This is a genomic window from Mesorhizobium erdmanii USDA 3471, from assembly GCF_000472705.1.
Lineage (GTDB): Bacteria > Pseudomonadota > Alphaproteobacteria > Rhizobiales > Rhizobiaceae > Mesorhizobium > Mesorhizobium erdmanii.
The window spans coordinates 170669-226065 of sequence record NZ_KI421453.1 but is presented as its reverse complement, the minus strand read 5'-3'; the positions used below and the strand labels follow the sequence as shown (position 1 = coordinate 226065).

At 64.4% G+C, this 55397-nt stretch carries 55 protein-coding genes (2 of these 55 running past the window's edge); 27 read left to right on the top strand and 28 right to left on the bottom strand.

Annotated features, from left to right (window positions below):
- Both A3AU_RS0128520 and A3AU_RS0128515 read right to left on the bottom strand, forming a co-directional pair.
- Positions 1 to 1943 carry the 5' portion of a winged helix-turn-helix domain-containing protein gene (locus A3AU_RS0128520; RefSeq protein ID WP_245235591.1) on the bottom strand. Its footprint begins 718 nt before the window's first position, so the window shows 1943 of its 2661 coding nt (coding positions 1-1943); the start codon lies at positions 1941 to 1943; its stop codon lies beyond the left edge, outside the window.
- 50 nt (positions 1944 to 1993) lie between these two features.
- Positions 1994 to 2641, bottom strand: a complete 648-nt coding sequence (locus tag A3AU_RS0128515) for a GNAT family N-acetyltransferase (RefSeq protein ID WP_027055919.1) — start codon at positions 2639 to 2641, stop codon at positions 1994 to 1996.
- A gap of 177 nt (positions 2642 to 2818) precedes the next feature.
- Here A3AU_RS0128515 and A3AU_RS0128510 point away from each other — a divergent pair, with 177 nt between their 5' ends.
- Genes A3AU_RS0128510 through A3AU_RS0128495 form a run of 4 tightly spaced genes read left to right on the top strand, consistent with a single transcriptional unit; the run spans position 2819 to position 7150 of the window.
- Positions 2819 to 4120 (top strand): ArgE/DapE family deacylase, encoded by a 1302-nt coding sequence (locus tag A3AU_RS0128510; protein ID WP_027055918.1) that lies wholly within the window; start codon positions 2819 to 2821, stop codon positions 4118 to 4120.
- Positions 4117 to 5175, top strand: a complete 1059-nt coding sequence (locus tag A3AU_RS0128505; RefSeq protein WP_027055917.1) for a phosphotransferase — start codon at positions 4117 to 4119, stop codon at positions 5173 to 5175. The genes A3AU_RS0128510 and A3AU_RS0128505 overlap by 4 nt, the downstream gene beginning before the upstream one ends.
- Positions 5176 to 6477: an aspartate aminotransferase family protein gene (locus tag A3AU_RS0128500; protein WP_027055916.1), complete on the top strand. Its 1302-nt coding sequence runs from the start codon at positions 5176 to 5178 to the stop codon at positions 6475 to 6477. It abuts the gene before it with no gap.
- Positions 6478 to 6493: 16 nt separating this feature from the next.
- Positions 6494 to 7150 carry a GntR family transcriptional regulator gene (locus A3AU_RS0128495; RefSeq protein WP_027055915.1) on the top strand — a complete coding sequence of 219 codons (657 nt, stop codon included), beginning with the start codon at positions 6494 to 6496 and terminating at the stop codon, positions 7148 to 7150.
- On the opposite strand, the gene A3AU_RS0128490 is transcribed toward A3AU_RS0128495, so the two are convergent.
- The 5 genes from A3AU_RS0128490 to A3AU_RS0128470 are packed head-to-tail and all read right to left on the bottom strand — an operon-like array spanning position 7151 to position 11913.
- Positions 7151 to 8473 (bottom strand): NAD(P)/FAD-dependent oxidoreductase, encoded by a 1323-nt coding sequence (locus tag A3AU_RS0128490; RefSeq protein WP_027055914.1) that lies wholly within the window; start codon positions 8471 to 8473, stop codon positions 7151 to 7153. It lies immediately after the preceding gene.
- Positions 8470 to 9447, bottom strand: a complete 978-nt coding sequence (locus A3AU_RS0128485; RefSeq protein ID WP_027055913.1) for a branched-chain amino acid ABC transporter permease — start codon at positions 9445 to 9447, stop codon at positions 8470 to 8472. Before A3AU_RS0128485 ends, A3AU_RS0128490 begins: the two co-directional genes overlap by 4 nt.
- Entirely contained in the window at positions 9444 to 10352 is a 909-nt protein-coding gene (locus A3AU_RS0128480; RefSeq protein WP_027055912.1) for a branched-chain amino acid ABC transporter permease, read from the bottom strand. The genes A3AU_RS0128485 and A3AU_RS0128480 overlap by 4 nt, the downstream gene beginning before the upstream one ends.
- Positions 10349 to 11116, bottom strand: coding sequence for a branched-chain amino acid ABC transporter ATP-binding protein (locus A3AU_RS0128475; protein ID WP_027055911.1), 768 nt, complete (start codon positions 11114 to 11116; stop codon positions 10349 to 10351). Before A3AU_RS0128475 ends, A3AU_RS0128480 begins: the two co-directional genes overlap by 4 nt.
- The gene (locus A3AU_RS0128470) at positions 11113 to 11913 is read right to left on the bottom strand and encodes an ABC transporter ATP-binding protein (protein WP_027055910.1); all 801 of its coding nucleotides are present in this window, start codon (positions 11911 to 11913) and stop codon (positions 11113 to 11115) included. Before A3AU_RS0128470 ends, A3AU_RS0128475 begins: the two co-directional genes overlap by 4 nt.
- A 127-nt stretch (positions 11914 to 12040) precedes the next feature.
- On the opposite strand from A3AU_RS0128470, the gene A3AU_RS0128465 reads away from it, so the two are divergent.
- The 7 genes from A3AU_RS0128465 (at position 12041) to A3AU_RS0128435 (ending at position 18013) form a co-directional block, all read left to right on the top strand.
- Positions 12041 to 12769: a GntR family transcriptional regulator gene (locus tag A3AU_RS0128465; RefSeq protein WP_027055909.1), complete on the top strand. Its 729-nt coding sequence runs from the start codon at positions 12041 to 12043 to the stop codon at positions 12767 to 12769.
- Positions 12766 to 13254 (top strand): DUF3830 family protein, encoded by a 489-nt coding sequence (locus A3AU_RS0128460; protein ID WP_027055908.1) that lies wholly within the window; start codon positions 12766 to 12768, stop codon positions 13252 to 13254. The genes A3AU_RS0128465 and A3AU_RS0128460 overlap by 4 nt, the downstream gene beginning before the upstream one ends.
- A 1-nt stretch (position 13255) precedes the next feature.
- The gene (locus A3AU_RS0128455; RefSeq protein WP_027055907.1) at positions 13256 to 13609 is read left to right on the top strand and encodes a TIGR04076 family protein; all 354 of its coding nucleotides are present in this window, start codon (positions 13256 to 13258) and stop codon (positions 13607 to 13609) included.
- Complete coding sequence (locus A3AU_RS0128450) at positions 13606 to 14661, top strand: aldo/keto reductase (RefSeq protein WP_027055906.1); 1056 nt, start codon at positions 13606 to 13608, stop codon at positions 14659 to 14661. The genes A3AU_RS0128455 and A3AU_RS0128450 overlap by 4 nt, the downstream gene beginning before the upstream one ends.
- A complete protein-coding gene (locus A3AU_RS0128445; RefSeq protein WP_027055905.1) occupies positions 14658 to 15089 on the top strand; it encodes a hypothetical protein in 432 nt (143 codons plus the stop codon). The genes A3AU_RS0128450 and A3AU_RS0128445 overlap by 4 nt, the downstream gene beginning before the upstream one ends.
- A gap of 49 nt (positions 15090 to 15138) precedes the next feature.
- Positions 15139 to 16398 carry an ABC transporter substrate-binding protein gene (locus tag A3AU_RS0128440; protein ID WP_027055904.1) on the top strand — a complete coding sequence of 420 codons (1260 nt, stop codon included), beginning with the start codon at positions 15139 to 15141 and terminating at the stop codon, positions 16396 to 16398.
- A 223-nt stretch (positions 16399 to 16621) separates the two neighbouring features.
- Entirely contained in the window at positions 16622 to 18013 is a 1392-nt protein-coding gene (locus A3AU_RS0128435) for an FAD-binding oxidoreductase (protein WP_027055903.1), read from the top strand.
- A gap of 27 nt (positions 18014 to 18040) precedes the next feature.
- Here the strand turns inward: A3AU_RS0128435 and A3AU_RS0128430 are convergent, their stop codons facing one another.
- From A3AU_RS0128430 to A3AU_RS0128395, 8 genes are all read right to left on the bottom strand, one after another.
- Positions 18041 to 18841: an ABC transporter permease gene (locus A3AU_RS0128430; RefSeq protein ID WP_027055902.1), complete on the bottom strand. Its 801-nt coding sequence runs from the start codon at positions 18839 to 18841 to the stop codon at positions 18041 to 18043.
- Positions 18838 to 19710: an ABC transporter permease gene (locus tag A3AU_RS0128425; RefSeq protein ID WP_027055901.1), complete on the bottom strand. Its 873-nt coding sequence runs from the start codon at positions 19708 to 19710 to the stop codon at positions 18838 to 18840. Before A3AU_RS0128425 ends, A3AU_RS0128430 begins: the two co-directional genes overlap by 4 nt.
- Positions 19707 to 20810 (bottom strand): ABC transporter ATP-binding protein, encoded by a 1104-nt coding sequence (locus tag A3AU_RS0128420; RefSeq protein ID WP_027055900.1) that lies wholly within the window; start codon positions 20808 to 20810, stop codon positions 19707 to 19709. Before A3AU_RS0128420 ends, A3AU_RS0128425 begins: the two co-directional genes overlap by 4 nt.
- A 78-nt stretch (positions 20811 to 20888) precedes the next feature.
- Positions 20889 to 21914, bottom strand: coding sequence for an ABC transporter substrate-binding protein (locus tag A3AU_RS0128415; protein ID WP_027055899.1), 1026 nt, complete (start codon positions 21912 to 21914; stop codon positions 20889 to 20891).
- 52 nt (positions 21915 to 21966) lie between these two features.
- On the bottom strand, positions 21967 to 22965 hold the full coding sequence (gene araD1 / locus A3AU_RS0128410; RefSeq protein ID WP_027055898.1) for an AraD1 family protein: 999 nt from the start codon (positions 22963 to 22965) through the stop codon (positions 21967 to 21969).
- 32 nt (positions 22966 to 22997) lie between these two features.
- A complete protein-coding gene (locus tag A3AU_RS0128405) occupies positions 22998 to 23777 on the bottom strand; it encodes an SDR family NAD(P)-dependent oxidoreductase (RefSeq protein WP_027055897.1) in 780 nt (259 codons plus the stop codon).
- A 9-nt stretch (positions 23778 to 23786) separates the two neighbouring features.
- On the bottom strand, positions 23787 to 25514 hold the full coding sequence (locus tag A3AU_RS0128400; protein ID WP_027055896.1) for an IlvD/Edd family dehydratase: 1728 nt from the start codon (positions 25512 to 25514) through the stop codon (positions 23787 to 23789).
- Positions 25511 to 26311, bottom strand: coding sequence for a FadR/GntR family transcriptional regulator (locus A3AU_RS0128395; protein ID WP_245235590.1), 801 nt, complete (start codon positions 26309 to 26311; stop codon positions 25511 to 25513). The genes A3AU_RS0128400 and A3AU_RS0128395 overlap by 4 nt, the downstream gene beginning before the upstream one ends.
- Positions 26312 to 26362: 51 nt before the next feature.
- Between A3AU_RS0128395 and A3AU_RS0128390 the strand changes: the two genes are divergently transcribed.
- Positions 26363 to 27289 carry an aldose 1-epimerase gene (locus A3AU_RS0128390; protein ID WP_027055894.1) on the top strand — a complete coding sequence of 309 codons (927 nt, stop codon included), beginning with the start codon at positions 26363 to 26365 and terminating at the stop codon, positions 27287 to 27289.
- Between the two features lie 31 nt (positions 27290 to 27320).
- Here the strand turns inward: A3AU_RS0128390 and A3AU_RS0128385 are convergent, their stop codons facing one another.
- From A3AU_RS0128385 to pcaQ, 8 genes are all read right to left on the bottom strand, one after another.
- Positions 27321 to 28766 carry an aldehyde dehydrogenase gene (locus tag A3AU_RS0128385; RefSeq protein WP_027055893.1) on the bottom strand — a complete coding sequence of 482 codons (1446 nt, stop codon included), beginning with the start codon at positions 28764 to 28766 and terminating at the stop codon, positions 27321 to 27323.
- A 40-nt stretch (positions 28767 to 28806) separates the two neighbouring features.
- Positions 28807 to 29592 carry a coniferyl-alcohol dehydrogenase gene (locus A3AU_RS0128380; RefSeq protein WP_027055892.1) on the bottom strand — a complete coding sequence of 262 codons (786 nt, stop codon included), beginning with the start codon at positions 29590 to 29592 and terminating at the stop codon, positions 28807 to 28809.
- Positions 29593 to 29594: 2 nt separating this feature from the next.
- Entirely contained in the window at positions 29595 to 30665 is a 1071-nt protein-coding gene (locus A3AU_RS0128375; protein ID WP_027055891.1) for a branched-chain amino acid ABC transporter permease, read from the bottom strand.
- Positions 30662 to 31558, bottom strand: coding sequence for a branched-chain amino acid ABC transporter permease (locus tag A3AU_RS0128370; protein ID WP_027055890.1), 897 nt, complete (start codon positions 31556 to 31558; stop codon positions 30662 to 30664). The genes A3AU_RS0128375 and A3AU_RS0128370 overlap by 4 nt, the downstream gene beginning before the upstream one ends.
- On the bottom strand, positions 31555 to 32283 hold the full coding sequence (locus A3AU_RS0128365; protein ID WP_027055889.1) for an ABC transporter ATP-binding protein: 729 nt from the start codon (positions 32281 to 32283) through the stop codon (positions 31555 to 31557). The genes A3AU_RS0128370 and A3AU_RS0128365 overlap by 4 nt, the downstream gene beginning before the upstream one ends.
- On the bottom strand, positions 32280 to 33023 hold the full coding sequence (locus tag A3AU_RS0128360; protein ID WP_027055888.1) for an ABC transporter ATP-binding protein: 744 nt from the start codon (positions 33021 to 33023) through the stop codon (positions 32280 to 32282). Before A3AU_RS0128360 ends, A3AU_RS0128365 begins: the two co-directional genes overlap by 4 nt.
- A gap of 21 nt (positions 33024 to 33044) precedes the next feature.
- Positions 33045 to 34361, bottom strand: a complete 1317-nt coding sequence (locus tag A3AU_RS0128355) for an ABC transporter substrate-binding protein (protein WP_051355507.1) — start codon at positions 34359 to 34361, stop codon at positions 33045 to 33047.
- Positions 34362 to 34501: 140 nt separating this feature from the next.
- The gene (gene pcaQ / locus A3AU_RS0128350; protein WP_027055886.1) at positions 34502 to 35419 is read right to left on the bottom strand and encodes a pca operon transcription factor PcaQ; all 918 of its coding nucleotides are present in this window, start codon (positions 35417 to 35419) and stop codon (positions 34502 to 34504) included.
- Between the two features lie 92 nt (positions 35420 to 35511).
- Here pcaQ and pcaD point away from each other — a divergent pair, with 92 nt between their 5' ends.
- Genes pcaD through pobA form a run of 6 tightly spaced genes read left to right on the top strand, consistent with a single transcriptional unit; the run spans position 35512 to position 40380 of the window.
- The gene (gene pcaD, locus A3AU_RS0128345) at positions 35512 to 36321 is read left to right on the top strand and encodes a 3-oxoadipate enol-lactonase (protein WP_027055885.1); all 810 of its coding nucleotides are present in this window, start codon (positions 35512 to 35514) and stop codon (positions 36319 to 36321) included.
- The gene (gene pcaC, locus A3AU_RS0128340; protein WP_027055884.1) at positions 36314 to 36721 is read left to right on the top strand and encodes a 4-carboxymuconolactone decarboxylase; all 408 of its coding nucleotides are present in this window, start codon (positions 36314 to 36316) and stop codon (positions 36719 to 36721) included. The genes pcaD and pcaC overlap by 8 nt, the downstream gene beginning before the upstream one ends.
- Positions 36711 to 37466 (top strand): protocatechuate 3,4-dioxygenase subunit beta, encoded by a 756-nt coding sequence (gene pcaH / locus A3AU_RS0128335; protein ID WP_027055883.1) that lies wholly within the window; start codon positions 36711 to 36713, stop codon positions 37464 to 37466. The genes pcaC and pcaH overlap by 11 nt, the downstream gene beginning before the upstream one ends.
- On the top strand, positions 37466 to 38080 hold the full coding sequence (gene pcaG / locus A3AU_RS0128330; protein ID WP_027055882.1) for a protocatechuate 3,4-dioxygenase subunit alpha: 615 nt from the start codon (positions 37466 to 37468) through the stop codon (positions 38078 to 38080). The genes pcaH and pcaG overlap by 1 nt, the downstream gene beginning before the upstream one ends.
- 19 nt (positions 38081 to 38099) lie before the next feature.
- Positions 38100 to 39152 carry a 3-carboxy-cis,cis-muconate cycloisomerase gene (locus tag A3AU_RS0128325; RefSeq protein WP_027055881.1) on the top strand — a complete coding sequence of 351 codons (1053 nt, stop codon included), beginning with the start codon at positions 38100 to 38102 and terminating at the stop codon, positions 39150 to 39152.
- A gap of 55 nt (positions 39153 to 39207) precedes the next feature.
- Positions 39208 to 40380, top strand: coding sequence for a 4-hydroxybenzoate 3-monooxygenase (gene pobA, locus A3AU_RS0128320; RefSeq protein WP_027055880.1), 1173 nt, complete (start codon positions 39208 to 39210; stop codon positions 40378 to 40380).
- 114 nt (positions 40381 to 40494) lie between these two features.
- On the opposite strand, the gene A3AU_RS0128315 is transcribed toward pobA, so the two are convergent.
- Together A3AU_RS0128315 and A3AU_RS0128310 are read right to left on the bottom strand one after the other, a co-directional pair.
- A complete protein-coding gene (locus A3AU_RS0128315; RefSeq protein WP_027055879.1) occupies positions 40495 to 41778 on the bottom strand; it encodes a D-tagatose-bisphosphate aldolase, class II, non-catalytic subunit in 1284 nt (427 codons plus the stop codon).
- Positions 41775 to 42728: a tagatose kinase gene (locus A3AU_RS0128310; protein ID WP_027055878.1), complete on the bottom strand. Its 954-nt coding sequence runs from the start codon at positions 42726 to 42728 to the stop codon at positions 41775 to 41777. The genes A3AU_RS0128315 and A3AU_RS0128310 overlap by 4 nt, the downstream gene beginning before the upstream one ends.
- A 264-nt stretch (positions 42729 to 42992) precedes the next feature.
- On the opposite strand from A3AU_RS0128310, the gene A3AU_RS0128305 reads away from it, so the two are divergent.
- Positions 42993 to 44027 (top strand): LacI family DNA-binding transcriptional regulator, encoded by a 1035-nt coding sequence (locus A3AU_RS0128305; protein WP_027055877.1) that lies wholly within the window; start codon positions 42993 to 42995, stop codon positions 44025 to 44027.
- Here the strand turns inward: A3AU_RS0128305 and A3AU_RS0128300 are convergent.
- From A3AU_RS0128300 to A3AU_RS0128290, 3 genes are all read right to left on the bottom strand, one after another.
- Positions 44015 to 44965: an alpha/beta hydrolase gene (locus tag A3AU_RS0128300; protein WP_027055876.1), complete on the bottom strand. Its 951-nt coding sequence runs from the start codon at positions 44963 to 44965 to the stop codon at positions 44015 to 44017. The two genes, A3AU_RS0128305 and A3AU_RS0128300, sit on opposite strands and share 13 nt — an antisense overlap.
- Positions 44966 to 45043: 78 nt before the next feature.
- Positions 45044 to 46192 (bottom strand): Gfo/Idh/MocA family protein, encoded by a 1149-nt coding sequence (locus A3AU_RS0128295; protein WP_027055875.1) that lies wholly within the window; start codon positions 46190 to 46192, stop codon positions 45044 to 45046.
- Positions 46193 to 46454: 262 nt separating this feature from the next.
- Positions 46455 to 47216 (bottom strand): DeoR/GlpR family DNA-binding transcription regulator, encoded by a 762-nt coding sequence (locus tag A3AU_RS0128290; RefSeq protein WP_027055874.1) that lies wholly within the window; start codon positions 47214 to 47216, stop codon positions 46455 to 46457.
- A gap of 162 nt (positions 47217 to 47378) precedes the next feature.
- Between A3AU_RS0128290 and A3AU_RS0128285 the strand changes: the two genes are divergently transcribed.
- The 8 genes from A3AU_RS0128285 to A3AU_RS01000000136245 all read left to right on the top strand — a co-directional run.
- Positions 47379 to 48179: a beta/alpha barrel domain-containing protein gene (locus A3AU_RS0128285; protein WP_010914679.1), complete on the top strand. Its 801-nt coding sequence runs from the start codon at positions 47379 to 47381 to the stop codon at positions 48177 to 48179.
- A gap of 3 nt (positions 48180 to 48182) precedes the next feature.
- Entirely contained in the window at positions 48183 to 49133 is a 951-nt protein-coding gene (locus A3AU_RS0128280; protein ID WP_027055873.1) for a PfkB family carbohydrate kinase, read from the top strand.
- Between the two features lie 88 nt (positions 49134 to 49221).
- Entirely contained in the window at positions 49222 to 50367 is a 1146-nt protein-coding gene (locus A3AU_RS0128275; protein WP_027055872.1) for an ABC transporter ATP-binding protein, read from the top strand.
- Between the two features lie 110 nt (positions 50368 to 50477).
- Positions 50478 to 51728, top strand: a complete 1251-nt coding sequence (locus A3AU_RS0128270) for an ABC transporter substrate-binding protein (RefSeq protein ID WP_027055871.1) — start codon at positions 50478 to 50480, stop codon at positions 51726 to 51728.
- 139 nt (positions 51729 to 51867) lie between these two features.
- On the top strand, positions 51868 to 52764 hold the full coding sequence (locus A3AU_RS0128265) for a carbohydrate ABC transporter permease (protein WP_027055870.1): 897 nt from the start codon (positions 51868 to 51870) through the stop codon (positions 52762 to 52764).
- 6 nt (positions 52765 to 52770) lie between these two features.
- Positions 52771 to 53613, top strand: coding sequence for a carbohydrate ABC transporter permease (locus A3AU_RS0128260; protein WP_027055869.1), 843 nt, complete (start codon positions 52771 to 52773; stop codon positions 53611 to 53613).
- Between the two features lie 46 nt (positions 53614 to 53659).
- Positions 53660 to 54481, top strand: coding sequence for a sugar phosphate isomerase/epimerase family protein (locus tag A3AU_RS0128255; protein WP_027055868.1), 822 nt, complete (start codon positions 53660 to 53662; stop codon positions 54479 to 54481).
- 11 nt (positions 54482 to 54492) lie between these two features.
- Positions 54493 to 55397, top strand: partial view of a Gfo/Idh/MocA family protein gene (locus tag A3AU_RS01000000136245; RefSeq protein WP_032918293.1) — the 5' portion only. 172 nt of this gene lie beyond the right edge of the window; 905 of the gene's 1077 nt are visible here — the first part of the coding sequence; it begins with the start codon at positions 54493 to 54495; the stop codon falls past the right edge of the window.

Here is a 55397-nt window from a genome sequence, read left to right as displayed (position 1 = left end):
ACCAGCACCGAGGCAAGGCGGCGGTAGACCGAACCGCGCACACGCTGGTAGACGCGCTCCAGCATGTCGAGCGCCGCGTCGCCGCGACCGGTCAGCTGCAGCACGCGGGCATAGGTCGGCACGCTGGCCAGGGGATAGACGATGACCGCGGCGCCCTCGATCAGCGGTCCCAGATTCTCGACCAGCGTCAGCGCTTCGCCCGAAGCGTTGGTCTCGTAGGCGAGTTCGGCAAGCAGCGTTCCGGCGAGTGCCTCGGCATAGGAATTGGCGCCGATCCGTGTCCTGGCCTCGATGATCGTGTTGCGCAGCAGCCGTTCGGCGGCGGGCAGGCGACCGGCGGAGCGCTCGATGACGGCCATGTAGCAATTGGCGATGGTGACGCCGAGCAGGCTGCCGCTTCGCTCATGCGCCTTGCGCGCCGCGTCGACCGCCGCCCGGGCGCCCTCGAGGTCGCCCAGAGCGTAGAGATTGTAGCCGATGACGTTGGCGGTTGCGCCTTCCATGAACCAGGCATCGGGCGCGATGATGCGCAACGCGGCCAGCGCGGTGTCGCGCGCGTCCTCGAACCGCTCCAGCGTGCTGTGCACGGCGGCATCGAGAACAGCGATCTCGGCCTCGATCGTGGTGCCGGTCAGCGTGCCCGGATCCTTGCCGTCGGCCGGCCCGGTCTCGACCAGCTTGCGCGCATTGGCGAGGGTCATCTGGGCGATTTCGGGCTGGCTCGAGTGCACCGCCAGCCACAGCACGATCAGCTGCAGCCGGATGCGCTGGTCGACCAGTTGCTTCGGCAGCAGCGCCAGCAACTGGCGCACGTAAAGCAGCTGGCACTGGGCGATGAGTTCGAGCGCGTTGTTCTCGACGAACACCGCCGCGCGCGCCTGGTCGCCGGCGGCCAGCGCATGCCCGATCGCCTCGGTCAGCATCTTGCGTTCGCCGAACCATTCGGCGGCGGCCAGGTGCAGCGGGGCGATCATCTCCGGCTCGCGCCGTTCCATTTCGCGGCTGAGGAAGTCGTGGAACAGATGATGATAGCGGAACCAGCGCCGCTCCTCGTCGAGCGGGACAAGGAAAAGATTGCGGGTCTCGATTTCGGTGATATCGGCCTCGGCATCCGCCGCACGCAAGACTGCCCGGCAAGCCTCGGCGCTGAAGCGCTCGAAGATCGAGCTGTGGAGCAGGAACTTGGCCAGCGCCGGTGGTAGCCCCAGGAAGACTTCGCCCATCAGGAAGTCGGCGACGTTGCGGTTGGCGCCGGTGAAGTTGCCGATGACGGTTTCCGGCGCATGCGCGGCACTCAGCGACAGCGAGGCGAGTTGCAGGCCGGCGGCCCAGCCTTCGGTTCGCGAACACAAGGTCTCGATCGTGCCGCTGCAGACGCTCAGGCCGAGCTTGTCGTTGAAGAAGGCCTCGGCCTCGGACGAGGCGAAGCGCAGATCATCCGGGCCGATTTCGAAAACGTCGCCAAGCACCCTAAGCTTGCCGAGCTGCAAGTCGGGCAAGTTGCGCGAACCGATGACGAAGGCAACATTGGCGGGCGCCTGCCGGGTCAGCCGCTCCATGAACCGCTTCACCGGTGGCGCGTCGATGACGTGGTAGTCGTCGAAGAACAGGGTGATCTCGGCGTCGCGCGCCGCAAAGCCCGCCACCAGTGCCGCAAGCACGACGTCGAGCTGCGGGATCGGGCTCGACTGGAAGGCGAGGTCGAGTTCGGCCGGGTTCTGGACGAGATGGCGCAGCGCGCCCACCAGATGCGACAGGAAGGCGCCTTCGTCATTGTCCGTCGTCTCGCAGGACAGCCAGGCGGTCAGCCGGCCGTGGCGCACGACTTCCGCCGCCCATTGCGCCATCGTCGTCGACTTGCCGAAGCCGGCGGGCGCGGCGAACAGCACGATGCGCGTGTCGACATGTCGCTCCAGCCTCGACAGGATGCTTTCGCGCCGCACCCACCGGCGATGGTGAGACGATGAAAGGCCGGCGGGTTGCGAAGACGGTCTCATCTGGCGCCGGGCACCCATTCCGTCGTGATCAACGGGATCTGCGGGGCCGCATCGCGCGGCAGGGTCCCCTTGATCCGGGGATCGTCGGTTATTTCGAATCCGGCGGCATAGGGTTCAAACCCGCAAGCCCGGTAGAAGCCGATGACGCTGTGATGATCGATGCTGCTGGTGTGCAGCCAGATGCGGCCGGGACCGAGGCGCCATGCCTGGTCGAGCGCGCCGGCCATGAGCCGCTTGCCGAGGCCTCGGCCGGTCAAGGCGGGGAACAGTCCTAAATAGGTGATCTCGATCTCGTTGCCGTCCGCCACGCGGAATTCGACCATGCCGACGTGGTCGCCGCTTTCATCATGGCCGTAGTAGAGATGCTGGCGCGGGTCGGCGAAATGCGAGGTGATCTCAGCCTCGGACATTTCGGCGGCGCGATCCCAGAGCCAGGGAGCGCCGATCTCGAGGAAGATCGTGCGGTAGGCGGCACTGTCGGGCTTGGTGATCCGGGTCATTGCCAGGGGTTGGGCGAGACCTGGCACTGGCGCGCGCGCTTCCATCCACGTCACGGCATTGACGATCTTGCCGGCCGGCACGCGCCGGTAACCGGGAGAGAGATCGGTGACTTCATCCGGCAATGGGCCTTCGGTGACCAGCATCTGTCCTCGATCTCTGCTATCCAGCCTCGCTGGCATACAGCAAGCTGATGCCAACTATGCGCCCGCATGCCAAGGGGTTCCCGCGTTGGGCCATAGTTTTGGCCCGACCTGTCTCTTTGCCTTTTGAGAAAATGGCATATGAGATATGATACACCATTCATGGGAAAGCGGAATATCATGCCTGAGCGAATTGCCGACGAAGCCATTTTGCATGCGGTTGATGACGGCTTCGCGCGGCAAGTCGCTTTCCTGGCGGACCTTGTGCGCTTTCCCTCCCAGCGCGGCGAGGAGCACGCCGCGCAATCCTTCATGGCCGCCGCTTACGAGGCCGACGGTTATGCGGTCGACATGTGGCGTGTCGATGTCGACGCGATCCGCGACCTGCCTGGGTTTTCACCGGTTGCGGTCTCCTATGACGATGCCTTCAATGTCGTCGCCACCCATACGCCGCGAAACGCCACCGGCCGCTCGCTGATCCTCAATGGCCATATCGACGTGGTGCCGACGGGACCGCTCGACCGCTGGGTGCGCGACCCCTACGATCCGGCGATCGAGGATGGCTGGATGCACGGGCGCGGCGCCGGCGACATGAAGGCCGGCCTGTCGGCCTGTCTCTATGCGCTCGCCGCCTTGCGCGGCCTCGGCTATCGGCCGGCCGCGAATGTTTACCTCCAGTCGGTGGTCGAGGAGGAGTGCACCGGCAATGGCGCGCTCGCCTGCCTGCAGCGCGGCTACCGCGCCGACGCCGCCTTTATTCCCGAACCCCTGGAACCGCGACTGATGCGGGCGCAGGTCGGGCCGATCTGGTTCAGGGTCGAGGTCGACGGCGATCCGCAGCATGCCTCCGGCGCTTTCTCGGCCGGCGCCAATGCCATCGAAAAGGCGTTCGTCATCATCCAGGCGCTGAAGCAGCTCGAAATCGTCTGGAATGCGCGCAAGGTCGATGATCCGCATTTCTGCAATCACCCGCATCCGATCCGCTTCAACCTCGGCAAGATCGAAGGCGGCGAATGGGCATCGAGTGTTCCGGCGCGCTGCGTCTTCGAGATGCGGGTAGCGACCTATCCGGGCCAGAAGCTCGAGGATGCCAAGGCCGAACTCGAAGCCTGCATCGCCGACGCGGCGCGCGCCGATCCGTTCCTGGCCAATCGCCCGCCCAAGATGAGCTACAATGGTTTCATGGCCGAGGGCTACGTGCTGGAGGGCGCCGACGAGATGGAAGCCGTGCTGCGGCGCAGCCATACCGCCGTGTGGGGCGAGCCGCTGACGGAACACGTCACCTCGGCGACGACGGATGCGCGCTTCTTCGGCCTCTATGCCGACACGCCGGCGATCGTCTACGGCCCGATCTGCCGCATGCCGCATGGCTATGACGAGGCCGTCGATCTCGATTCGGTGCGCAAGGTTACGCAGACCATTGCGTTGTTCATCGCCGACTGGTGCGGCCTCGAGCCGATCGATCCGGAGGCCGGATCATGAATGCGGCCGTGCCTGACGGTTTCGGCGAGACGCTTGCCAAGGACGCGCCAGATGTCTCTATCGCCGAGGCGCTTGCCATCTTGCGCCGGCACTATGGCCTCATCGGCACCGCGCGTCCGCTGCCCGGCGAGCGCGATCACAATTTCCATATCCGGACCGAAGGCGAGGGCGAGTTCGTCCTCAAGGTTTCCCATCCGGCGGAAGAGGCCGGCTTCACCGATTTCCAGAACAAGGCGCTCGATCATATCCTGGCGGTCGATCCCACATTGCCGGTTCCCTTGGTGCGCAGGAGCCTTGAAGGCAATGCGCAATTCATGGTCAGCCTCAGTGGATCGGCGCCGCGCATCATCCGGCTGGTCAGCTATCTCCCCGGCCAGTTGCTGTCGCGCTCGCCGGCATCGGCCGCGCAGGATCGCAATCTCGGCATTTTCCTCGCCCGGCTTGGCCGGGCGCTGCGCGGCTTCTTTCATCCGGCGGCCGGCAGCGACTTGCTCTGGGATATCAGAAAGGTCGCCAAGACACGGCCGATGATGGCGCATATCGTTGACGGTGGCCGGCGCGCCATTGTCGAGCGTGCGATCGACGCATTCGAGGAGCATGCGGCGCCAGTAATCCCGAAACTTCGCGCCCAGATCGTCCACAACGACATGAACACCTACAATGTCGTGATGGACGCGTCGCGGCCGGAGGTGGTGGGCGGCATCCTCGATTTCGGTGACATGATCCATTCGCCGCTGATCTGCGATCTCGCCATCGGCGCCGTCTATCGCTGGCCGGCGGAGGGCCATCCACTGGCGCCGGCCGCGCGCTTCGTTGCCGGCTATCAATCGGTGCAGCCGCTCGAGGTCGAAGAAATCGGCATTCTTTTCAATCTGATCCGCGCCCGCCTTGCGCTCATCGTGAACATCACGACGTGGCAGGCGGAGCGGTTCCCGGCCAAACGCGACTATGTCCTGCGCCACGCCGCGGAGGTCTGGACCTCGCTCGAACGGCTGGATGGGCTGTCATCCGCGGACGCCCGCCACTATTTCCTCGACCATTCCAATCCGGAGTAGATACTCGTGTCCCAGTCCTCGCCAAATGCCGACGCCACAGCCTCCGAGCGCGCGCTGCTCGAACGCCGCGCCAGGCTGCTCGGGCCGACCTACCGCGCCTTCTACCGCAACCCGATCCATCTGGTGCGCGGCAGCGGCGTCTGGCTCTACGACGCGCAGGGCCGCAAATTCCTCGATGCCTACAACAATGTCGCCTCGGTCGGGCACTGCCATCCGCGCGTCGTCGAGGCGCTGTCGGGTCAGGCCGCCACGCTCAACACGCACACGCGCTATCTCAGCGAGATCATTCTCGACTACGCGGAGAAATTGCTCGGCACCGTCCCGGCCCATCTCGGCCATGCGATGTTCACCTGCACCGGCAGCGAGGCCAACGATCTCGCCATTCGCATCGCCCAGCATTCGAGCGGCGGTACCGGCGTCATCATCACCGACTTTGCCTATCACGGCGCCACGATCGCGACGGCGCAGCTGTCGCCGGCGGCGGTCGGGGCAAAAGGCGTGCCGGCGCACCACCGGACCGTGAAAGCGCCCGACACGTTCCGCGACCATGGCCGTGCCGCGCATGATTTCGCCAGGAATGTCGCCGCCGCCATAGAGGATATGCGCGCGCAAGACATCCGCCCGGCGGCACTGCTGCTCGACTCGGCCTTTTCCAGCGACGGCATCTTCTTTCCCGACGCTTCCGTCATGCGCGAGGCGGCGGATCACGTCAGGAACGCCGGCGGCATCGTCATTGCCGACGAGGTCCAGTCCGGCTTCGGCCGCCTTGGCCAGGGCATGTGGGGCTTCGCCAATTATGGCCTCGAGCCCGACATGGTCACCATGGGTAAGCCGATTGGTGACGGGCATCCGATGGGTGCGGTGCTCGTGCGGCCGCAACTCGTTTCGTCCTTCGGCTCCAACACCGGCTATTTCAACACTTTCGGCGGCAATCCGGTCGCGGCGGCTGTCGGCATCGCCGTGCTCGAGGTGATCGAAGGCGAGGGGCTGATCGAGAATGCACGCAATGTCGGCGCCTATACGGGCGACCTTTTGGACGCACTGCAAACCCGGCACGGCATGGTTGGCGACGTCAGGCACAACGGCCTCTATTTCGGCGTTGAACTGACAGCCGATGGCGACGAGGCGCTGGCCGCCAGCAAGACGTCGGCGGTCGTCGAAGCCATGCGCGAGGATGGCGTCCTGATCTCGTCCTGCGGTCCACGCGGCAATGTGCTGAAGATCAGGCCGCCTCTGCCGTTCGCCAGGGACAATGCCGAGCAATTGGCCGAGACACTCGACCGCGCACTGTCGAACTGGTGATCGGAGCGGGCCGCGCATGCTGAAGCTCGAACATCAGACCCTCAATGACCGCGCCTATGGCGCGCTCAAGCAGGAATTGATTTCAGGCGGCTTCAGCCCGGGCCAGACCCTCGTTATCCGCAAGCTTGCCGAAACCTTCGGTATCTCGACCACACCGATCCGCGAGGCGCTGCAAAGGCTGGTGGCCGAACGGCTGCTCGAGATGCAGAACAACCGCTCTGTCATCGTGCCCTTGCTGTCGGCCCCCGCCTTCGAGGAACTGACCCAGATACGCATAGCCGTCGAAGGGCTGGCGGGTGAGATGGCAGCCACGCGGATCAGCGAAAGCGGATTGGCCGATATACAGGCGACGCTGGCCGGCATGCAGCGCGCCATCGAGGCCGGCGATAACAGGGCCTACCTCTCGCTGAACGAGGCGTTCCACTTCGCCATCTACCAACATGCCGGCGCGCCGATACTGCTCAATATGATCCGCGATCTCTGGGGTCGCGTCGGGCCTTATCTGAAGCTGCTGATGCAGGCCGATCGCTACATTCCGCGGTCGAACGACGCACATCGCAGGACTGTTGCTGCATTGGAGCAGGCCGATGGCCCTGCTGTCCGGGTTTCCCTTGAACAGGACATCGCGGTGGCGGCCGCGGTTCTCTCCGAAAATCTTCGCACGACGGCCTGATCAGGCGGTTGCTTGGGGAGGCCTGCCCGTCTCGTCCAGCCGATCGCGCAGCATGCTCCAGCCGAGCAGCATGTTGGGAGCGTGCCGCAGCAAGGCGTGGAACGGGATCGGCGCCGGCGGCGCGAACGGCAGCGGCAAGTCACGCGCCTCGGTTCCGACGGCCCAGTCGGCCAGCACCTTGCCCATCGCCGTCGTCATGGCAATGCCGCGTCCGTTGCAGGCTCGGCCGGCGATCAGGCCCGGCCCGAGGTCCAGCAAATGCGGCAGGAAGTCCGGTTCGACCGCGGCCATTCCCGACCAGCCATAGGCGAGCGGCGGCAGGTCTGGCAGGCCGAGATGATGGCCAAGCCGTCGCCAGATTGTCCGCGGCACGCGCGTGTCGGCGCCGACGCTCAGAATGTGCATCCCGCCGGTGATCAGCCGGTTGTCGGCATCGAAACGGAAGGTGAAGAGATTGCGCCTGGTATCTCCGACACCTTGCCCGCCAGGAAGCAAACGCGTGCGCACTTCGCGCGGCAGGGGCTCGGTCGCGACCTGGAAAACCTTCAGCGGCAAATAGGTTCGCCGCAGCAGCGGATTGAGCGGCCCGCCATAGGCGTTGGTGGCGATCAGCACCTTGCCGGCGCGCACCGAGCCCGACGGCGTTTTCAGCGTCCAGCCATCGGCCACGCGATCGACCGCGGTGACGCGCGTGTGCTCGAAGAGGCGCGCGCCGGCCGTCTGCGCCGCATCGGCCAGACCGCGCGCATAGGCGACCGGATTGAGCACGCCACCCGAACGGTCCATCCAGCCTCCGATATAGCCACGCGCGCCCGTCAGCGCTTCGACCTCTTGCCGATCCAGCGTGACAGCCGGTCGGCCGCGCCGCGCCCATTGCTCGGTCCGTGATTTGACCTTCTCGAAGGCCGCGGGCGAGTGCGCCGGCTGGATCCATCCGTTTTGCACGGCGTCGCAATCGATGCCGTGCCGACGGATCAGGTCGAAGACGAGGTCGGCGCTGCCGGCGGCGAAATCGACCAGCCTCTCGCCATGCTCGGGGCCGAGATGCGCAAGGATGTTGTCCGGGTCCATCTTGGCAAAGTTCGGCACGACGAATCCGGCGTTCCGACCTGTCGCGCCCCAGGCGATGATTTCGGCCTCGAGAACAGCAACGGAAAGTCCTTTCCCTGCGGCGTGCAGCGCGGTTGAAAGGCCGGAAAAGCCGCCACCGACAATGGCGAGATCGACATTGATCCAGTCGTGCAGCGCCGACCGGTCGCGGCGATCGCGGCTGACGGCATGCCAGAGCGAAGCGCCATGCGCCTCCTGCTGGATCGCATTCATGAGTTCGAACTGCTGTTGGCCGCGTTCACCTTCGCCCGCTTGCCCGGGCGCCTTGGCCTGTCGCCGAATAATCCGTTCGGCCGGAGCAGCAGGATGACGCAGAGCATGACGCCGATGGCGACGATCTGCAGCGAGGCCGCACGCGCCTGCTGCTCCGGCGCGAACAGCACGCTGGTCAGTGTGCCGGACCCGGCCCATATCCCCCACACCAGGATGCTGCCGATGACGGCGCCGAGATTGCTGCCCGAGCCGCCGACGATCAGCATGACCCAGACCTGGAAGGTAAGGATCGGCAAATAATTGTCGGGCGCGATGAAGCCGGTGAAATGCGCCTGCAGCGCGCCGGCCAGCGCCATGATGGCGCCACCGACGGCAAAGGCCTGGACGCGGTAGAAGCGCGCGCTCTTGCCCAGCGAAATCGCCGCTCGCTCGTCCTCGCGCAGCGCCTTCAGCACGCGTCCCCAGGGGCTGCGCGCCAGGTGCTCCAAAGCGAGATAGGCGATGAGCGTGACCACGCAGACGACGGCGAGGTTGGACAGGTTGAACAGCAGCGGCGTCTCGGCAAGGCCGCCGAAGGGGCGCGGAATGAAACCGATGCCGAACGGCCCGCCGGTGAGCTTCTGCGCGTTGAGCGCCACCAGTTGCACGACGACGGCGACGCCGAACGTGGTGATCGCCAGATAGTCTGACCTGAGACGCAGCGTTGCCATCCCGGTCAGGGCGGCCGCAATGCCGCCGACGACCATTGCGCCCAGCCATCCGACGAGGATCGGCAGGCCGAAGCCACCGAGGCGCGCCGCATCGTCCGGTGTCGTCAGCAAGGCCGAGGTGTAGGCGCCGATGGCGACAAAGCCGGCGAGCCCGACATTGAACAGGCCGGTCAGCCCCCACTGCAGATTGAGCCCCAGCGTGACCAGCGAAAAGATCAGCGCGGTGGTCAGGAAGAAGGCGCCGTAGCCAAGCAGGTCCATCAGCGTTCCCTCACACCAAAAAGGCCGATCGGCCGCACGAACAGCACCGCCATCAGGATTATGAAGGAGACGGCGGCGCGCCATTCGGCGCCGATCAACTGCACCGCGCCGGCTTCGGCGAGCCCGATGATCAGGCCGCCGAGCACAGCGCCCGGAATGCTGCCGATGCCGCCAAGGATGGCGGCGGCGAACATCGGCAACAGCATGTCGAAGCCCATGAACGGGCGGATCTGCACCAGAATGCCGATCATCACGCCGGCGACGCATGCGAGCGCACCGCCGATCACCCAGGTGACGCGCACCACGCTGGCGACGTCGATGCCGACGATGCGGGCCAGCGCCGCGTTCTGGCTGAGCGCCTGCATGGAGCGGCCGGTCTGCGTTCGCGTCATCAACAGGTGCACGCCGAGCACCAGCACGGCGGTCAACAGCAGAAGCGCGATCTGGTCGGGGGTGATGCGGATGCCGAAGCCGACCGGCATGGCGATCTGGATCGCTCGGCTGAAATAGGTCGGACGCGAGGTGAAGGTGAATTCGAGCAGGCTGCGCAGCGCCATCGAGGCGCCGAAGCTCGCCATCACCACGATGATGGCTTGCCCCTGTGAGCGCAGCCGCGAGAACAACACTCTGTCGAGTAGCAGCGCCAGCAAAGCAGTGAACGCCATGCCGACGACCAGGGCAACTAGCAGTGGCCAGCCGAAGGAAAGCGGCGCGATCGGCGCCACCTTGCCGAAGGTCGCGCCAATGGCGCTGACGACGGCCAAGGTGGCATAAGTGCCCCAGGCCATGAAGTCGCCATGGGCGAAGTTCGAAAAGCGCAGGATCGAATACGTGAGCGTCACGCCGATGGCGCCGAGGCCGATCATCGAGCCGGTCAGCAATCCGTCGACGATGAATTGCAGGCTCATGCCGTGCCTCCTCTCGCCGCATGCCCCGTCCTCTGTGCGCCAAGAGGGCGCTGGCCGAGATAGAGTTCGGCAACGACCGGATCATTCCACAATTCGGAAGCAATGCCCTCGTGTCGATCCCTGCCTTCGACCAGCACATAGGCGCGGTCACCGATGGCCAGTGCCGCCTTTGCATTCTGCTCGACCAGGAGAATGGTGACGCCGGATTTGCGGATGCCGGCCAGCATCTCGAACACCATCGAGACGAATTTCGGCGACAGGCCGGCCGACGGTTCGTCGAGCACGAGCACCTTGGGATGGACGACCAGGGCGCGTGCGACGGCAAGCATCTGCCGCTGCCCGCCCGACAGATTGCCCGCGGCGGTGCGGCGTTGGCGCACGAGGTCGGGGAAGGCGGCATACATCTCGTCGATACGCGCGGGGATTTCGCGGCGCTGGAGGATGCCGCAGGCGACCTTGAGATTGTCCTCGACCGACATCAGCGGGAAGATGTTCTCGGTCTGCGGTACGAAGGCCAGGCCGAGCCGCACCATGGTGTGGGCGGGCGCGGCGGTGATGTCCTTGCCGTCCAGGAACACCGTGCCGCCGGTGATCGGGACGAGGCCGGCGATAGCCTTGATGAAGCTCGACTTGCCGGCGCCATTGGGCCCTAGGACGACGACGATCTCGCTCTTGTTGACGGTGATCGAGGCCCTGCGCACGATCGGCACGCCCGGCTCGTAGCCGGCCTCGAGATCGCGGACGTCGAGGACGGTTTCGCTCATGCCGTGCCTCCGAGATAGGCTTCGACGACGCGCGGGTCGCGTGCGACTTCTTCCGCCGTGCCTTCGCTGAGCAGTTGCCCGCCCGCCATGACCAGGACGCGGTGGCAGAGCCGCGTCACCATGTCGATATTGTGCTCGATCAGCAGGAAGGTGATGCCGCGCCCATTGATGTCGCGGATGCGGTCGATGATGACTTCCAGAAGCGTTGCGTTGACGCCGGCCGCAGGCTCGTCGAGCAGGATGATCGCCGGGTCGGCCATCATGACGCGGGCGAGTTCGAGCAATTTGCGCTGGCCGCCGGAAAGTACGCGCGCCGGCTCATGCGCGAGGTGGGTGAGGGTGACGAGTTCCAGCAGCGCCAACGCTTTTGCCCTGGCCGCCTTTTCCTGCGCTGCCACGCGCCAGGGCGTGACGAAATTGGCGAGCAGTTTTTCGCCGGCCTGGCCCTGCGCCGCCAGCATGATGTTCTCGATCAGCGTCAGATTGGGCAGTGGGCGCGGGATCTGGAAGGTGCGGCCAAGGCCGCGGCCGATGCGCAGATGAGCGGCCTCGCCGGAGACGCGCGTGCCGTTGAGCAGGATGTCGCCGCTGGTCGGCAATATACTGCCGGCGAGCAGATCGAACATCGTCGTCTTGCCGGCGCCATTCGGTCCGATCAGGCCGAGGATCTCGCCCGCTTTGACATCAAACGAGACGTCGTTGACGGCGACAAGGCCGCCAAACCGCCTGACGACGTTTCGTGCTGTCAGAACCGGTGCGCGGGTCTCCTTCCCCTGCCGTTCGGCTGCCTCGCTCATCAAACCCTCTGGCCGAAGACGATCATGGTCGTCTCCTGATTTTTGATTTGTGATCACACTTGCTTTGATCACGCTATTCGGCTTTAATTTCATCCGCAAGCCGAAAACGGGCCAGACCGGGAATGCCATGCAAAAGGCTGCCATCGAGCGAAACAATGAAACGATCGCGGCCCAGCTTACGCCGGTCGGCCGCGAGACGGTGCAGGATCGCGTCTATTCCGAGCTCCGCCGGGCTCTGATCGGTGGCCTGTTCGAGCCGAACCAGGTGCTGACCATCCGTGGCCTCGCTGATGCCCTGGTGACCTCCACCATGCCGGTGCGCGAAGCGCTCGGACGGCTGATCACGGAAAAGGCGCTGGAGGCGCTGCCCAATCGCTCAGTGCGCGTACCGCCGATCACGCTGGAACGCATCGACGACCTTCTGCGCGCCAGATCGCTCATCGAAGGCGAAGCGATCGCGCTTGCCGCCACGCGCATGAGCCAGCGCCAGATCGCTTCGATCGAAGCCATGCTCGGCGAGTGGGACGAGATGCGTGCGCTGAAGCACAAAAAGGATATCGACCGCGAGGCGACGCTCAACCAGAGCTTTCATTTCGAGATCTACCGCTGCTGCGGCTCGGCCGTGCTGATCCCGATGATCGAGAGCCTGTGGCTGCAATCGGGGCCTTGCATACGCGTTGCCATCTACGCCTTTTCCGACGCTGGCGAAGTCGACACCGCGCACTATCACCGCCGCATCGTCGCGGCTCTCGCCAGCCAGGACGCGCAGGCGGCGCGCGAGGCACTGGTGGCCGATATCAGCCGGCCTTTCGCTTACCTGCGCGACAAGCTTCAATCCACGAAAGAGCTGACATGAACAAGCCAGCCATCAGGATCACCGAGCCGCGCTCGAACCTTTCCGTGACGGCGCTTTTGCTGCCCGAAAAGGCGCCGGAAAACACCGCCTTTCTCCAGGCGTATCTCACCGCCACGCGCGTCGTCCCCGGCATCCATGCCATGTGGACCGGGCCCGAGATTTCCTGCCCGGTTCCATCGGCGGATCTCGAAGGTCAGGCCTATGCCAGGCCGTTGCCGGCGGAGAACGCGACACTGACGCCGCAGCCCGGCGACATCGTGCTGTCCTACGTGCCGCCGCGCATGTGGGGCGGCAATCCCAATGCCATCTTCGATATAGGCCTGTTCTACGGCCAGGGCGCGCGGCTGCTGTTCCCGATCGGCTGGCTGGCCGGCAGCGTGGTGGCGCAAGTGCGCGCCGGCGAGCGCGACCAGTTCGCCGCCGCATGCGGGGTGATCCGTCGCAACGGCGCCTGCGACATCACCTTCAGCCTGGTGGAGGCCTGACATGGCCGATGACAGTTTCGAGCTCTTCGATCTTCGCGTCGAGGCGGTCATTCCCGAGGGCAAGCCGATCTATTGCGGCGCCAGGTCAGGCGACTATTTCGAACTCAAGGGCGAGATGCTGTCGATGCCGGCGGGGCAGGCCTTCTCGATCTATTCGCTCGCCGCAGTGCTGCCGCTGCTGGCGGCAAAGCAGCGCCCGACAGACCGCAATGACTGGATGACCTCGGACGCCGAGATCGCCTGTCCCGATCCCAATTGCGCCAGCCGGCTGCGGATCGTCAGGACCGGCAAACGGCGATTCAGCCATGCGCAAACCACGGCGGTGCCGCTGCCGAAGGAGAATGACCAGGAATGATCGCCAAGACTTTCGAACTCGGCCCCGGCTACACGATCTCGCGCGTCATCCGCGGCGGCTGGCAACTCGCCGGTGGTCACGGCGCGATCGACCGCGGTCAGGCAGTGGCCGATCTGATCGCCACGTTCGATGCCGGGATTTGGACCTATGACTGTGCCGACATCTACACCGGCGTCGAGGAACTGATCGGCGCCGCGCGCCTGCGGCTGGCCAGCGAGCGTGGCCTCGATGTCGCCGCGAAAATGAAGGTGCATACCAAGCTGGTGCCCGACCTCGAACGACTGGCCGGCATCAGCCGCGACTACATCAGGGGCATCGTAGACCAGTCGCTGCGGCGGCTGAAGACCGAGCGTATCGACCTCGTGCAGTTCCACTGGTGGGACTACGAGCAGCCTCGCTATGTCGAGGCGATGGGCTGGCTCAATGAACTGCGGCTGGAAGGCAAGGTGCGCAATCTCGGCACCACCAATTTCGACACGCCGCGGCTTGCCGAAATCCTTGCCGCCGGCATCCCGTTGGTCAGCCAGCAGCTGCAATACTCGGTGCTCGACCAGCGGCCCGCCAACAGCCTTGCGGCACTCGCCAGGCAGAATGGTGTCAACTTCCTCTGCTATGGTTCAGTGGCTGGCGGCTTCCTCAGCGACAAATGGCTTGGCGCGGCCGAACCCGCCATGCCGCTCGAAAACCGCTCGCTGGTCAAATACAAGCTGATCATCGACGATTTCGGCGGCTGGGACCTGTTCCAGCAACTGCTTCGGGCGCTCAAGGCCGTCGGTGATCGACACGGCGTCGACATCGCCACCATCGCCAGCGCCTGGGTGCTGGAACAGCCGCGGGTCGCCGCCGTGATTGTCGGCGCCCGCAACCAGGCCCACGCACTGGCCAATGCGAAAATCATGGACATCGCACTCGACGCCAATGACCGGGCGAAGATCGAGGCTGTGATCGCGCAAAGCCAAGGCCCCCTGGGTGACGTCTACACGCTGGAGCGCGACCGCCATGGCCGCCACGGTTCGATCATGCACTACAATCTGAATGCGGGCCGCACATGAGCGCCGTCGACGCGACACTGTTTTCAAAGGCCAGCGCCGAGGTCATCGGCCTGCATCGCTTCTTCGTCGACTGGTTCGTCGCGGCGCGCGCCGACACGGTGCATTTTTCGCGCTTCGAGCGGGTCATGGCTCACGGTTTCACCATGGTCGCACCGGACGGCCATGTGCTTGATCGCGTCGCCGTCATCGATCACGTCCGCTCCAGCCGCGCCACTTGCGACGACGGTTTTGCCATTTCGATCGAGGATATCCGGGCGGGCTGGCAGGACGAAGACACCATCGTGGTCCTCTACGTCGAGGCGCAGTTGCGTTGCGGCAAGCATAGCCGGCGCCAGTCGAGCGCTGTCTTTACCACCAGTTCATCGGCGCCCAACGGCGTCGAATGGCGACATCTGCATGAAACCTGGCTGCAGGTGCCGGAACGCTGAACAGGCTCCACAGATCAAATTAGAGTCGAGTAACGAAAGGGGAACAACAATGAGAAAGACGATACTCCAACTCACCACGGCACTTGCTCTCGTGACGCTGGCGGGTGCCGCGCAGGCCGCCGACTGCAAGATCACCGTCGGCCTCGTCATGGAACTGACTGGTCCGGCCGGCGAATACGGCCAGGCCGGCGCCAAGTCGGTCGAAATGGCTTTTCGCGACATCAACGAAGCGGGCGGCGTGCGCGGCTGCGATCTGGCCACCGATACGCGTGACAGCCAAAGCCAGGGCAATATCGCCGTCGACGCGGCGACCCAACTGGTGCAGGTCAAGAAGGTGCCGGTGATCATCGGCGGCATCATCTCTTCGGTCTCGATCCCGATCCTGACCTCGGTCACCGCGCCGGCCAAGATCGTCCAGGTGTCGCCGGCCTCGTCCTCGCCGACGCTGACGGCGCTCGGCCGTGACGGCAAGACCAACGGCATCTTCTTCCGCACCATCACGTCCGATGCGCTGCAGGGCGTCGCCGCCGCCAAATACGCCATCGACAAGGGTTTCAAGAAGCTGTCGATCATCCATGTCAACAACGACTTTGGTGTCAACATGGTGGCGGAATTCTCGCGCGCCTACAAAGCGCTGGGCGGCACCATCGTCTCCGACACGCCCTACAACGAGAAGCAGTCGAGCTATGCCTCGGAAGTCACGGCCGCCATGGCCGGCGAACCGGACGGGCTCTATCTGGTCAGCACGCCGGTCGACGGCGCAACCGTTGCCCGCACCTGGATTTCGCAAGGCGGCGTGCAGAAATTCCTGCTCAATGACGGCATGAACAGCCCAGATTTCATCGAGTCCGTCGGCGCCGATTATCTCAAGGATGCCTATGGCACGTCGTCCGGCACCAGCCCGACGGCTTCCACCGATTACTTCATGAAGAACTACAAGGCGTTCTCCGGCATCGAGCCGTCCAACCCGGCGGCCGATCGCTCCTATGATGCCGGTGCCATCGTCGGGCTGGCCATCGCCATTGCCGGCTCCGAGGATCCGGCCAAGATCAAGGACGCCATGTACAAGGCCGTCGATCCGGCCGGCACGCCGATCTTCGCCGGCAAGGACGAGTTCGCCAAGGCGCTCGGCCTGATCAAGGACGGCAAGCCGATCCGCTATGAAGGTGTCATCGGTCCGGTCGCCTTCGACAAGTATGGCGACATCACTGGCCCCTTCCGGCTATGGAAGATCGTCGACGGCAAGGTGACCACGGACGGTGAAATGACCACCGACGACGTCAACGCGCTGCAGGCCAAGCTTCAGTAGGCCAAGCTTCAGAGGTCAGTGCCGCCGGCATCTATCCCGCTTAACCGCGATCGATGCCGGCATCGGCTGGGGCAGGCCGATATTGCTTGCACGGCAGGCGATCCAGAATAGGATCGGCCGGCTGCAATTGAGGGGTGGCGAGCGTGTCGGACAGGAATAGTCATCGGGCCAACCCGTCGTCGGAAGCAGACGGTGCGCTTCGCCGCGCAGGCGCCTGAACCCAATGTCGCCTGAAACGCAACGACTTCTGTCCGCTCTCGGCGATCGGCTGGGCGCCGGCGGCGTTCTCGCCGGCTCCGATGTCGACCAGCGCTATCGCGACGATCCCGACGGCAAGCTGGGCGTGCTTCCCGAAGTGGTGCTGCGTCCGCGCGATACCGTCGGTGTCGCGGCCGCGCTTGCCGGGTGCAACGCTGTCGGCCAGCCGGTCGTGATCCAGGGCGGACGCACCGGGCTGGCCGGAGGTGCACGCGTCCAGCCGGGCGAGATCGTGCTGTCGCTGGAGCGCATGAGCGGTCTCGCCGTGCCGGACAGTCAAGCCGGCAGCATCATCGCCGAGGCCGGCGCGACACTGCAGGCCGTGCAGGAAGCCGCGGACGGCGCCGGGCTGATGTTCGGCGTCGACATCGGTGCCCGCGGCTCGGCAACGGTCGGTGGCAACATCTCCACCAATGCCGGCGGCATCCGTGTGCTGCGCTTCGGCATGTACCGGGCGCAGGTGCTGGGGCTGGAGGCCGTGCTTGCCGATGGCAGTGTGCTGACCTCGCTGAAAGGCCTGCCCAAGGACAATTCCGGCTACGACCTCGGCCAACTCTTCATCGGCGCGGAAGGGACTCTCGGCGTCGTCACGCGCGCCGCGCTGAGGCTGCATCCAAAACCGGCATCGGAGGTGAACGCATTCTGCGCGCTGCCTTCGCTGGACGCGGCGATCACCTTGCTCGGGCTGCTGCGGCAAAAGCTCGGCCCGCTCCTGTCCGCCTATGAGGTAAACTTCGCGCCGCTCTATGACGTCATGGCTGCCAGCATGGCCATGCCGGCACCTTTGCCGGCGGGCTCTCCCGTCTACGTGCTGGCCGAGATCCAGGGCAGCGAGCCCGAACGCGACGGCGAGCGCTTCGCCGAGGTTCTGATGCAGGCGGTCGAGGACGGCGTGGTCGACGATGTCGTCGTCTCGCAGTCGCCGCGCGAGTTCCGGGCGCTGTGGGACGTACGCGAGGACGCTAACCGCGTCCTGTTTTCGATCAAAGGCCTGATCAGTGTCGACATCAGCATCCCCCTGGCGCGCATGGGAGCGTTCCTGCAGGAAACGGACGCCGCCATCCATGCCATCGACCATGCCGCCGCTATCTATGTCTTCGGCCATCTCGGCGACGGCAATCTGCACTACCAGGTGCTGACGGTGGATCCGGCGGCGGCCTACGTCATCGTCTATCGCGGCGTGGCGGCGGCGGGCGGCGGCGTGTCAGCCGAGCACGGCATCGGCCTCGACAAGAAGCAGTGGCTGCATCTGGTGCGCAGCGACGCCGAGATCGCCGCGATGCGGCGGCTGAAGACGGCACTCGACCCGAAGAATATTCTGAATCGCGGGCGGGTCTTCGATCTCAACCAGCCGTGACTTGGCCGATGACGGTTGCCCGTCAACTCAACTCCGTTCCGTCGCCATCTGCCTGGGGATGAGAAAACGGGCGGCGAGCACGCAAAGCAGCACGGTGAACATCAGGATCAGCGCCACCAGCGCGTTGATGTCGGGTGAGAAACCAAGCCGCATCATCGCCCACAGCCGGACCGGCAGCGTGCTCTGCGTGCCGGTGACCAGGATGGTGATCATCGTCTCGTCGAAAGACAGGGCGAAAGCCAGGATGGCGCCGCCGACCATGGCGCTAGACAGGTTGGGCAGGATGATGCGCCAGAAGGTCTGCCAGCCCGTCGCGCCGAGATCGTAGGACGCTTCGACCAGCGTACGGCTCATCGACTGCAGCCGCATCAGCACGGTGCGGTAGACGATCGCCAGGACAAAGACGGTATGGCCGATGACGACCGTCAGCAGCGAGCGCTCAAGCCCGATTTCGCGGAAGAAGATCAGCAGCGCCAGGCCGCTGATGATCGGCGGCATCAGGAACGGCAGGAAGATGATGAACTGCAGGATCGACCGTCCGGAACGGCGGCCGTGATAATAGAGCGCCAGCAGCGTTCCGCTGACCACCGACAGGATGACGGTACAGACGCCGACGACCAGCGTGGTGCGCAAGGCGACCAGGATGTCGTGATTTTCGGCGAGCGCTACATAGGTCGAGAGGGTCGGCGACGACCAGTCGACATTGCCATGTGAAACCGTGAAGAACGACGACACGATCGGCACGAACAGTGGGCTGTAGAGCAGCACCGCGACCAGCGTCGTGATGGCGGCCAGGAAGATGGTGGAGGGCCGGGGCAGGGCGCTCATATCGACGTCCCCCGATTGCGCCCGAACCGTTCGCCGATGAGGATGGCGCAGATCACGACGATCGCCAGCGCTACCGAGAGTGCGGCGCCGAACGGCCAGTTATAGGCCGTGCCGAACTGGCTGTAGAGGATGCGGCCAAAGGTGAACCCGCTGATGCCGCCGACCATTTGCGGTGTCAGGAAGTCGCCGATCGCCAGCACGAAGACGAAGCTTGCCGCCGAGGCGACACCGGGCAGGCTGAGCGGCAGGGTGATGCGCAGGAACGTCTGCAAGCCGCTGGCGCCAAGATCGTCGGAAGCGCGCAGCAAGGTTTGCGGTATCCGCTCCAGCGACAGGAAGATCGGCAGGATCGCAAAGGGGATCAAAAGCAGGCTCAGCGTTAGCAGGATGGCGTTCATGTTGAACACGAAAAGCGTCGACGGCTCGTGCAGGATGCCGAGCGCCACCAGCGCCTTGTTGAGGAAGCCGTTGAGGCCGAGGATGCTGCGGATCGCATAGATCTTGATGACGTAGCTCATCAGCAGCGGCACCAGAAGCAGCATCAGCAAGGCATAGCGCCAGCGCCCCTTCAGCGTCGTCAGGAAATAGGCGGAGGGATAGGCAAGCAGGATGCAGATGACGGCTACCGAGACACACAGCACGATGGTGTTCCAGAACACCGGCAGGAAGATCGGGTCGGTGAAGAACCTGACATAATTGCCGAGCGTCGGCGTGTAGACGATCGTGCCTTGGTCGACGCCGAAGAAACTGTAGACGAGGAAGATCGCCAGCGGCACGAGGACGAAGAGCACCGGCAAGGCGAACGCCAGCACCGTCACCAGCAGAGGCAATCGCCGATCCCTGGGCAGCATGGAGCCGGCCTTTCTCATGCCAGCACCAGATGGCCTTCATGCGGCGCAAAGCAAAGCGAGACCGTCTCGCCGGATTTCAGCGCGCTGCCGTCGATCCGGCTCGGCATGCGTAGCCGCAGGCGTTGCGCCGCATTATCCGCACCCGTCATGATCGTGGCGACGGTCGACGAGCCGGCAAAGGCCAGGTCGGCAATGGTGCCGTAAAGGCGGTTACCGTCGTCCGTCGCATCCGCAAGACGCAAGGCCTCGGGACGGAACGCCGCGAAGGCGCGGGCGCCATCGGGTGCGGCCTTCAGATGCGGCTGGCCGCTGATCGAACAGACCAGGCGCCCGAGGGCCGTCTCGATCGGCCGCTGCTCGCCCTGGACTGGCCCGAGCTTTCCGGCAACCAGATTGTTCTCGCCGAAGAAGCGCGCCACGAATTCGCAATTCGGCTTGTAGTAGAGGTCGTGCGGTGTGCCGAGCTGGCGGATATGGCCGGCCTGCATGACGCAGATCCGGTCGGCCATGCCGATCGCTTCTTCCTGGTCGTGGGTGACGAACAGGAAGGTGGTCTTGATCTCGCGCTGGATGGATTTCAGGAACTCCTGCATCTGCCGGCGCAGTTCGAGGTCGAGTGCGGCCAGCGGCTCGTCGAGCAGGATCAGGCGCGGCTGGCAGATCAGTGCGCGGGCGAGCGCGACGCGCTGGCGCTGGCCGCCGGAGAGTTGCGCCGGGAAGCGGTCGGCAAAGCGCCCGAGTTGCACCAGTTCCAGCGCTTCCGCGACACGGCGCGCGATCTCCTTGCGCTTGATATGACGCACTGAAAGCCCATAGCCGACATTGCCGGAAACGGTCATGTGCGGGAACAGCGCGTAATCCTGGAATACGGTGTTGAAGGGCCGCTTGTTGATCGGCATGCGGCTGATGTCCTGGCCGTCCAGGCGGATCTCGCCTGACGTCAGCGGCTCCAGCCCGCCGATCAGCCGCAGGACGGTCGTCTTGCCCGAACCAGAAGGCCCGAGCACGGTCAGGAACTCACCGTCCTTGATCGATAGGTCGATGTCGTGCAGCACCGGAACCGTGCCGTAGGATTTCGAGACGGACCGCAGCGTCAGCAGGTCGGTGTTCTGGTTCATGATATGGTCTCGCACACGCTGCGGCGGTCCGGAACGTCCGGACCGCCGGGTCCTTCGAAGTCGGGTCCGCGGAAAGGATCAGGGCGTCGCCTTGATCTCGTTCCACAGGTCCGAACGCTTGAGCGGATCCTCGACATTGTTGAGCCAGACCAGCTTGTCATTGCCGCCGGCGCTGCTCGACTCGACCACGGTGTTGCCGAAACCGGTGCGCTCGGAGAGCTCGCCGCCGACCTTCTTCGTCAGCATGAAGTCGATCCATTTCTCGGCCGCCGCATTGTCGCGGACGCCCTTGGAGATCACCCAGTTGTCGAGCCAGGCCAGCGCGCCCTCGCTCGGATTGATGTAGGCGACATGGGCGCCGATCTTCTGCAGCGCCTTGACCTGCTGCTGGCCGTAATTGGCCCAGATCAGGGCAACATCATTGTTCTGGTAGATCTGCTGCGCCTCATCGGCGGTGGTGTAGAAGCTCAGCACGTTGCGCTTCAGTTCGACCAGCTTGGCCTTGACCGCCGCCATCTGCTCGGCGTTGAGGTTGAACGGATCCTTGTAGCCGAGCGTCAGAGCGGTGAACGAGAAATTGTGCTCGCCATTGTCGTAGGCCAGGATCTTGCCCTTGTAGGCCGGATCCCAGAGCACCGACATCGAGGTCGGTGCAGGCTTCACCTTGTCGGTGTCGTAGATCAGCCCGATGGAATCGAAGCAGAACGGAATGCCGTAGACCTTGCCGTCCTTGGTGTCGCCGCTGACCTGGGACAGATCGCGGAAGCGCGGCAGCACCTCCTTCTGGTTGGGCAGCTTGGAGATGTCGATCGGCGACACCAGGTCGGCCTTGATGTAGCGTTGCAACTGGGCGGTGTTGACCGCGAAGACATCGAAATCCTGGCCCTCGCTGCCCTTGATCTTGGCCCAGATCTCGTCATCGCTGCCAATGAAGACGACATCGACGCCGATGCCGGTTGCCGCGGTGAAGTCCTTCACCCAGTCCGGGTCGGCATAGCCGTCCCAGGCCAGCACGCGCAGGTTCGCGGCCAAGGCCGCCGAGGTCATCAGGCCGATGCCGAGCCCGATTGTCGCTAGTCGTAGAAACGCTTTCTTCAGTCCCATTTTTAATCTCCCATTGTCGTTCTGGTGGACCGTAATTTCCGGGCTTGCGCCGTCACAGCGGGGTGACGGTGACCAGCCCCTCGTCCGGCACCGACACCATCCGGTTGCGCAGCGCCTTGCCGAATGTCTGTGCCTGGATTTCATACTCGTCGCCGGAGGCCGTCTTGACGCCGGAGGCGTAGCTCATCACCGCCGCGCCGAAGAAATAGGCATGCAAATCGCCCGCCCTGCGATGCATCGGGTAGCGGAAATGAAAATGTTCGAGATTGGCGATCGAGTGCGACATGTGCGCCTCGCCCGACAGGAATTCCTGCTCCCAGATAACGGTGCCGTCGCGCAGTATGCGGGAATAGCCGCGCACTTCGTTCGGCAGATCGCCGATCAGCAGTTCGGGGCCGATCGAGCAGGAGCGAAGCTTGGAATGCGCGAGGTAGAGGTAGTTCTCGCCCTCCGTCACGTGGTCGGAATATTCGTTTCCGAGCGCGTAGCCGATGCGATAGGGATGGCCGTCCGGGCCGTTGAGATACAGCCCGACGATCTCGGCTTCCTCGGCCCCGGCTTTGGCGAATGCCGGCATCGGCAGGTCCGCGCCAGGCGGCACGACGCAAGTGCCGACGCCCTTGAAGAACCATTCGGGCTGGATGCCGATCTTGCCGGCGCCAGGCTTGCCGCCCTCCAGGCCCATGCGGAAGATCTTCAGGGAATCGGATTCCTCGGCACCTTCGCCGTGGGTCAGAACATGCATCTGGTTGCGCGCGGCGGCACTTCCGGTATGGGTCAGGCCGGTGCCGGTGACCAGGAAGCGCGCCGGCTCGGGATGGTCGACCGGGGCGAGCACGCGGCCATCGCGCAACAACTCGTCATAGTCGACCGCAGCCGTGCTCGTCCGCTTTTCGGCCAGTGCCGCCATGGACGTGCCCTCGGCGATCGCCGTTTGGGCGAGTTCCAGCACGCTGCCGGTTTTTTCCAGCGGATGCAGGTGATTGCCGTCATCGGAGACGCGGCCGACCCGCCTGTCGCCATCGAGTGTCGTGTACTGAACAAGACGCATCAAAAAACCTTCTTCCGTTGAAGCCGTACGGGTCACACCCAGCCCGCATCGACAATGAACTGTTGGCTTGTGCACATGCGGCTGTCGTCGGCGGCGAGGAACAGCGCCATGCGCGCGATATCGGAGGGCTGCAGCCGGTCGGGCAGGCACTGCCTCTCCGCGATCTGGCGTTCGCCGGCCGGGTTCAGCCACAGCCGCATCTGGCGTTCGGTCATCACCCAGCCCGGCACCATGCAATTGACGCGGATGCGCTCGGGGCCGAGTTCGCGGGCCAGTGCCCGCGTCATGCCGTAGACGGCTGCCTTCGCGGTGACATAGGCCGGGCAATCGGGATCGCCGACCATCCAGGTAATGGAACCGAAATTGATGATCGAGCCGCCGCCTAGCGAGGCCATCTGCGGGCGCACCGCCTGGGCCGCGAAGAACTGGTGGCGCAGATTGACCGCCATGCGGTCGTCCCAATACGCGACCGTCACGTCCTTGGTCTGATGGCGGTCGTCATTGCCGGCATTGTTGCACAGCACCTGGATCGGGCCGTTGCGCTGCGATGCCTGCACGGTCGCGGTCTGCAATTGCTCGACATCGCGCAGGTCGCAGGGAATGAACAGCGGCGCGTCATGTCCCTCCGCCGCAATCGCATCGACGAGCCGCCGGGACGGCTCCTCGGCCATGTCGACAAAGGCAACGCGGCTGCCTTGCGCGCAGAAATGGCGCACCAGGCTTTCGCCGATGCCGCTGCCGCCTCCGGTGATGAACACGCTGCGGCCCTTAAGGCTTGGATAGGTCGCATAGCTGCCGATAGGATCCGTCATCTCGCGCCTCTAGTGGGAATGCCGGGGAATGCCGGCATCGCGCCGGCCGACGAGGAAGTCGAAATCGCAACCTTTGTCGGCCTGCAGCACGCGCTCGACATAGAGGCTCTGGTAGCCGCCTTCGGGCGGCGCCGGCGGCTTCCAGTCGCGGCGGCGGATCGCCAGTTCCTCGTCCGATACCAGCAGTTCCAGGCGGCGACCGGCGACGTCGAGTTCGATGAGATCGCCATCGCGCACCAGCGCCAGCGCGCCGCCCGCCGCGGCCTCCGGCGCCACATGCAGCACCACCGTGCCATAGGCGGTGCCGCTCATGCGTGCGTCCGAGATGCGCACCATGTCGGAGACGCCTAGCTTGAGCAGTTTGGCCGGCAGCGGCATGTTGCCGACCTCGGCCATCCCTGGATAGCCACGCGGTCCGCAGTTCTTCAGCACCATCACCGAGGAGGCGTCGATCTCCAGTTCCGGATCGTCGATGCGCGCGTAGTAATGCTCGATGTTCTCGAAGACGACGGCCTTGCCGCGATGCTGCATCAGTTCCGGGGTCGCCGCCGATGGCTTGATGACCGCCCCGTTGGGCGCCAGATTGCCGCGCAGGATCGAGATGCCGCCTTGCTCGGTCAGCGGCTCGCTCAGCGGCCGGATCACCTCGCGGTTGTAGTTGGGCGCCCCGTCGATCAATTCACCGATCGTCTTGTCGCTCACGGTCATGACGTCGCGATGAAGAAGCCCCACTTCATCAAGCGACGCCATGACCGCAGCCAGCCCCCCGGCATAGTAGAAATCTTCCATCAGGAACCGGCCCGACGGCATCAGGTCGACGATGGTCGGAACGTCGCGGCCAAGGCGATCCCAGTCCTCGAGGCTGAGGTCGACGCCCACCCGGTTGGCGATAGCGATTAGGTGCAGCACCGCATTGGTCGAGCCGCCGATCGCGCCATTGACGCGGATGGCGTTCTCGAACGCTTGCCTGGTGAGGATTTGCGCGATCGTCACGTCGCGGCGCACCAGATCGACGATCTGGCGTCCGGCCAGCTGGGCGAGCACGCCTCGGCGCGAATCCACCGCCGGGATCGCGGCATTGTCCGGCATGCCGATGCCGAGGGCTTCCACCATGCTGGCCATGGTCGAGGCCGTGCCCATCGTCATGCAGCTGCCCGCCGAACGGCTCTGGCCCTGTTCGGCGGCGAGGAAGTCGGCGACCGGCATGCGGCCGGCCTTCACCTCTTCGGCGAATTTCCAGACATGGGTGCCCGAGCCGATATCCTGTCCGCGGAACTTGCCGTTGAGCATCGGTCCGCCGGACACGGTGATGGTCGGCAGGTTGCACGAGGCGGCCCCCATCAGGAGCGCCGGAGTGGTCTTGTCGCAGCCGACCAGCAGGATGACACCGTCGACCGGATTGCCACGGATGGATTCCTCGACATCCATGCTGACCAGGTTGCGGAACAGCATGGCGGTGGGGCGCATGTTGCTCTCACCCAGAGACATCACCGGAAATTCCAGCGGCAGGCCGCCAGCCTCGTAGACACCGCGCTTGACGTGATCGGCGAGCGCCCGCAGATGCGCGTTGCACGGCGTCAATTCCGACCAGGTGTTGCAGATGCCGATCACCGGGCGGCCGTCGAAAGCGTCGGCCGGTATGCCCTGGTTCTTCATCCAGCTGCGGTGCATGAAGGCGTTCTTGCCTTCACCGCCGAACCAGGCTTCGGACCGCAGTTTACGTTTGGTCTCGGTCACGATTTCTGTTCCCGATCCTGGCGGCGTCTGTTGCGGTTCTCCACGCTGCGGCGCACGTCGTCCTCGGCATTGTCGATGAGCACCAGCAGCGCTTTTTGCGCACCGAGAGCGTCACCGGTGGCGATCTTCTCGGCCACCTCGCGATGCAGCGGCAAGGAGTGGCGCTGCCCTTCCGGATTGTCGTTGGAAAGGCGAAAGCTCATCACCAGCGCGGTTTCGACCAGTGCCGCCAGCGAGCCGATCAGCTCGTTGCCGGTCATGCGCAAAATGGTCTGGTGGAACAAAAGATCGGGCTTGGCGAAGCGGTCGCCATCATCGACGACAGCTTCCATTTCAGCCAGCGCTGCCTGAATCTCGGCGATCTGCTCACGGGTGGCCCGCTGGGCGGCGAGTGCCGCCGACATCGGCTCGATGGCGCGGCGCAATTCGAACAGTGCGCGGCTATCGTCGGCACTGACGCCGCCGGCGTAGCGCCACGACAGCACGTCCGGATCGAGGAAATTCCAATCGGAGCGCGGGCGCACGCGTGTCCCGGTCTTTGGCCGCGATTCGACCAGCCCCTTGCCGGCCAGCACCTTGATCGCCTCGCGCAGCACCGTGCGGCTGACCCCCAGCATCTCGCTGGAATCGTCGGCGTTGGGCAGCGCCTCGCCAGGCAGGAAGTCACCTTGCACGATGCGCAAGCCGATCTGCTCGACGACAGTTGCGTGCAGCGCGGTGGAGCCGCTGGAAACCGCCACCGCCACCCTTGACGTGCGCGCCGTGCTGAAAGATTTCTTATTCTTCATACTATTCATATGATATGTCTTATCGCTATGGTGATCGGAGTCAAGGGATGGGACGTGCCGATGACAAAGAATTCCACAGCCGTTGCAGAACGGCACACGGAGCTGGTCTCGATCGGCGACGGCATTGCGACGGTCGACATTGCTCCGGCGACCGGCGGCGCGTTGGCGTCGTATCGGTGGTGGCACAATGGCTCTGCCGTGGACTGGCTGCGCCCGGCGGATGCAGCGGCGGTCAGCTGCCGCGATGCCGGCGCCATGGCCTGCTTTCCGCTCTTCCCCTATTCCAACCGCATAAGGGAGGGCCGTTTCGAATTCGCCGGTCGGACCATCCAGCTTCCCACGACCGCCGACGATCCTCATCATGAGCACGGCCATGGCTGGCGTCATCCGTGGACGATTGTCACACACGAAGCCAGCACGGTCGTCCTGCGCTATCGCCACGCGGCCGATTCCTGGCCATGGAGCTATGAGGCCGAGCAAGAGATTTTCCTGGCTGACGGCATACTTTGCATGACCATGATGGTGCGCAACCTGTCGGACGCACCGATGCCGGTTGGCTTTGGCCTCCATCCCTATTTTCCGTCGACGCCGTGGACGCATGTCCAGGCGCCGGTGTCCGGCATGTGGGAGACGGATACGGAGGTCCTGCCCACATGCCACGTCCTGCCCCCGGCCGGGGCCGATCCATCGATCGGCTTTGACGTGTCCGAGGTTGACTTCGACACGGTCTTCACCGGATGGGCGCGCCGCGCCCGGATTTCCTGGCCGGAGCAGGGGCGGCAACTGGACATCGAGGCCGAGGCGCCGCTCGATTTCCTCGTCCTCTACACGCCGAGGGGGCAGCCGTTCTTCTGCGCCGAGCCGGTCAGCAACATCACCGATGCCTTCAACCGCATGCGGGGCGGCATCGACACCGGCTGTATCGTACTGGCGCCCGGGCAGATGCAATCCGCCAGCGTTCGCTTCACGCCGTCCCTGGCAGTTTGACCGTCACGGTCAGCCGCGGGACGAGACCGGGTCAGAACGGATAGTGCTGGCCAGGGTCCTCGATCGTCACCCAGCGCAGATCGGTAAACTCGGCGATCGAGGCCTTGCCGCCGAAGCGGCCATAGCCCGAGCCCTTGACGCCACCGAACGGCATCTGCGCCTCGTCGCCGACGGTCGGTCCGTTGATGTGGCAGATGCCGGCTTCGATGCGCGCGGCAACAGCCATCGCTCGCTTGATGTCGCGGCTGAACACGGCTGACGACAGGCCGTATTCGGTGTCGTTGGCGACACGTATGGCTTCCTCCTCGCCCTTGACGCGGATCACCGGCTTGACCGGCCCGAAGGATTCTTCCGCATAGACGCGCATCGCTGGCGTGACATGGTCGAGCAGCGTTGCCTCGACCACCGTGCCGGTGCGCTTGCCCCCGGCGGCAAGCCTGGCGCCTTTGGCGACGGCGTCCGCGACGAGTTCCTCCATCTTGTCGGCGGCCTGGCTGCTGATCAGCGAGCCCAGCACGACATGGCCGCGCGGGTCACCTGCCGGCAGCTTCGATGCGCGCACAGCCAGCTTGGAAACGAATTCGTCAGCGATCTTTTCATCGACGATCAGCCGTTCGGTCGACATGCAGATCTGGCCCTGATGCATGAAGGCGCCGAAGGTGGCAGCACTGACCGCGGCGTCGATGTCGGCGTCGTCCAGTACCAGCAGCGGCGCCTTGCCGCCGAGCTCGAGCAGCGCCGGCTTCAGATGCCGGCCCGCAAGCTCGGCGATGATCCGCCCGATCTTGGTCGAGCCGGTGAAATTGACGCGCTTGACGGCAGGGTGCGCGACCAGCGTCTCGACGATGCCGGCGGCGTCCCTGGGGTCATTGGTGACGACATTGATGACGCCCTTGGGCAGGCCGGCCTCGACCAGCACCTGGCCGATCAGCCGATGCGTGCCGGGGCACATTTCCGAAGCTTTCAGCACCACCGTGTTGCCGCAGGCGATCGGCATGGCGACGGCGCGGGTGCCGAGGATGACCGGCGCATTCCACGGCGCGATACCAAGGCACACGCCCGCGGGTTGGCGGATCGCCATCGCCAGCGTGCCCGGCTTGTCCGAGGGGATGATTTCGCCAGAGATCTGCGTCGTCATCGCTGCTGCCTCGCGCAGCATGTTGGCCGCCAGCATGACGTTGAAGCCCGCCCAGGGGCCGGTAGCCCCGGTCTCTTCCATCATCAGCTTGGTGAACTCGCCGACCTTGGAGGCCATGACGTCAGCCGCCTTGGACAGCAAGGCGCGGCGCTCGCCGGGACCGGTCTTCGACCAGGTCGCGAAGGCAGCGGCAGCGGCTTCGACGGCTGCATTGGCGTCGGCTACGCTTGCCGCCGCGGCGCGTGTCGCCAGTTTGCCAGTGAACGGGTCCATGCGCTCGTAGGAGGCCGAGCCGGCCGCATCCCTTTTGTCGCCGTCGATCAGAAGTCCGATATCCATGATGGTCTCCCTTCGCTCCATCGGGAGCGCGCTCATTGAATTAGAAGCCGAACATTTCGGCATTGATCGACGCTTCGAGGCCACCGTCAACCGGCACGTTGGCACCGTTGATCCAGCGCGCGCCGTCCGAGCACAGGAACAGCACGACCGGCGCGATGTCGCCCGACGTGCCGGCGCGGCCGACCCTGGCAATGTCGCTGTCGACACGGGCATCGCCAAGCACGGTTCTGAACTGTTTCAGGATCGGCGTCTCGACCGGGCCGGGGCTGACCGCATTGACGCGGATGCCACGGCGTTTGAACAGATCCTGATGCGCCGCGCGGAAAGTCCACAGCAGCAGCAACTCCTTGGAAACGGGATAGCCCTCCTCGTTCCTGACGGCATGCGTGCGGACCACATCGGCGACATCGGGAAAACCCTCGATAGCGACCATCGAGGCGGCGCGGTTGAGATTGGCGCGCCAGCCATAGCCGGCAATCGAGGCGACGTTGACGATGGCGCCGCCTTCGCGAAGCCGTGGCGCAACGCCCTCCGAGAGTGCCCGCAGCCCAAAGAAATTGACCGCCAAAGTCGAGGCCGCACCGGTGCTGCCGGAGAGCCCGGCGACATTGCAGAGCGCATCGATCCGCTGCGGCAGACGCGCGATCAACTCGTCGACACCGGCCTTCGACGAGATATCGGCTTTGACGAAACTGCCGACGGCTGCCGCCGGCTCGCGGACATCGACGCCGATGACGTCGGCGCCGAGTTGGCCGGCGAGCTCCGCCGTGCGGGCGCCAATGCCGGAGGCGACACCGGTGATGAGGATGGTCTTGCCGAAAAGCATGGTCATGCCTTCTCCTGATGCTGCGTGGTTTGCCGCGGCAGGGGCGCGTCATCGCCGAGTGCTGTTGCAGGGTTCCCCGGAAGCCTGACGCGGTAGCCGACCGGCAGCAGGTGCAGGCCAAAGCGCTCCTCGACCGTCCCCCACAGGCCGCGCGGCAGGAAAAGCGAAAACAGCACGGCGGTGGCGCCGAGGCCGACCAGATACCAGACGCCGGTGCCGCCGAACCAGGTCTCGATCAGGAAGAAAACCAGCGCGCCGAGGATGGCGCCCTCGAACGTGCCGATGCCGCCGACCAGCACCATGAAGATCATGTAGGCGGTCCACTGCACGTTGAAGTAGGTCTTCGGCTGGAAGGTTATCGAGGTCGCCAGCCACAGCGCGCCGGCAATGCCGATGCCCAAGGCGGCAAGCACGAACAAAAGCCGCTTGGTGCCGGTGACGCGCACGCCGACCGAGGCGGCCGCATCCTCGTTGTCGCGGATGGCGCGGATGGCGGCACCAGTGCTGCCGCGCAGCAGGCCGAACAGGATGGCGAGCAGTGCCGTCATCGACGCCAGCGCCAGCCAGTAGATGACAGTCCGCCTGGTGCCAGCGTCGTAGACGTTGAGCGAGATCAGCGAGGTGCCGGTCTCGCCTTGCACCAGCCGGTCGAGGTTGACCAGCAGATGCGTCAGCGCCGCGATGACCCACATGCCGATGGCGAACTCGCCGTTCCTCAACCGCAGCATGAACAGCGACAGCGGCCAGGAGACGATGCCGACAATGACCGCCGAAACGAAGAGCGAAGCGAAAGGGTTGAGGCCGGCATCGGCGAGCCGGATGGCGAAATAGGCGCCGAGCCCGAAGAACACCTGCTGGCCGACCGAGACCAGGCCGCCAAAGCCGGCCAGCGCGTTCCACATCGCCGCCAGGATCACATAGATGAACAGCGCCGTCATGCGGTCGACCGCGCCGGCCGACAGGAACTGCGGTGCGGTTGCGAGCAGCGCGATGATGATCACGACCGCGATCGCCGCGATCCGCGACGTCGCCGTGCCGCGTTCGATAATGGGCGACGGCGAGGCGGCGCTCATGACGCGCTCCGCGAAGGCAGCCGCAGCAGGCCACGCAGGCCCAGGCCGGATGCCGAGAGCCGCACGAACAGAACGATGAGGAAGATCGCGTGGCCGCCAATCAGGAAACCTTGCGGATGCACTTGCGCGCCGAGTGTCTGGGCAAGCGCCAGCACGATGCCGCCGATCAGCGTCCCCCACAGCGAACCGGCGCCGCCGATCACAGCCGCCTCGAAGGCAAACAGCAATTGCGGCGCGCCGGCATAGGGATCGAAGGTGGCGCGCATGCCGAGGAAGGCACCGGCAAGCCCGACCGTGACCATGGCGATGGCAGCGGCGATGGCGTTGGCGCGGCGCGCATCGACACCGACCAGGCCGGCTGTGTCGGGATCCTCCGAAGTGGCTCGGATCGAGCGCCCGAGCCGGGTGCGGGTGAGGAACAGCTGCAGCCCGCCAAGCAGGATCACGGCGCTGGCGAACATGATCACGGCGAGCTTGCCGACATAGATGCTGCCCGGCCATTCCCACGAATCATAGGACAGGCTGCCGATATAGGGCGCCAGCGAGCGCGTATCGGCGCCGAACTGCTCGAACAGCATGTTGTCGATGACGATGGCCAGTCCAAACGTGGTCAGGATCGGCAGCAGCGCCCCGCCGCGCGCGCTGCGCTCGAGCAGGAAGCGCTGCAGCGCCCAGCCGATCGCTGCCATCAAAGGCAGCACGATGAGCAGGCCGACAAAGGGCGATATATGGAACCGCGAGGCCAGCCACCACAGCGCAAAGGCAGCGAACACTGCCAGGCTGCCATGGGCGAGGTTGATGATGCGCATCACCGAAAACATGAAAGACAAGCCGCAGGCGATCAGCGCGTAGTAGCCGCCGAGCAAAATGCCCTGGATGATCTGGTTGCTCATGCCGGAACGCTCCCGGGGCTTTTCCGGTGCAGGCCGAAATAGGCTTTCGTCACCTCGTCACGCGAAACCGCCTTGCTCGACCCCTCCAGCGCGACACGGCCCTCGAGCATGCAGATCACCCTGTCGGATACCGAAAGCGCGCGGTTGAGGTCCTGCTCGACGAGAATGATCGTCGTGCCGGAAGCGATCAATCCCTGCAGTGCCGCATAGACCCGGTCGACGACCAGCGGCGACAGGCCGAGCGAAACCTCGTCGAGCAAAAGCACGTCCGGATTGCTCATCAGCGCCCGGCCGATCGCCGTAGCCTGCTGCTCGCCGCCCGACAGATGGCCCGTCCTGGCGTGGCGGCGCGGTTTGAGGTTGGGGAACATCTCCAGCACTCTGTCGACGCTCCAGTCGCCTGCCCGGCCGGCGGTCTTGCCGAGCAGAAGGTTTTCCTCGACCGTCATCTGCACGAAAAGTTTTCGCCCCTCCGGCACCAGCGCGATGCCCATGCCGACGCGCCGGTGCGATGGCACGTTGGTGAGGTCGGCGCCGTCCAGCAGCACGCGGCCGGCAGCTGGCTGGTGCGCACCGGCGATTGCCCGGAGTAGCGTCGTCTTGCCGGCGCCATTGGCGCCGACCAGCGCCAGCGTCTCGCCGCGCTCGATGCTGAAACTCACCCCGCGCACGGCCTGCAGCAGGCCATGCCGGACAACCAGATCCTCGACGGACAGCAGGCTCATTTCGGGCCTCCGCCGAGATAGGCGCGGACGACCTCCGGATCGGCCATGACGGCTTGCGGCTCGCCGTCGGCGATGATCTTTCCCGCATCCATGCAGATCAGTCGCTCGGCCACCTGCAGCAGGATGTGGACGATATGCTCGATCCAGACGATGCCGATCTTGCGCCGGCGCAACTCCTTGATCGTGTCGACAAGTTCACCGGCTTCGCCATCGGTCAAGCCGCCGCCGATTTCGTCGAGCAGAAGCAGTGTCGGCCTGGCGGCCAGCGCGCGCGCCAGCTCCAGCCGCTTGCGGTCGAGCAGGCCGAGTGTCTCGGCGCGCCGGTTGGCGACACCCAGCATGCCGCACAGCTTCAGCGAGCCGAGCGCCTCCTCATAGGCTTCGTCGCGGCCAAGGCCGGCGCCATGCGAGGCGGCGACGAAGACATTCTCGAAAGTGGTCATGCCGCTGAAGGGTTTGGGCACCTGATGCGTGCGCACCAGGCCTAGCCGGCAGCGCTGCGTTGCCGGGAACGCCGTCACGTCGCCGCCCTTGAAACGGACCGTGCCCGCACTCGGCGGAAAGGCGCCCGAAAGCACGCTGAGCAGCGTCGTCTTCCCGGCGCCGTTCGGGCCGACAATGCCGACCGCCTCGTCCGCGCCCATGGTGAAGTCGACGGCATCCAGCACCACCAGCGCGCCGAAGCGCTTGTGGATGCCGGTGGCGGCGAGAACAGCCTGTTGTTGCGGATCGGTCACCAGGCGGTCCTCGTCAGCGGTCCGTCAGCCGTTGTAGGGCAGAAGCTTGGCTTCGACAGGCACCTTCGGGTCGGTGGCGTTCTCGGTCACGACATAGTCGAGCTGGAATTTCGAACCTTCCTTGGCGGCGACCCACTGTGTGCCGATGATCGGGCCGGGCGATACATTGGCGACCGGGCCACTGGTGAAGTCGACTTTGCCGATCATCGTCTCGGTCTTCAGCGTGCTCAAAGCCTTGGCCACGGCTGCCTTGTCCTTGGCGTCGGTGCTGGCCTTCAGCGCTTCGAAACCGGCGTCGAGCAGCGACATCGAGGCGCCGAGTTGCTGCGTCCACTGCTTGCCGCTCGCCGCCTCATAGCCGTCGGCCAGCTCGGCACCCGAAACGCCGGTCAATGGCGATTTATAGGGGAAGGCCTTGTGCCAGTAGGCGGCGCTCGAAATCTTCACGCCGAGGTCGCCGAGCGCTTCTATATCGGACGGGAACAGCCCGGTCTTGGCCACCTGGCAGATCTTGATCTGCTTGATCAGCCCTTGCTGCGCCGCCTGGCGCCAGAACGCCGCGAAATCCGGCGGGATCGGGAAGGAGTTGAAGATCTCGACGCCTTCCTGCTTGAACAGCGCGATCTGCGAGGAATAGTCGGTGGTGCCGGTCTCGTAGGCACCCGGATCGACAATCGTAAAACCTTGCTTGGCCAGAAGCGGCGCCAGATTGGCGCGGATGGCGTTGCCGTCGGCGTCGTTGGGATACATGACGCCGACCTTCTTGTTGGTCTCGATCAGGTTCCATTGCGAGATGTAGGTCTTGAAGAACTCGCCGACGCCGAAGCCGAAGTGATAGGTCCATTTGAACGGCGAGGGCGCGCCGGGCTTGGCGCCACGGCCGAAATACCAGGCTTCCCATGGCATGACCGTCGAAAGGCACGGCACGCCGGCGGCTTCGCAGGCGTCGGCCACCGGATTGATCACCTCGGGCGTCGACACCGCCAGCATCAGGTCGATCGCCTGGTTGTTGATCAGGTCCTTGGCCAGCTGGCCGGCGCGGGAAGGATCCGATTGCGTATCCTGGTCGAGGATTTCGACACTGTATTTCTTGCCGCCGATGTCGAGGCCACCGCCCAGCGCCTTGCGGGCGAGGTCGAGCACATAGCCGTCGGTCTGGCCGAAGCCGGCCAGCGGCCCGGTGCGCGGACTGACAAAGCCGACCTTGAGCGTGCCGGCTGCCTGGGCGAACGCCCTGCCGCCGCCGAGCGCGAGTGCCGCGCCTCCGGCCATCGAAGTGGCGATAAACTGGCGCCGCGAAATGCCGCCAACACTGGATTTTCTACCGATGGAATAGGTCATGCGTTCCTCCCTCTGTGGCTCCTCCATCGGCACAGTGCACCAGCGTTTTGGTTCGGTAAAATGATATTTTGCGGTGTTTCATTAACCCTGGAGTTAGTGGATCTATGAGGAGGACGGAGCTAGTCTGACCAGTCGATGCCTCAGCTCCCCGATCTGGCCGCCTCGCGAATGGTCTGCAGCAGGATGGTGAAGGCCGGCGAGGGCGCTGTGTCGGTGCGCATCGTCAGGCCGACCGGCCCCTTCGTTTCCTCGGTGTCGACCGGCAAGGCGACGAAGGCGCCGTTGGCGATCTCGTTGGCGACCACGCCGGCCGAAATGATCCACACCGCATTGCTCTGCCGCATGAAGGAGCGGCCGAAAGAGTCCGAGACGGTTTCGATCTCGGTAGTCGGCGCGGTCATGCCGTTGGTGATGAACAGGCGATCGACAAAGGGGCGGATGACCGATTCCCGGGTCGGCATCAACACCGGGAATTCGTCGAGCCTAGCGAAGATGTCCGCGCCCGGTTCCAGCAGCGGATGTCCGGCCCGCACCACGAACAGCACCTGTTCGGAGTAGAGATGCTCGAAGAAGAAGCCGGTCATGTTTTCGGGCGCGGCCAACCGTCCGACGACGAGATCGAGCGCGCCAGTGCGCAATTGTTCGAGCAGCACGGCGTTCTCGCCGGTGACGATCTTGATCGCGGCCCCGGTATTTTCCCCGAGGAACAGGCTCATGGCCCGCGGCATGACCTTCGCCGACACCGTCGGCAGCGCGCCAATGCGGATCGGGTGGCGGTTGATGGCGCCGTCCTGGCGCACGGAATCGACGCCGCGCTTCAACGCCGTGATCGCCGAGCCGGCATGGCTAAGGAAGATCTCGCCAAGCCTCGTGACGCGGATGCCGCGCCCGTCACGCTCGACAATCGCGACGCCGAGCGCCTCTTCCAACTCGCGCAACGTCTTGGTCACCGCCGGCGCGCTGACATGCAGGAAGTCGGCGGCGCGCACCACGCTGCCTTGCCGCGCGACCTCCAGGAAGGCCTGCAGGTGACGGAACCGAATGCGGCTCTCGGCCATAGGTTGATAACCCCTGAGTTAATGGAACGGCGAAAAATATCATTTTACCGAACCAAATGCCTTGTGCAATGTGGAGATGGAGGATCGAAATCGTGCCATTCGTCACAATCGGCGGCATCACGCTGCACCATCGCCGGATCAAGGCGACCGGCAAGGCGCGCCCGATCATACTCATCAATTCGCTGGGCACCGACTTTCGGATCTGGGACGATATTGTTGCGGCGCTTGATGGCGAAATGCCCTTGCTGGTCTATGACAAGCGCGGCCATGGGCTATCCGACATCGGCGACATCAGGTCGATCGACGATCATGTCGACGATCTCGCGGGGCTGATCGATCATTTCGGGTTCGAGGATGTCGTGCTGTGCGGCCTGTCGGTCGGCGGCATGATCGCGCAAGGCCTCTATGCCAGGCGGCCGGAGAGCGTCGCGGCCATGATCCTGTGCGACACGGCCCACAAGATCGGTACCAACGAGAGCTGGAACACGCGCATCGCGACGGTCGAACGCAGCGGCATCCAGGCGATTGCCGACGGCGTGCTCAAGGTGTGGTTCACTCCGACCTTCCATACTGCGCGGATGGCCGAGCTTGACGGCTATTGGAACATGATGACCCGCCAGGCGGTCGCCGGCTACGTCGGCACCTGCGCGGCGGTTCGCGACGCGGATTTCACTGATGCAGCACGCCGCGTCGCCGTGCCAACGCTCTGCGTTGCCGGCGACCAGGATGGCTCGACACCTCCCGATCTCGTCCGCTCGCTGGCCGACCTGATCCCCGGATCGCGTTTCGAGATCATCCGCGACGCCGGGCACATTCCTTGCGTTGAACAACCCCAAGCGCTGGTCGCTTTGATCCGCGATTTTGTCGCATCGCTTGCCTCTGGAGCAGACAACCATGGATGAAGTCCCCGGCAACGCAGCCAGATATCGCACGGGTCTCGCGGTGCGGCGCGCCGTGCTCGGCGATCGGCATGTCGATCGGGCCGAAATTGCCGCCACCGATTTCGACCAGCCTTTCCAGGAGTTGATCACCGAGGCTGCCTGGGGGACGGTGTGGGCACGGCCGGGTTTCAGCAAGCGCGAGCGCTCGATCGTCACGCTGGCGCTGCTGGCGGCGCTCGGCCATGATGAGGAGGTCGCCCTGCATGTGCGCGCCACCGCCAACACCGGTGCCACGCGCGAAGATATCTGCGAGGCGTTCCTGCATGTCGCCATCTATGCCGGCGTGCCGGCCGCCAACCGTGCCTTCAGGATAGCCAAGGACGTGTTTTCGGAAATGGACGGAGCCGACGATGCCAGCTGAGTCCGGATCGAACCGGAGGCCCGAGACCGGCGCTTTCTTCCAGCGCGACCGGTCATGGCATCCGCCGGCGCTGACGCCGGGCTACAAGAGTTCGGTGCTGCGCTCGCCGCAGAAGGCGCTTTTGTCCTTCGATAACACGCTGTCGGAAATAGCCGGACCGGTCTTCGGCCACGCCATGCTGGGTGAGCTCGACGCCGACCTGATCTACAATTTCGCCAAGCCGGGCGAGAGCGCCATTGGCGAGCGCATCATCGTCCATGGGCGGGTGCTCGACGAGCGCGGCGTTGGCGTTCCAGGCGTGCTCATTGAATTCTGGCAGGCCAATGCCGGCGGCCGTTACCGCCACAAGAAGGACGGTTATCTCGCACCGCTCGATCCGAATTTCGGCGGCTGCGGACGCACCATTACCGGCCAGGACGGCGGTTATGCCTTCCGCACCGTCAAACCCGGCCCCTATCCCTGGCCGAACGGGCCGAACGACTGGCGCCCGGCGCACATCCATTTCTCGGTCTTCGGTCATGGCTTTGCCCAGCGCCTGATCACGCAGATGTATTTCGAAGGTGACCCGCTGATCTGGAAATGCCCCATCGTGCGCGGCATCGCCGACAAGGCGGCCATCGAGGCGCTGACAGCCAGCCTCGACACGCAGGCGACGATCCCGATGGATGCGCTCGCCTACAAGTTCGACATCGTGCTGCGCGGCCGCCGCTCGTCGCTGTTCGAAAACCGGCTGGAGGGCAATTGATGGCCCAGTCGCTCGACCGGCTGAAGGAGAGCCCTTCGCAGACCGCCGGCCCTTACGTCCATATCGGGCTGACGCCGAATTTTTGCGGCATTGGCGGCGTCTATGCGAGTGACCTCGGCGCGACCATGGTCAACGACAAGACCAAGGGCGAGCGCATCGGTCTCAAGATCCGCGTGCTCGACGGCACCGGCACGCCGCTCAGGGACGCGCTGGTCGAGATCTGGCAGGCGGATGCGGACGGGCTCTACAATTCGCCGGTGGAGATGCGCGGTGCGGCCGACCCGAATTTTCAGGGCTGGGGCCGCTGTCCGACCGACATGGACACCGGCCTCTGTACCTTCGAGACGATCAAGCCGGGCCGCGTCCCGTTCAGGGATGGCAGCCTGATGGCACCGCATATCACGCTGTGGATCGTCGCGCGCGGCATCAATCTCGGCCTGCACACACGGCTCTATTTCTCGGACGAGGAAAAGGCCAATGCCGGGGATCCGATCCTGGCGCGCATCGAACATCGCGTCCGCGTGCCGACGCTGATCGCCGAGCGCCAGGGCGACACCTACGTCTTCGACGTCCATCTCCAGGGGGAGAAGGAAACGGTCTTCTTCGACAGCTGATGCGCAGGAGATCCGAGCCATGACCGTATCGCCCTTCGACCATCCGCTGCTGTCCGCTCTCCTTGGTGACGAGGAAGCATCGAGGCATTTTTCCGTCGAGGCCGAAATCGAGGCGGCGCTTGCGTTCGAACGGGCGCTGGCGGAAGCCGAGGCCGAGAACGGCCTTGTCACGACAGACGCGAAGGCAGCGATAGTAGCGGTGTTGGCTTCGTTCTGGCCGGATACCGCTTTGCTGCGGGCAGGCGTCGCCAAAGACGGCGTCATGGTACCGGAGCTGGTGCGCCAGATCAGGGTGGCGGTCGGCGAACCGCATGGCCAGCACGTGCATTTCGGCGCCACCAGCCAGGACGTCATCGACACGGGCTTGATGCTTCGGCTGAAATTCGTCGTCGAGCACCTCGGCCTGCTGTTGACCGAGACCATCATACGGCTCGCCTCGCTGGAGGACCGCTTTGGGGACAGGGCGCTGACCGGCATGACGCGCATGCAGCCGGCAATTCCAGTCCGGGTGGCGGATCGCGTGACGGCATGGCGGGCACCGCTGCAACGGCATCAGCAAAGACTGTCGGAGCAGGTGAGGCGCCTGCTGGTGGTGCAGTTCGGCGGTGCCGCCGGCACGCTGGAAAAGCTTGGCGACAAGGGGCCGGCGGTACGCGCCGAGCTTGCCGCGAAACTCGGCCTTGCCGATGCGCCGCAATGGCATAGCCAGCGCGATGCGCTCGTCGATTTCGCCGGCTGGCTGTCGCTGCTGACCGGCAGTCTCGGCAAGTTCGGCCAGGACATCGCGCTGATGGCGCAAGGCGGTGCCGACATTGCGCTCTCCGGCGGCGGCGGCTCATCGGCGATGCCGCACAAGCAGAACCCGGTGAAGGCCGAGGCGCTGGTGGCGCTGGCCCGCGTCAACGCCACGCAGCTTGCCGGCATGCATCAGGCGCTGGTGCATGAGCAGGAGCGCTCCGGCGCGGCGTGGACGCTGGAATGGCTGCTGCTGCCGCAAATGGCTGTCGCCACCGCCGCGTCGTTGCGCCTCGCCGCCGAAGTGACCACACAGATCGAAAGTCTCGGGCACTAGTGTATGTCGCCCAAAAGTGCGCAGCGGTTTTGGGAGTAACGACATGCACAAGAATATGCGTACCCAGATCGTCATTGTCGGGTCCGGACCGTCCGGCCTGCTACTCGGGCAACTGCTGGCCGGCATCGGCGTAGAGACGGTCATACTCGAACGCTCGAGCGGTGAGCACGTGCTTGGCCGCGTGCGGGCAGGGGTTCTGGAGCAGGGCACCGTCGAATTGCTGGAAGAGGCCGGTGCTGCCGCAAGGCTGCACGCGGAAGGCTTGCCGCATTCCGGCATCTCGCTCGCTTTCGACGGGCGGCTGCACCGCATCGACCTTTCCGCGCTGACCGGCGGCAAGCATGTCACCGTCTATGGCCAGACCGAAGTGACGCATGATCTGATGGACAAGCGCGAGGCGGCCGGGCTCGTCACCGTCTACGAGGCGTCTGATGTCGCGCTGCACGATTTCGATGGCGACGCGCCTTTTGTCACCTACGCCAAGGACGGCGTCTCCCATCGCATCGACTGTGACTTCATCGCCGGCTGTGATGGTTATCACGGCGTCAGCCGCAAATCGGTACCGGAGCGTGCGCTGAAAACGTTCGAGCGGCAGTATCCATTCGGCTGGCTCGGCGTGCTGGCCGAAGTGCCGCCGGCCGATAACGAGCTGGTCTATGCCAATCACGAGCGGGGTTTTGCCCTGTGCTCGATGCGCTCGACGCACCGCAGCCGCTACTATGTCCAGTGCCCGCAGGATGATCGCGTGGAGGCCTGGTCGGACGACCGCTTCTGGGACGAGTTGCGCCGCCGTTTGCCGGAACCGACGGCGGCAAGCGTCACCATCGGGCCATCCTTTGAAAAGTCGATCGCGCCGCTGCGCTCCTTCGTTGCTGAACCGATGCGTTTCGGCCGGCTGTTCCTGGTCGGTGACGCCGCCCACATCGTGCCGCCGACCGGCGCCAAGGGCCTCAACCTCGCCGCCAGCGATGTACGCTATCTCTTTGCCGGGTTGCGCGACTTCTACACAGAAAAGTCCGAAGCCGGCATCGAAGCCTATTCGCAAAAGGCGCTGGCGCGGGTGTGGAAGGCCGTGCGTTTTTCCTGGTGGATGACGACCATGCTGCACCGCTTTCCCGACACCGGAGACTTCGGCCAGCGCATCCAGGAAGCCGAGCTCGACTACCTCGTGCACTCATGCGCCGCATCGACCGCGCTCGCCGAGAACTATGTCGGACTGCCTTACTGACCGGCGCCCAACAATCCAGCCGCTACCGCCCCAAGAGATTGCGCTCGACGGTTCGCAGATGCGCCAGCATGGCCTGGCTGGCGCTTTCGGGGTCACGGCGCTCTAGCCGGCGGGTCAGCCGGTTGCGCCGGCGTAGGTATCGAGAACCTCTGTCACGCCAGCGATCAGCAGTTCCCTCGCCTTTGGCGCGATGGATCCATTCGCCACCGCACCGCCGAGACGGCTGAGATACTGGCTGACCAGGGGTGAGGGGATGTCGCGGTCGCCGAGCGCTCGCATCAGCGCACCCACGGCCTGCTGCGCCGCCGGTGCCGGCCAGTAATAGCGGATGCGGTCGCTGTAGGAGAAATGCCGTTCGATCCGCTGCTCGGTCGCGGAGCCGTGATAGTAATTCTTCCAGTTGCCCGGCGCCGCCAGCATGACGCGCTCCATCGCCGCCGGCAGGTTTTCGCGCGAGGCGTCGGGGGCAAGAATGTCGGCGATGTGGCTCAAGCCATAGAGCGCTTCGCGCAGCGCGAAGGTCAGCCATGGCCCGACCTTGAGGATGGCGAAGCCGTCATCGACCAGCGCGCTCAGTGCCGAGACCGGCTGGTAGTCGGTCGAATGCGCCTCGAAGACGAATTGCGGCAGGTCCCGCAATGTGCCGGCCAACGCGCGCGCGCGGTCCGGTTGGTAGGTGATCACCTCGGCATTGCCGAATTCGACGCCCGGCTGCACGACGACGCCGAGCGCCCGTGAAAAGGCCTGGTCGAGGCCGCGCCGGCTGAAGGCTTCGCGGTGAATGCGCATCGTTTCAAGTGCCGCCTCCGGTGTCGTCACCGCCAGATGGTCCATTGCTTCCAGGGCGCCGCCGGGGACAGGCACTTCAGTGCCGATGACGTAGATGGGCATGGCGCCGCCCGTTCGTTGCGTCGCGGCCTCCGCCACTTCGGCGAGTTCGGCGGCGCGCGCGGCGATCGTCGCGTCGGGCGGTGCCGCGCCTTCGCCGGCGCAACCCATGCTGGCGTCGAGGTGGATTTTTGTGAAGCCTGCCTCGGCATAGGCGTCGACCATGCGCGAAGCCTTCGCCATGGCCTCGGCCGCCGGCAGGTGTTTCCACGGATTGGGACCGAGATGGTCGCCGCCCAGCACCAGCCTGTCGAGGGAAAAACCGACCTTGCCGGCGATCGTCTCGACGAAGCGGCGGAAATCGGCGGGGGTCATGCCGGTATAGCCGCCTTCGTGGTTCACCTGGTTGCAGGTGGCCTCGATCAGCACATCGGCGCCGCGCGCCTTGCCGTGGCGCAGCGCCGCTTCGATGACCAGCGGATGGGCCGAGCAGATCGAGGCAATGCCGCGGCGTTCGCCCGCTGCGCGGCGCGCCGCGATGGCCGCCAATCTGTCGGTCGCCTGGCTCATGCAAGCGCTCCGGCCTTGGCCGTCGCGACGAACGCTTCGACAGTTTCAAGCGAGGCGATGCCTTCCATCGGTCCCTTCTTCGTCACCGCCAGCGCGCCGCAGCCATTGGCGATGCGCAGCGCGGACTCGGGTGCCGCCCCGCGCAGCCAGAAGGAGACGAAGGCCGCCGCGAAACAGTCGCCGGCACCGGTCGGATCGATTTCGTCGACGGCGTAGCCAGGCGCGGCGGTGCGTCCGGCTTGATCGTAATGAACGGCACCGTGCGCACCCTTCTTGACGACCACGGTTGAAATCCCGCGGTCCAGCATCTCGCGCACCGCACTTTCTTCGTCGCTTGCCTCGGCGAAGATGAACAGTTCAGGCCCGCTCGGCAGGAACACATCGGTCTTCGACAGCACGAAATGCAAGGCCTCGCGCATGCCCGGCAGATCGAGCATCTCCTTGCGGATGTTGGGGTCGAAGGAGACCGTGCCGCCGCGCGCCTTGACCGCCTCGATCCCGTCGCGTGCCACCTCGATCACTTCGGGTGAGAACAGCGAGGTGCCCATGACGTGAAAATGATCGGCGCCGGCCAGCAGCGCGCGCGCCTCGGCGCCGATCTCGATCAGGCCGGCCGCACTGTTCTTGACGTTGTAGACGAAGTGCCGGCTGCCGTCCGTGTCATAGGTGACGAAGGCGGTTCCGGTCGCGGCCCCCCGGTGCACCTTGATGGCCGAGATGTCGGCGCCATCGGCACGCAGGCGCTCGATGTTCAGATGGCCGAAATCATCATCGCCTACTGCGGCGATCAGGCCCGCCGGCTGACCGAGCCGTGCCGCCTGGTCGATGAAGATCGCCGGCGCGCCGGAGGGAAACGGGCCGACCAGCGGGCCGGGGGCACGGAAACTCTGGCCGATACGCTCGGCCATGATCTCGACCAGGATCTCGCCGGCGCAAACCAGTTTCTTCATATCCTCACCATTTGCTGGATGGTTGGCGCCCGGTTGCCGGGGCCTTTTCTCCATATCCGTGCAGGCGTAAAGCCTAGGTTGCTGATTTAGGAGCGTCAATAAATAATTTGACGCGCGCAATGGTTCCGAGTTTGTATTGGAAACAGGAAAATTTGACTGAATAAGTTCGGTCAAGCAATGCTGCCTCACGGCAACGGTCGCAAGACTGATTCTGGCCCGGCCGGAAAGTGGCGGGCGGCGCGTGCAAAGGGGCTGGACATATCGATGGCGGAGAAGACCCACCGCACGATGGATGATTTCGCCAAAGCGTCCGGCGTATCGCGGCCGACCCTGTCGAAGTACTTCGACGATCCGGCGAGCGTGAAGCCGGCGACGCGGGCACGCATCGAGGCGGCACTGCGCTCCTCGGACTATCAGCCCAACGTTTTCGCGCGCAATCTCAACCGCAAACGCACCCGCAACGTCGGCATCGTGGTGCCGACGATCGCCGATCCGTTCTATGCCGAAATGGTCAGCCGCATCGAACTGCGCTGCCGCGACGAGGGTTTCTGGCCGATCGTCATCTCCTCGCACGGTTCGCCGAAACTGGAGGCGGAATCGGTCAGGACGCTGATGTCGCTGAAGGTCGCCGGCGCCATCGTCGCTCCCTTGGGGTCGGTTTCCGAACCCGGTGTCTTCGAGCGGATGAGCGAGGACATTCCGATCGTCTATTTCGACACCTACATCGAAGGCGACACGCCTTTCGTCGGCAACGACAACCATCAGAGCACGTCGACCATCGTCGATTATCTCTGCCGGTCCGGCGAACCGCCGGTCTATGTCGACATTCCGCATGTCAATCACAATTCCGGCGAGCGTCTGCAGAGCTATATCGACACGATGCAGGCAGCCGGCCTGGGACCCGTCGTGCTCAAGGCGGCGGGTGACTACAGCTGGGACTTCGAGCGCATCGGCTATGAGTGGATGGACAGGACGCTCGAGCGAGATGGCCTGCCGGCGCGCACGCTGCTGTGCGCCAACGACCGTCTCGCCTTCGGCGTCATGGCCGCCGCCTTCTCGCGCGGGCTGAAGATCGGCCGCCGCGCCGATTGCGACTTCCGTGTCGCTGCCCATGACGATCATCCGCTGAGCCGCTACACCTGTCCGGCGCTGACCACCATGGCGCAGGATTTCGCCGCCATGGCCGGCCGCAGCGTCGAGATATTGCTGGCCTTGCTGGACGAGGCCGATCCGCCCGGCCAGGGGCTGGCGCGCAACGTCAAGCTCGGCGCGACGCTGGTGATGCGTCAGTCGGCCTGAGCGCGCGTCCGCGGTCGCAGCCACGCCGCTGCCTCGCTCACCGCCTGCCGCGCGGCCAATATGTGGCGGCCCATCGACACGAAGCCGTGGATCTGGCCCGGCCAGTGGCGCAGCACCAGCGGCACGCCGTCGGCTTGCAGGCGCTCGGCATAGGCCGTGCCTTCGTCGGCAAGAATGTCGTGGCCGGCGATCACCACGAACGCAGACGCCACGCCGGCCAGGCTCGGCGCCAGCAGCGGCGAGACGCGCCAGTCCGCCATGTCGGCGGGGGTTCGCACATAGTGGTCGCGGAACCAGGCCATGGTGGCGGCGGTGAGCCCGAAGCCATCGCCGAACCGCCGATAGCTGTCCGCCGTCTGGCGGGCATCGGTGTTGGGATAAATCAGGATCTGTGCGGCAAGCGGCGGTGCCTGCCCGTCTCGGGCGAGCAACGCCAGAACGGCGGCTAGGTTGCCGCCGGCGCTGTCGCCGGCGACGGCGATGCGGGCCGGGTCGATGCCCAGTTCGCCGGCGTTCTCGGCCATTAAGCGGAGCGCCGCCGTGCAATCCTCGAGCCCTGCCGGAAACTTGTGCTCCGGCGCCAGCCGGTAATCGGGGCAGACGACGACGGCGTTGCACAGATTGGCCAGCCAGCGGCAGATCTCGTCATGTGAGTTGAGACTGCCGATGACCCAGCCGCCGCCATGCAGATAGAGCACGGCGCGCGCTCCGGTCCGTGGCGCGCCGGTGCCGCGGTGGATGCGGATCGTAATCGGGCCATTCGGCCCGTCGATCGCCTGTTGCGAGGTCGCTGCCACCGGCTCGTGCTCGCCCTGCTGTGTCGGAAAAGAAGCGTCGTAGGCGGCCCGCGCCGCGGCCACGCTGCCGTTCTCGAACGGCTCGCCGCCGGCCGCGCGGCCGATTTCAAGCACGCGCAGCGCATCCGGATCGAGCGTCATTACTATCTCCGCCAAAAGCAATTCCAGGAAAAGTGTCCAGCGGTTTTCCGTCCGGAATTGCGTGAAAACAAAGAATGCCTAAGCGAGAAGACTGCGTGCCTCGTCCTCGGTCAGCAGCGCCGGTTGGACGACATCGCCGGCAATGGCGACCGAGCTTTTCGTTTCGCCGGAATGCAGGATCGCCTCCATGATCTCCAGCACATGCAGCGCCAGAGTGCCGGACGCGCGGGGCGTTCCCCCTGTCTTCAGCGAGCGCACCAGATCGGCGACTCCGAGCATGCGGTAATTGGCGCGGTCGGGCGCCGCATAGGGCCAATTGCGGGCACCGTAAAGTTCGCCTTCGCTGGCAAAATCCTTCCAGTCGGCGCCGCGTTCCGACAGCGAGACGGTGCCGCCGAACGTGTCGGGATCGGGCAGGCGCAGCGAACCCTCCGTGCCATGCAGTTCAATCGGGTGGTTGGAATGCTTGAAGACATCCCACGAGGCGCCGAAGGTCACGGTGGCGCCGGAGCGGAATTCGAGCAGCGACAGTACGTTGGTCGGCGTGCCGACCTTGAACGTCGTGTTCTTGAATGGCCCCTCGGCCGATATCAGCCGTTCCTCCTGTCCCTTCGTCGCCATCGCCATGACGCGGGCAACGGGGCCAAGCAGGTTGACCAGCATGGTCAGGTAATAGGGTCCCATGTCGAACACCGGGCCGCCGCCCGGCTGGTAGTAGAATTGCGGATTGGGGTGCCAGTGCTCCATGCCGCGTCCCATCATGAAGGCGGTGCCGGTGACCGGGCGGCCGATCGCGCCCTCGTCCATCAAGCGGCGCGCGCGGCGTCCGGCGGCGCCGAGGAACGTATCCGGCGCCGAGCCGAGCAGCACGCCGCGCTTGGCCGCCTCCGCCACCAGCCGGCGCCCGTCACTGGCCGACGTCGCCAGCGGCTTTTCGGTGAAGACATGTTTTCCGGCCGAAAGGGCTGAAAACGAAATGTCGAAATGCGCCGCCGGAATGGTCAGGTTGAGGACGAGATCGATCTCGGGGTCGGCGAGCAGCGCATCGACACCGAGCGCCCGGATGCCATATTCCTTTGCCCGCAATGCCGCCATGTCGGCGGAGATATCGGCGCAGGCGCGCAGTTCGATGCCGCCGAAGAGCGCGGCATTGCGCAGATAGGTCATCGAGATGTTGCCGCAGCCGATGACGCCGATGCCAAGCTTGGCTTTTGATTTGGCCTGCATTTCCTGCCTTACCTCCCAGTGTGTCGTCGTTTGCCCGCTCCCTGCCGCGGAAGCGGATCACTTTCGAAAAGCGCTATACAACATTTTAAATATTGACGCGCGTAAAATTTTTATGCAACATGCGAAAACGCTGGCGGCATCGGAAGAATGCCAGCCTTGGGAGGAAAAAATGCCGGACATGAAAAACGGCCGGGCGCCGATACCAAGCCCGTCGTTCATGCATGCATTGGATCTTCCCGTTGAGTCAGGGGCCGCTACGGCATCAGGCATAGATCACCTTGGCTCGGGTCCTCTCAAGCTGGGTGCGAATTGGATCGGGCAGGCCATCGTCGGTGATCACCACATCGACGCCCGACAGGGAAAATGCCTTGGAGGTGCCGCTGACACCCCATTTGCTCGAATCGGCGAGGAGGACAACGCGCCGGGCCATGCGAACGAGGTTCCGCTTCGTTCGCGCCATGTCTTCGTTCACGTCGACCACATCCAGCGACGAGTCGATCGCATGCGCTCCAACAAAAACCTGATGCGCTACCAGGCCGCCGAGAGCCGTATCGGCGTCGGTGATCAGCGTGCTCACCGTGTCCGGATAGACGCGGCCGCCGATCATGTGAACGTCGAGCCCGGGCCGATGCATCAGATGCTGCACGATATTCATCGCCGTGGCCGCGACCACGACATTGTTGAGCGGCGGTAACAGCATGGCAACCTGCATCAATGTCGAGCCGCCGTCGAAGATGACCGATTGGTTGTCCTCGAACAGCTCGACCGCTGCCCGGGCGATGCGCTTCTTTGCATCGAGGTTCGTTTGCATCCGCCGGGCGAACGCGGCGGTGGTCGAATCGGTGGTCCGGGTCACCGCCCCGCCACGGGTCTTGGTCAAAAGCCCCTTGCGGTCCAGAATCTCGAGGTCGGAGCGCACCGTGACTTCCGACACGTCAAAATCGTCGGACAGGTCCTTCGTGCGAACCTGCCCGCTGCGTTGCACCTCACCCAGGATCGCCTGGCGTCTCTGCTCCGACAACATTGCCCTGTCCTTGCCTCCATGCGCCAGACACTCGCTCTGGCCTCGGTTCACTCTACCAAAAATATGCAAATTCGAAAGCTTTCGAAAGATTGCTTTTCTTGTTTCTTTCGAAAAAACTGGGTTCAGGGTTTCGGAACTAAACCATTGGAGAATTCTGTACTCATGAGCCTAGGAACCAAGGTGCGCTTGGCGCGCCTCTTTTCGCATCCATCGGGAAACCTTTTTGGCGGCGCGGTCGACCATTTTGTCGGCTATGGCGATGTCCGCAAAGGAGGGCTTGCCGACCTGCCGGGCGCGCTGGCGCGGGTCATGGCGGGCAAGCCCGACTACGTCAGCATCCAGCCTGGCACGGCGCGCCATCTATGGCCGCAATACGCGGGTAAAGCCTCTCTGGTGATCCAGGCGGGCTGCTTCACCCCTGACGATCGCATCAGTGAACTGATAGCAACGCCCGAGGACGCAGTGCGCGCGGGGGCCGATGCGTTGGCCGTGGCCATTCCGGTGCGCGGCGCGACCGAGGGCAAGTACATACGGTGGCTGACCGATTCGGTGAATGCGGCGGCCCGCTACGGCATGCCTGTCGTGGCGCATATCTACCCTCGCGATTTCACCGACGGAGCAAAAATCGTCTTCACCCCCGACGAGATCGCCTATGCGGCGCGCATCGGCTACGAGTCCGGCGTCGACGTGATCAAGATTGGCTACACGGGCGATTTTGAGTCGTTCCGAGAGACCGTCCGCACCTGCCCGGTGCCGGTTGTTATCGCGGGGGGTCCGAAGACCGATACGCTGCTCGGCGCCCTTCAGCAGACGGCGGATGCCATTCGCGCCGGCGCCCGCGGCGCCGTGGTCGGCCGCAATCTCTGGGGGCATGGCGATCCGCAGAAGGCAGCGCTTGCCTTTCGGGGTGTCATCCATGACGGCCTTTCGGCGCAGGACGCCCTGGCGAAGGCGGGTGCCTGAACGATGCCCACCGTCCCCTCAATCCTCGGCTTCGGCGCTATCGCGATCGACGACATCGTCTATGTCGATCAGCCGTTGTCGGCGGGCAAGGGGAAGGTTCTGCAAAGTGCCCAGGCTTTTGGCGGCAACGTCGCGACGGCGCTTGCCGCCGTCGCGCGGCTGGGTGGAACCGCTGGGTTCGTCGGATGGCTGGCCAGTGCCGCGGACGACGCCGTGCTGTGCGATCTCATTACCAGCGGCGTTGAAACTGCGTTCGCGCCGCGCCATCCGCGCGCGCGCCCGGTGCGCTCACGGATCACCGTCGGCTCGGATGGAGAGCGGTTCATCGCGTATGACGACGAAGCGATGCTGGGCACCGCGCCGGACTTTCCGGACGAGGTCCTCAGCCGCGCGACCGTGCTGGTCGTCGACAGTTACGCGATCCGGTCGCTGGATGTCGTGGCTCGGGCTCGCGATCTCGGCCTTGCGATCCTCGGCGATATCGAATGGAGCGGCGGGCCGGCCACCGAGAAACTGATCGCGCTCTGCGATCATCTCATACTTCCCCTGGGCTTTGCCCAGGCCGCCACGGGCCGGAGATCGCCCGCTGAGATGCTCGACGCCTTGTGGTTGCCGTCGCGGTCCGCCGTGGTTCTGACGGATGGCGGCAGGGGTGTCTATTATCGCGGGCGCGACGAAACAGGGCTTTGGCACTTGCCTCCCCACCGGGTTGCCGTCGTCGACTCGACCGGCGCCGGCGACTGTTTTCATGGCGCCTATGCCCATGCATTGACGCGCGGAGCCGACACCGCGGGCGCGGTCGCATTCGCGGCCGCGGCCGCGGCTTTGTCGATAACGGGGCGTGGCGGGCGCGAGGCGCTTCCGACCGACGAACAGGTCACGGAACTCCTGGCATCGGCGAACGCTCCGTCGGCGGTCGAACTGAAATATGCGCGGCTCGATACCGGAACATAGGCTAGGACGATGCGAGGAAATATTTCGCAAGGGAAAACGGCCACAAACTTTAAAAAAATCAGTGGCTTGGACTTGTGGAGGGAGGAAGATGGCAGAAGTCGTTCTTGAGAATATCTGCAAGACCTACGGGAACAATTTTCGAGCGATCGATCAATTGAACCTATCGGTCGAGGATGGCGAGTTCTTGATTCTCGTCGGCCCGTCTGGCTGCGGCAAATCCACCGCGTTGCGAATGATCGCGGGATTGGAGGACATCACCAGCGGCAGCCTTCGGATCGGCGGCGTCGACGTCGTTGATATGCCGCCAAAGGATCGCGACATCGCGATGGTCTTTCAGAGCTATGCGCTCTACCCGCATATGACGGTGTTCGAAAACATCGCCTTTTCGATGCGGTTGGCAGGCAAGCCGAAGGCCGAGCGCAAGAAGCGCGTCGACGAGATCGCCAAAACCCTTCAACTGACGTCGCTGCTGGACAGCAAACCCGCCAACCTTTCAGGCGGACAGCGTCAAAGGGTTGCCATGGGCCGCGCCATGGTGCGCGAGCCGGCGGCCTTTCTCATGGACGAGCCGCTTTCCAATCTGGATGCGAAGCTGCGCGTTCAAATGCGCGCCGAAATCACCAGCCTGCAAAAGCAGCTCGGCGTCACGACCATATACGTCACCCACGACCAAATCGAAGCGATGACGATGGGGGACAGGGTCGCGGTGTTGAAAGGCGGCGTGCTGCAGCAGGTCGACACACCCAAGAGGCTGTATGAATCGCCGGTGAACGCCTTCGTTGCCGGCTTTATCGGCTCTCCTTCGATGAACCTTTTCGAGGCGACGCTGAAGGGCGACGACCTGACGTCCGCCGCCTTCGCCATCCGGCTGCAGGATGCAGCCTTCGTGCGCAGGCCGGGCTTGCGGTCGTATGCCGGGCGCAAGGTCGTGTTCGGGATCCGGCCGGAGGATCTCTATGACAGCAGCCTCGAATCCGGGCGCAAGTATCAGACGATACCGGCAAAGGTGACCTCGATCGAAGAACTCGGCTCCGAACAGATCGTCCACCTGAACATCGACGCGGTCCGGGTGGATTCCGGCGACCCGGACGCGGTGGACGATTTTGGCCTGGCATCGAACGCGGTGGCGAGATTCGAGCCGATCAGCGCCGTCCGCGCCGGCTCGGAAATCCGGTTGGCCGTGGATGATGCCAAGTTCCATTTCTTCGATCCCGAGACGCACTTGGCGATCTGAAGAAGCGTGGCAAGGCCCGCAGGCGAGGGCGAGGCGCCTGCGAAAGAAGACTTCTGAATAACCAGACGATCGGCGGCATTGTGCGGTCGATCTTAAAGAAGGAGGAGAAAATGACGTTTCGTTTAAAACCCGCGGTGCTGAAAATGGCCGCGGCCGCTTGGTTGCTTGGCGCAACCAGCGCCATGGCGGCGGACACGACGCTGGAATTCACCCAATGGTGGGAGCCCGAATTGCCGGCCGGCTCGCTCAGGGCAATCATGAATGACTTCGAGGCCGCAAACCCCGGCATCAAGGTGACGCTGGTCAGCGGCCCCTATGCGACCACGCGAGACCAGATCTCGGTTGGCGCCGCAACCGGAACGCTCAGCGACGTCGTCGGCCTCGATGGCGCCTGGGTGAACAATCTGAACGCGCAGGGTGCGCTGGCCGACATGAATCCGTTGATGGATGCCAGCAAGTTCGACAAAGCCCAGGTCGCGGATATCATCAAGGTCGACGGCAAGGCGGTGATGTTTCCCGTCGCTTCCTTCGTCTATCCGGTCTTCGTGAATCTGGATCTCGCCGCCCAGGCAGGCGTGACCAAGCTGCCGTCGACCCGTGCGGAGTTCCTCGACGCCGCCAAGAAGATGACCCATGCCGACAAGAACCAGTATGGCTGGGTGCTACCCCTGTCGCTGCAGTCTCCCGGCGGCGTCCAGAATGACCTGATGTCGTGGGTGTGGGCTTCGGGCCAATCGATGATGGCGAACGGCAAGCCCGACCTCGAAGGCAAGCCGGTGGTGGACATGCTCACCTTCGTCAAATCGCTCAACGACGCCGGCACCATCTCGCCCGGTATTGCCACCAAGACCGAACAGGAAAAGGTCGAGGAATTCGTCAACAACCGCGTCGGCATGATGATCGACTCGCTCGCGCATGTGAACCTGATCCGCAAGCGCAACCCCAACCTGAAGTTCGACCTCATCCCGGTCCCGGTCGTGGACAACTATACCGGAAAGCGCGGCCTTCCCTATGCCTCCTGGGGCATCGGTATCTCGGCTAGCTCGAAACACCAGGAGGAGGCCTGGAAACTCGTCCAATATCTGATGAGTGAAAAGGTCAACGCCAAGCTCGTGTCGCTTGCAAACGCCTTCCCGGGCAATGTCAACGCCAAGCCTGACTTCGTGACCTCCGACAAGGCTTTCGGCAAGGCATTCGAAATCTTCAAGACCGGCTATCTCGCCAACGAGTTCACCGGCCTGCCGGTGGCTGAAGACCTGATGACCCAGTTCGACGTGCAGGCCCAGAAGATGCTTGCCGGCGAGCAAACGCCGGAGGCGGCGGCCGCTGCCGCGCAAAAGGGCTGGATGGCGAAATTCTGATCGGCGTGTTTCGCGTTTGCTATCTTCGACCGGGTGGCCTGACTTCGGGCAGGCCACCCGGCAACAACGGATCGGCAATCTGAGATGGATCTGTTTTTAAAGCTCACCTTCTTTTGAAGGCGTATTCCAAGGTTGGCACATGACCCGGCAGAAGCGCTCCCACCATAAACTGAAACGAGCGGTCGCACCCTATCTCTATTTGTCGCCCTCGCTCATCATAATCGGCCTGCTGATGCTGTTGCCGATGGCGACGGTGATTGCCTACTCGTTCCAGAACAGCGCGGTGCTGCGTCGTGACCCATCATTTGCCGGGCTGAAACACTACCAGGCGATCTTCGCCGACCCGGTGTTTTGGGCCTCGCTGTGGCACACGCTCTACTTTACCTGCATGAGTGTCGTTTTCCACATGACCATCGGCATGGTCTTCGCGCTCATGCTGAACAGCGACCGCATCAATCCGATCCTGCGCAACGTGCTGCGCGTGCTCTACATACTGCCCTGGCTGTTCACTGCGGTGATCATCGCGGTGATCTGGCGCCTGCTGCTCGAGCCGAACGGTGTCGTCAACAGCATCCTCATGCAACTGGGCATCATCGGTTCCAAGGTCGAGTGGTTTTCCTCGCCGCAGACCGCGCTGCACGCCGTCACCTTCGCCAATATCTGGGCGGGCTACCCGCTCTTCATGGTGAGCCTGCTCGCAGGCTTGCAAGGCATCCCCAAGGACTTCTACGAGGCCGCCGATATCGACGGCGCGAAGGCCTACCAGAAGCTGTTCTTCATCACCATCCCGCAACTGATGCCGATCATCATCAGCATCTCGCTGCTCGACTTCATCTGGACCATGCAGGTCTTCCCGTTGATCTGGATAACCACAGGCGGTGGTCCGATCTATTCGACCGAGGTGCTCAGCACCTACACCTACAAGCTGGCGTTTTCGAGCTACAACCTGTCTCAGGCGTCGGCGAGCGCCGTGGTCATCCTGTTGATCTCTCTCGGCCTTACGCTGTTCTATATTCGCTATCAGCGGGCTAGGTAGGACGCCATGACAAGACGAAACACTGGCAAAGACAAGTTGATTACCGTCGCGCTGCATGTTGCTCTTGCGGCAGGACTGTTCTTCGCAGCCTTCCCGATCTACTGGATGCTCAGCAGCTCGTTCAAGTCGAATACCGAAATCTTCGCTCTGCCGCCAACCATCCTGCCGAAGGCCTTCACGCTGGAAGCGTATGAAGCCATCCTTGGCGATCCGGTAAAGCTGCGCTTCTTCTTCAACAGCTACTTCGTGGCGGGAGCGGTGACAGTGCTGACGGTGCTGATCGCCTTGCTGGCCGCCTATGGGTTCAGTCGCTTCAATTTCCGCGGCAAGGGCAGCCTGAACACACTCATCATCAGCACGCAGACCATACCGCCGATCACGCTTTTGATCCCGTTCTTCGGGCTTGTCGTCTCCTATGGAATATTCGACACCTATGTCGCATTGATCCTGACTTACCTGGTGTTTACGCTGCCCTACGCGATCCTGCTGATGACGGGATATCTGAACACCTTGCCCCGCGATCTCGATGAAGCGGTGGCTGTCGACGGCGGCACCAGTTGGACAGCGCTTTGGCGGGTGATCGTCCCGATTTCACTGCCTGGCATCGTGGCCACGTCGGTCTACACATTCCTGTTGTGCTGGAACGAATTTCTTTTTGCGCTGACGCTGACCAAGTCGACGTCCATGCGCACCGTCCCGATCGGCATCCAGCTGCTGATGGGGCAGCACGCCTTCGAATGGAACCAGATGATGGCGATGAGCGTGCTCGGCTCGCTGCCGCTCCTGGTCATCTACCTCGTAGCCCAGAGGTTCTTCCTCGCCGGCATGACCGCGGGTTCGGTCAAGTAGGCCGCACGGAGACCGATGGAACAGATCGATATCAAGGAATGAAAGAATGACCGTGAAAGACCTCAAAGTCGGCTGCCAGACCTTCACCTGGGAAATGCTGGGAGACCGGTTCACCGGCGGCCCCGACGATCTGCTGAAGGCGATCGGCGATGGCGGCTACGCCGGCATCGAGATCACCGACACCATGATCGGCCGCTACGCCGGCAAGCCGGCGGAATTCGCCGCCGCGCTGAAATCGTCGGGCCTGACGCTCGTCTCCTTCGCCTTCGGCTCGAAGAGCGGTTTTACGCTCAAGGATGAGATCGGCGCCGACCTTGAGGCGGCGCAGCGCTGGATCGATTTTGCCGCCGCTTTTCCGGGCGCATTGGTGTCGATGGGCTCGGCCACCGTCGTCTCCGATGGGCCGCGCGATGGCAAGTTCGCCATCGCCGCGGAGCTCTATAACAAAGCGGGTGAGCTCGGCCGCAAGGCTGGTGTCCAGGTGGCGGTGCATCCGAGTTCACACCACAACACGCTGCTGTTCGACCGTGCCGACTATGACGCGATGTTTGCCTTGCTCGATCCCGGTCTGGTCGGCTGGGTGCCGGACACCGGCCATATCCTGCGCGGCCACAAGGACATGGCCGACACGCTCTCCACCTATCGCGACCGCATCCGCTACATCCATTTGAAGGACGTCGACGCCAACGGCACCTGGGCCATGCTTGGCCAGGGCGTCTGCGATACGCCTGAAGTCATCGAAATCGCAAGCACCGCGCCGCATTTCAACGGCTGGCTGGTGCTTGAAGAGGAATCCGAAACGGCCGCCGCCGATCCCGCCGGCGCGGTCAAGACCAACCGCCAGACAATGCGCAGCTACGGCGCCTGAAGAACGAGACGATGATCAAGAAACAAGACAGACGCCTCAGGGTCGGCGTGCTCGGCTGCGGCCCAATCGCGCAATTCGCGCATCTGCAATCCTGCGCCAAGGCCGGCAATGCCGATCTCTACGCCATCTGCGACGCGGCGCCCGACCTGCTCGCCCGCATGGGCGCCACCTATGAACCGCAGAAAATGTATGCCGACTATGACGCCATGCTCGCTGATCCAGAAATGGAAGCGGTGATCGTCGCCACCTCGGATGCCTATCACGTGCCGATGTCGATCAAGGCGCTCGATGCCGGCAAGCATGTTCTGTGCGAAAAGCCGATCGGCACCTCTGTGGAAGAAGGCGAGGCACTGGCCGCGGCAGTGAAGCGGTCGGGCAAGGTGTTGCAGGTCGGCCACATGAAGCGCTTCGATCCGGCGCTCGAGGCGGCGCGCGACTTCGTCCGCGACGAGATGGGCGAGGTGTTGGCGCTGAAGGCCTGGTACTGCGATTCCACCCATCGCTACACCAACACCGATGCCGTGCAGCCGCTGCCCGTCACCAGCAAGCTGGCGCGAAAGCCTGGGGGCAATCCCAAGGCTGATCTCAGGCAGTATTTCATGCTGGCGCATGGCTCGCATCTGGTCGATACGGCACGCTTCCTGTGCGGCGAGATCACTGCCGTGCGCGCGCGCCTCAACGAGCGCTTCGGCGCCTATTGCTGGTTCGTCGAGACCGAATTCGCCAGCGGCGCGCTCGGCCATCTCGACCTGACCGTTGCCGTGCGGATGGACTGGCACGAGGGTTTCCAGCTTTATGGCGAGAACGGTTCGGTCATCGCCAAGACCTTCAACCCCTGGTACTTCCGCGCCAGCGAGGTCGACATCTTCCATGAGAAGGACGCGACCTCGCGCAAACCACTCGGCGCCGACGGCCA

Bases quoted from the DNA above. Each gene is read 5' to 3' on its own strand.
- A3AU_RS0128515 (WP_027055919.1), bottom strand. From the start codon at position 2,641: ATGCTGGTCACCGAAGGCCCATTGCCGGATGAAGTCACCGATCTCTCT.
- A3AU_RS0128510 (WP_027055918.1), top strand. From the start codon at position 2,819: ATGCCTGAGCGAATTGCCGACGAAGCCATTTTGCATGCGGTTGATGAC.
- A3AU_RS0128505 (WP_027055917.1), top strand. From the start codon at position 4,117: ATGAATGCGGCCGTGCCTGACGGTTTCGGCGAGACGCTTGCCAAGGAC.
- A3AU_RS0128495 (WP_027055915.1), top strand. From the start codon at position 6,494: ATGCTGAAGCTCGAACATCAGACCCTCAATGACCGCGCCTATGGCGCG.
- A3AU_RS0128490 (WP_027055914.1), bottom strand. From the start codon at position 8,473: ATGAATGCGATCCAGCAGGAGGCGCATGGCGCTTCGCTCTGGCATGCC.
- A3AU_RS0128480 (WP_027055912.1), bottom strand. From the start codon at position 10,352: ATGAGCCTGCAATTCATCGTCGACGGATTGCTGACCGGCTCGATGATC.
- A3AU_RS0128475 (WP_027055911.1), bottom strand. From the start codon at position 11,116: ATGAGCGAAACCGTCCTCGACGTCCGCGATCTCGAGGCCGGCTACGAG.
- A3AU_RS0128470 (WP_027055910.1), bottom strand. From the start codon at position 11,913: ATGAGCGAGGCAGCCGAACGGCAGGGGAAGGAGACCCGCGCACCGGTT.
- A3AU_RS0128465 (WP_027055909.1), top strand. From the start codon at position 12,041: ATGCAAAAGGCTGCCATCGAGCGAAACAATGAAACGATCGCGGCCCAG.
- A3AU_RS0128460 (WP_027055908.1), top strand. From the start codon at position 12,766: ATGAACAAGCCAGCCATCAGGATCACCGAGCCGCGCTCGAACCTTTCC.
- A3AU_RS0128455 (WP_027055907.1), top strand. From the start codon at position 13,256: ATGGCCGATGACAGTTTCGAGCTCTTCGATCTTCGCGTCGAGGCGGTC.
- A3AU_RS0128450 (WP_027055906.1), top strand. From the start codon at position 13,606: ATGATCGCCAAGACTTTCGAACTCGGCCCCGGCTACACGATCTCGCGC.
- A3AU_RS0128445 (WP_027055905.1), top strand. From the start codon at position 14,658: ATGAGCGCCGTCGACGCGACACTGTTTTCAAAGGCCAGCGCCGAGGTC.
- A3AU_RS0128440 (WP_027055904.1), top strand. From the start codon at position 15,139: ATGAGAAAGACGATACTCCAACTCACCACGGCACTTGCTCTCGTGACG.
- A3AU_RS0128435 (WP_027055903.1), top strand. From the start codon at position 16,622: ATGTCGCCTGAAACGCAACGACTTCTGTCCGCTCTCGGCGATCGGCTG.
- A3AU_RS0128430 (WP_027055902.1), bottom strand. From the start codon at position 18,841: ATGAGCGCCCTGCCCCGGCCCTCCACCATCTTCCTGGCCGCCATCACG.
- A3AU_RS0128425 (WP_027055901.1), bottom strand. From the start codon at position 19,710: ATGAGAAAGGCCGGCTCCATGCTGCCCAGGGATCGGCGATTGCCTCTG.
- A3AU_RS0128420 (WP_027055900.1), bottom strand. From the start codon at position 20,810: ATGAACCAGAACACCGACCTGCTGACGCTGCGGTCCGTCTCGAAATCC.
- A3AU_RS0128415 (WP_027055899.1), bottom strand. From the start codon at position 21,914: ATGGGACTGAAGAAAGCGTTTCTACGACTAGCGACAATCGGGCTCGGC.
- araD1 (WP_027055898.1), bottom strand. From the start codon at position 22,965: ATGCGTCTTGTTCAGTACACGACACTCGATGGCGACAGGCGGGTCGGC.
- A3AU_RS0128405 (WP_027055897.1), bottom strand. From the start codon at position 23,777: ATGACGGATCCTATCGGCAGCTATGCGACCTATCCAAGCCTTAAGGGC.
- A3AU_RS0128395 (WP_245235590.1), bottom strand. From the start codon at position 26,311: ATGAATAGTATGAAGAATAAGAAATCTTTCAGCACGGCGCGCACGTCA.
- A3AU_RS0128390 (WP_027055894.1), top strand. From the start codon at position 26,363: ATGACAAAGAATTCCACAGCCGTTGCAGAACGGCACACGGAGCTGGTC.
- A3AU_RS0128385 (WP_027055893.1), bottom strand. From the start codon at position 28,766: ATGGATATCGGACTTCTGATCGACGGCGACAAAAGGGATGCGGCCGGC.
- A3AU_RS0128380 (WP_027055892.1), bottom strand. From the start codon at position 29,592: ATGCTTTTCGGCAAGACCATCCTCATCACCGGTGTCGCCTCCGGCATT.
- A3AU_RS0128375 (WP_027055891.1), bottom strand. From the start codon at position 30,665: ATGAGCGCCGCCTCGCCGTCGCCCATTATCGAACGCGGCACGGCGACG.
- A3AU_RS0128370 (WP_027055890.1), bottom strand. From the start codon at position 31,558: ATGAGCAACCAGATCATCCAGGGCATTTTGCTCGGCGGCTACTACGCG.
- A3AU_RS0128365 (WP_027055889.1), bottom strand. From the start codon at position 32,283: ATGAGCCTGCTGTCCGTCGAGGATCTGGTTGTCCGGCATGGCCTGCTG.
- A3AU_RS0128355 (WP_051355507.1), bottom strand. From the start codon at position 34,361: ATGACCTATTCCATCGGTAGAAAATCCAGTGTTGGCGGCATTTCGCGG.
- pcaQ (WP_027055886.1), bottom strand. From the start codon at position 35,419: ATGGCCGAGAGCCGCATTCGGTTCCGTCACCTGCAGGCCTTCCTGGAG.
- pcaC (WP_027055884.1), top strand. From the start codon at position 36,314: ATGGATGAAGTCCCCGGCAACGCAGCCAGATATCGCACGGGTCTCGCG.
- pcaH (WP_027055883.1), top strand. From the start codon at position 36,711: ATGCCAGCTGAGTCCGGATCGAACCGGAGGCCCGAGACCGGCGCTTTC.
- pcaG (WP_027055882.1), top strand. From the start codon at position 37,466: ATGGCCCAGTCGCTCGACCGGCTGAAGGAGAGCCCTTCGCAGACCGCC.
- A3AU_RS0128325 (WP_027055881.1), top strand. From the start codon at position 38,100: ATGACCGTATCGCCCTTCGACCATCCGCTGCTGTCCGCTCTCCTTGGT.
- pobA (WP_027055880.1), top strand. From the start codon at position 39,208: ATGCGTACCCAGATCGTCATTGTCGGGTCCGGACCGTCCGGCCTGCTA.
- A3AU_RS0128315 (WP_027055879.1), bottom strand. From the start codon at position 41,778: ATGAGCCAGGCGACCGACAGATTGGCGGCCATCGCGGCGCGCCGCGCA.
- A3AU_RS0128310 (WP_027055878.1), bottom strand. From the start codon at position 42,728: ATGAAGAAACTGGTTTGCGCCGGCGAGATCCTGGTCGAGATCATGGCC.
- A3AU_RS0128305 (WP_027055877.1), top strand. From the start codon at position 42,993: ATGGCGGAGAAGACCCACCGCACGATGGATGATTTCGCCAAAGCGTCC.
- A3AU_RS0128300 (WP_027055876.1), bottom strand. From the start codon at position 44,965: ATGACGCTCGATCCGGATGCGCTGCGCGTGCTTGAAATCGGCCGCGCG.
- A3AU_RS0128295 (WP_027055875.1), bottom strand. From the start codon at position 46,192: ATGCAGGCCAAATCAAAAGCCAAGCTTGGCATCGGCGTCATCGGCTGC.
- A3AU_RS0128290 (WP_027055874.1), bottom strand. From the start codon at position 47,216: ATGTTGTCGGAGCAGAGACGCCAGGCGATCCTGGGTGAGGTGCAACGC.
- A3AU_RS0128285 (WP_010914679.1), top strand. From the start codon at position 47,379: ATGAGCCTAGGAACCAAGGTGCGCTTGGCGCGCCTCTTTTCGCATCCA.
- A3AU_RS0128280 (WP_027055873.1), top strand. From the start codon at position 48,183: ATGCCCACCGTCCCCTCAATCCTCGGCTTCGGCGCTATCGCGATCGAC.
- A3AU_RS0128275 (WP_027055872.1), top strand. From the start codon at position 49,222: ATGGCAGAAGTCGTTCTTGAGAATATCTGCAAGACCTACGGGAACAAT.
- A3AU_RS0128270 (WP_027055871.1), top strand. From the start codon at position 50,478: ATGACGTTTCGTTTAAAACCCGCGGTGCTGAAAATGGCCGCGGCCGCT.
- A3AU_RS0128265 (WP_027055870.1), top strand. From the start codon at position 51,868: ATGACCCGGCAGAAGCGCTCCCACCATAAACTGAAACGAGCGGTCGCA.
- A3AU_RS0128260 (WP_027055869.1), top strand. From the start codon at position 52,771: ATGACAAGACGAAACACTGGCAAAGACAAGTTGATTACCGTCGCGCTG.
- A3AU_RS0128255 (WP_027055868.1), top strand. From the start codon at position 53,660: ATGACCGTGAAAGACCTCAAAGTCGGCTGCCAGACCTTCACCTGGGAA.